Source organism: Burkholderia sp. MSMB1459WGS (assembly GCF_001534535.1).
Taxonomy (GTDB): domain Bacteria; phylum Pseudomonadota; class Gammaproteobacteria; order Burkholderiales; family Burkholderiaceae; genus Burkholderia.
This window is the reverse complement of sequence record NZ_LPMU01000008.1, coordinates 1-54979: the sequence shown is the minus strand read 5'-3', so window position 1 is coordinate 54979 and position 54979 is coordinate 1. Positions and strand designations below refer to the sequence as shown.

The 54979-nt window shown below is 66.1% G+C and carries 62 protein-coding genes (1 of these 62 cut by a window edge); 30 read left to right on the top strand and 32 right to left on the bottom strand.

Translation table 11 applies throughout. From position 1 onward, the window contains the following. Together WT97_RS03775 and WT97_RS03770 are read left to right on the top strand one after the other, a co-directional pair. Positions 1–197, top strand: partial view of a hypothetical protein gene (locus WT97_RS03775; RefSeq protein ID WP_060352870.1) — the final stretch only. The gene continues 757 nt to the left of window position 1, outside the view; the window shows 197 of its 954 coding nt (coding positions 758–954); the start codon falls outside the window, past its left edge; it ends in the stop codon at positions 195–197. A gap of 42 nt (positions 198–239) precedes the next feature. Then, a complete protein-coding gene (locus WT97_RS03770; protein WP_059503595.1) occupies positions 240–677 on the top strand; it encodes an N-acetyltransferase in 438 nt (145 codons plus the stop codon). 25 nt (positions 678–702) lie between these two features. Here the strand turns inward: WT97_RS03770 and WT97_RS03765 are convergent, their stop codons facing one another. The 3 genes from WT97_RS03765 to WT97_RS03755 all read right to left on the bottom strand — a co-directional run bounded on the left by WT97_RS03765 (position 703) and on the right by WT97_RS03755 (position 5498). Next, the gene (locus tag WT97_RS03765) at positions 703–1533 is read right to left on the bottom strand and encodes a peptidyl-prolyl cis-trans isomerase (RefSeq protein ID WP_059793275.1); all 831 of its coding nucleotides are present in this window, start codon (positions 1531–1533) and stop codon (positions 703–705) included. Between the two features lie 269 nt (positions 1534–1802). Continuing rightward, entirely contained in the window at positions 1803–3737 is a 1935-nt protein-coding gene (locus WT97_RS03760; RefSeq protein WP_060352869.1) for an SMP-30/gluconolactonase/LRE family protein, read from the bottom strand. Positions 3738–4190: 453 nt separating this feature from the next. Then, positions 4191–5498 carry a dicarboxylate/amino acid:cation symporter gene (locus tag WT97_RS03755; protein WP_059503589.1) on the bottom strand — a complete coding sequence of 436 codons (1308 nt, stop codon included), beginning with the start codon at positions 5496–5498 and terminating at the stop codon, positions 4191–4193. 577 nt (positions 5499–6075) lie between these two features. On the opposite strand from WT97_RS03755, the gene WT97_RS03750 reads away from it, so the two are divergent. From WT97_RS03750 to WT97_RS03740, 3 genes are read left to right on the top strand one after another with little or no spacing between them, the layout of a single operon-like run. Further along, positions 6076–7230, top strand: a complete 1155-nt coding sequence (locus WT97_RS03750; RefSeq protein WP_060352868.1) for a glycosyltransferase — start codon at positions 6076–6078, stop codon at positions 7228–7230. Continuing rightward, positions 7227–7787 (top strand): hypothetical protein, encoded by a 561-nt coding sequence (locus tag WT97_RS03745; protein WP_059503585.1) that lies wholly within the window; start codon positions 7227–7229, stop codon positions 7785–7787. Before WT97_RS03750 ends, WT97_RS03745 begins: the two co-directional genes overlap by 4 nt. A gap of 24 nt (positions 7788–7811) precedes the next feature. Further along, entirely contained in the window at positions 7812–8546 is a 735-nt protein-coding gene (locus WT97_RS03740) for a polysaccharide deacetylase family protein (RefSeq protein ID WP_060352867.1), read from the top strand. A 365-nt stretch (positions 8547–8911) separates the two neighbouring features. On the opposite strand, the gene WT97_RS03735 is transcribed toward WT97_RS03740, so the two are convergent. Next, on the bottom strand, positions 8912–10144 hold the full coding sequence (locus tag WT97_RS03735; protein WP_060352866.1) for an MFS transporter: 1233 nt from the start codon (positions 10142–10144) through the stop codon (positions 8912–8914). Positions 10145–11348: 1204 nt separating this feature from the next. On the opposite strand from WT97_RS03735, the gene WT97_RS03730 reads away from it, so the two are divergent. Continuing rightward, complete coding sequence (locus WT97_RS03730) at positions 11349–12734, top strand: helix-turn-helix domain-containing protein (RefSeq protein WP_257128460.1); 1386 nt, start codon at positions 11349–11351, stop codon at positions 12732–12734. A gap of 11 nt (positions 12735–12745) precedes the next feature. Here the strand turns inward: WT97_RS03730 and WT97_RS03725 are convergent, their stop codons facing one another. The 11 genes from WT97_RS03725 to WT97_RS03675 all read right to left on the bottom strand — a co-directional run bounded on the left by WT97_RS03725 (position 12746) and on the right by WT97_RS03675 (position 17849). After that, positions 12746–13384, bottom strand: coding sequence for a hypothetical protein (locus WT97_RS03725; RefSeq protein ID WP_060352864.1), 639 nt, complete (start codon positions 13382–13384; stop codon positions 12746–12748). Between the two features lie 45 nt (positions 13385–13429). After that, positions 13430–13792 carry a hypothetical protein gene (locus tag WT97_RS03720; protein WP_156440200.1) on the bottom strand — a complete coding sequence of 121 codons (363 nt, stop codon included), beginning with the start codon at positions 13790–13792 and terminating at the stop codon, positions 13430–13432. After that, on the bottom strand, positions 13789–14115 hold the full coding sequence (locus WT97_RS03715; protein ID WP_060352863.1) for a hypothetical protein: 327 nt from the start codon (positions 14113–14115) through the stop codon (positions 13789–13791). Before WT97_RS03715 ends, WT97_RS03720 begins: the two co-directional genes overlap by 4 nt. Beyond that, entirely contained in the window at positions 14112–15278 is a 1167-nt protein-coding gene (locus WT97_RS03710; protein WP_060352862.1) for a hypothetical protein, read from the bottom strand. Before WT97_RS03710 ends, WT97_RS03715 begins: the two co-directional genes overlap by 4 nt. Positions 15279–15323: 45 nt before the next feature. After that, positions 15324–15671 (bottom strand): hypothetical protein, encoded by a 348-nt coding sequence (locus tag WT97_RS03705; RefSeq protein WP_059793255.1) that lies wholly within the window; start codon positions 15669–15671, stop codon positions 15324–15326. Between the two features lie 50 nt (positions 15672–15721). Then, entirely contained in the window at positions 15722–16342 is a 621-nt protein-coding gene (locus WT97_RS03700) for a RebB family R body protein (RefSeq protein ID WP_060352861.1), read from the bottom strand. Between the two features lie 2 nt (positions 16343–16344). After that, positions 16345–16539, bottom strand: coding sequence for a RebB family R body protein (locus WT97_RS03695; RefSeq protein WP_059793251.1), 195 nt, complete (start codon positions 16537–16539; stop codon positions 16345–16347). Positions 16540–16618: 79 nt separating this feature from the next. Then, positions 16619–16891, bottom strand: coding sequence for a RebB family R body protein (locus WT97_RS03690; RefSeq protein WP_059793249.1), 273 nt, complete (start codon positions 16889–16891; stop codon positions 16619–16621). Between the two features lie 60 nt (positions 16892–16951). After that, a complete protein-coding gene (locus WT97_RS03685) occupies positions 16952–17218 on the bottom strand; it encodes a RebB family R body protein (RefSeq protein ID WP_059793248.1) in 267 nt (88 codons plus the stop codon). A gap of 39 nt (positions 17219–17257) precedes the next feature. After that, entirely contained in the window at positions 17258–17527 is a 270-nt protein-coding gene (locus tag WT97_RS03680) for a RebB family R body protein (RefSeq protein ID WP_059793245.1), read from the bottom strand. A gap of 31 nt (positions 17528–17558) precedes the next feature. Continuing rightward, the gene (locus tag WT97_RS03675) at positions 17559–17849 is read right to left on the bottom strand and encodes a RebB family R body protein (protein ID WP_059793243.1); all 291 of its coding nucleotides are present in this window, start codon (positions 17847–17849) and stop codon (positions 17559–17561) included. Between the two features lie 515 nt (positions 17850–18364). Here WT97_RS03675 and WT97_RS03665 point away from each other — a divergent pair. Both WT97_RS03665 and WT97_RS03660 read left to right on the top strand, forming a co-directional pair. Then, positions 18365–18982 (top strand): LysE family translocator, encoded by a 618-nt coding sequence (locus WT97_RS03665; RefSeq protein ID WP_060352860.1) that lies wholly within the window; start codon positions 18365–18367, stop codon positions 18980–18982. A gap of 110 nt (positions 18983–19092) precedes the next feature. Continuing rightward, the gene (locus WT97_RS03660; protein ID WP_059503567.1) at positions 19093–19341 is read left to right on the top strand and encodes a hypothetical protein; all 249 of its coding nucleotides are present in this window, start codon (positions 19093–19095) and stop codon (positions 19339–19341) included. Between the two features lie 131 nt (positions 19342–19472). Here WT97_RS03660 and WT97_RS03655 read toward each other — a convergent pair whose 3' ends face one another. The 7 genes from WT97_RS03655 to pobA form a co-directional block, all read right to left on the bottom strand. Continuing rightward, a complete protein-coding gene (locus WT97_RS03655; protein ID WP_059793236.1) occupies positions 19473–20831 on the bottom strand; it encodes an MFS transporter in 1359 nt (452 codons plus the stop codon). A 194-nt stretch (positions 20832–21025) separates the two neighbouring features. Then, the gene (gene pcaC, locus WT97_RS03650; protein ID WP_034206288.1) at positions 21026–21412 is read right to left on the bottom strand and encodes a 4-carboxymuconolactone decarboxylase; all 387 of its coding nucleotides are present in this window, start codon (positions 21410–21412) and stop codon (positions 21026–21028) included. A gap of 10 nt (positions 21413–21422) precedes the next feature. After that, positions 21423–22208 carry a 3-oxoadipate enol-lactonase gene (gene pcaD / locus WT97_RS03645; protein WP_060352859.1) on the bottom strand — a complete coding sequence of 262 codons (786 nt, stop codon included), beginning with the start codon at positions 22206–22208 and terminating at the stop codon, positions 21423–21425. Beyond that, a complete protein-coding gene (locus tag WT97_RS03640; protein WP_060032477.1) occupies positions 22208–23581 on the bottom strand; it encodes a 3-carboxy-cis,cis-muconate cycloisomerase in 1374 nt (457 codons plus the stop codon). Before WT97_RS03640 ends, pcaD begins: the two co-directional genes overlap by 1 nt. 88 nt (positions 23582–23669) lie before the next feature. After that, complete coding sequence (locus WT97_RS03635; RefSeq protein WP_059503560.1) at positions 23670–24326, bottom strand: CoA transferase subunit B; 657 nt, start codon at positions 24324–24326, stop codon at positions 23670–23672. 20 nt (positions 24327–24346) lie between these two features. After that, positions 24347–25063, bottom strand: a complete 717-nt coding sequence (locus WT97_RS03630) for a 3-oxoacid CoA-transferase subunit A (RefSeq protein ID WP_034205770.1) — start codon at positions 25061–25063, stop codon at positions 24347–24349. Between the two features lie 143 nt (positions 25064–25206). Beyond that, positions 25207–26439 (bottom strand): 4-hydroxybenzoate 3-monooxygenase, encoded by a 1233-nt coding sequence (pobA, locus tag WT97_RS03625; protein ID WP_060352858.1) that lies wholly within the window; start codon positions 26437–26439, stop codon positions 25207–25209. 163 nt (positions 26440–26602) lie between these two features. On the opposite strand from pobA, the gene WT97_RS03620 reads away from it, so the two are divergent. The 3 genes from WT97_RS03620 to WT97_RS03610 all read left to right on the top strand — a co-directional run bounded on the left by WT97_RS03620 (position 26603) and on the right by WT97_RS03610 (position 29063). Beyond that, positions 26603–27529, top strand: a complete 927-nt coding sequence (locus WT97_RS03620) for a LysR family transcriptional regulator (protein ID WP_060352857.1) — start codon at positions 26603–26605, stop codon at positions 27527–27529. A gap of 95 nt (positions 27530–27624) precedes the next feature. Then, positions 27625–28260, top strand: a complete 636-nt coding sequence (gene folE, locus WT97_RS03615) for a GTP cyclohydrolase I FolE (RefSeq protein ID WP_059793224.1) — start codon at positions 27625–27627, stop codon at positions 28258–28260. Then, on the top strand, positions 28260–29063 hold the full coding sequence (locus WT97_RS03610; protein ID WP_034205774.1) for an SDR family oxidoreductase: 804 nt from the start codon (positions 28260–28262) through the stop codon (positions 29061–29063). Before folE ends, WT97_RS03610 begins: the two co-directional genes overlap by 1 nt. 52 nt (positions 29064–29115) lie before the next feature. Here the strand turns inward: WT97_RS03610 and epsC are convergent, their stop codons facing one another. Continuing rightward, positions 29116–30036, bottom strand: a complete 921-nt coding sequence (epsC, locus tag WT97_RS03605) for a serine O-acetyltransferase EpsC (RefSeq protein ID WP_006482285.1) — start codon at positions 30034–30036, stop codon at positions 29116–29118. Between the two features lie 136 nt (positions 30037–30172). Further along, positions 30173–30406 carry a hypothetical protein gene (locus tag WT97_RS03600; protein ID WP_006480138.1) on the bottom strand — a complete coding sequence of 78 codons (234 nt, stop codon included), beginning with the start codon at positions 30404–30406 and terminating at the stop codon, positions 30173–30175. A gap of 278 nt (positions 30407–30684) precedes the next feature. On the opposite strand from WT97_RS03600, the gene WT97_RS03595 reads away from it, so the two are divergent. The 3 genes from WT97_RS03595 to fnr all read left to right on the top strand — a co-directional run bounded on the left by WT97_RS03595 (position 30685) and on the right by fnr (position 32918). Further along, complete coding sequence (locus tag WT97_RS03595; RefSeq protein WP_059503554.1) at positions 30685–31092, top strand: DUF3005 domain-containing protein; 408 nt, start codon at positions 30685–30687, stop codon at positions 31090–31092. 508 nt (positions 31093–31600) lie between these two features. Beyond that, a complete protein-coding gene (locus WT97_RS03590) occupies positions 31601–32068 on the top strand; it encodes a universal stress protein (RefSeq protein WP_059793221.1) in 468 nt (155 codons plus the stop codon). Between the two features lie 103 nt (positions 32069–32171). Continuing rightward, entirely contained in the window at positions 32172–32918 is a 747-nt protein-coding gene (gene fnr, locus WT97_RS03585) for a fumarate/nitrate reduction transcriptional regulator Fnr (protein ID WP_060352856.1), read from the top strand. 46 nt (positions 32919–32964) lie between these two features. Here the strand turns inward: fnr and WT97_RS03580 are convergent, their stop codons facing one another. After that, complete coding sequence (locus WT97_RS03580; protein WP_059793219.1) at positions 32965–33858, bottom strand: LysR family transcriptional regulator ArgP; 894 nt, start codon at positions 33856–33858, stop codon at positions 32965–32967. A gap of 111 nt (positions 33859–33969) precedes the next feature. On the opposite strand from WT97_RS03580, the gene WT97_RS03575 reads away from it, so the two are divergent. Then, a complete protein-coding gene (locus WT97_RS03575; protein WP_034205778.1) occupies positions 33970–34590 on the top strand; it encodes a LysE/ArgO family amino acid transporter in 621 nt (206 codons plus the stop codon). 106 nt (positions 34591–34696) lie between these two features. On the opposite strand, the gene WT97_RS03570 is transcribed toward WT97_RS03575, so the two are convergent. Next, positions 34697–35713 (bottom strand): DUF3304 domain-containing protein, encoded by a 1017-nt coding sequence (locus tag WT97_RS03570; protein ID WP_257128445.1) that lies wholly within the window; start codon positions 35711–35713, stop codon positions 34697–34699. A 292-nt stretch (positions 35714–36005) separates the two neighbouring features. Here WT97_RS03570 and WT97_RS03560 point away from each other — a divergent pair, with 292 nt between their 5' ends. Then, on the top strand, positions 36006–36953 hold the full coding sequence (locus WT97_RS03560) for an aldo/keto reductase (RefSeq protein WP_060352855.1): 948 nt from the start codon (positions 36006–36008) through the stop codon (positions 36951–36953). A 139-nt stretch (positions 36954–37092) separates the two neighbouring features. Here WT97_RS03560 and WT97_RS03555 read toward each other — a convergent pair whose 3' ends face one another. Then, entirely contained in the window at positions 37093–38073 is a 981-nt protein-coding gene (locus WT97_RS03555) for a helix-turn-helix domain-containing protein (protein WP_060352854.1), read from the bottom strand. 177 nt (positions 38074–38250) lie between these two features. Between WT97_RS03555 and WT97_RS03550 the strand changes: the two genes are divergently transcribed. From WT97_RS03550 to WT97_RS03530, 5 genes are all read left to right on the top strand, one after another. Next, positions 38251–38784 (top strand): 2,4'-dihydroxyacetophenone dioxygenase family protein, encoded by a 534-nt coding sequence (locus tag WT97_RS03550; protein WP_060032458.1) that lies wholly within the window; start codon positions 38251–38253, stop codon positions 38782–38784. Positions 38785–38802: 18 nt separating this feature from the next. Then, the gene (locus WT97_RS03545) at positions 38803–40107 is read left to right on the top strand and encodes an MFS transporter (RefSeq protein WP_060352853.1); all 1305 of its coding nucleotides are present in this window, start codon (positions 38803–38805) and stop codon (positions 40105–40107) included. A 1-nt stretch (position 40108) separates the two neighbouring features. Continuing rightward, entirely contained in the window at positions 40109–41230 is a 1122-nt protein-coding gene (locus WT97_RS03540) for a 2,3-butanediol dehydrogenase (RefSeq protein WP_060352852.1), read from the top strand. Continuing rightward, a complete protein-coding gene (locus tag WT97_RS03535) occupies positions 41208–41930 on the top strand; it encodes an SDR family NAD(P)-dependent oxidoreductase (protein ID WP_059503534.1) in 723 nt (240 codons plus the stop codon). The genes WT97_RS03540 and WT97_RS03535 overlap by 23 nt, the downstream gene beginning before the upstream one ends. A gap of 170 nt (positions 41931–42100) precedes the next feature. Continuing rightward, positions 42101–43192, top strand: coding sequence for a porin (locus WT97_RS03530; protein WP_060352851.1), 1092 nt, complete (start codon positions 42101–42103; stop codon positions 43190–43192). Positions 43193–43351: 159 nt separating this feature from the next. Here WT97_RS03530 and WT97_RS03525 read toward each other — a convergent pair whose 3' ends face one another. Beyond that, a complete protein-coding gene (locus WT97_RS03525; protein ID WP_060352850.1) occupies positions 43352–44482 on the bottom strand; it encodes an alpha/beta fold hydrolase in 1131 nt (376 codons plus the stop codon). A gap of 255 nt (positions 44483–44737) precedes the next feature. Here WT97_RS03525 and WT97_RS03520 point away from each other — a divergent pair, with 255 nt between their 5' ends. The 3 genes from WT97_RS03520 to WT97_RS03510 all read left to right on the top strand — a co-directional run bounded on the left by WT97_RS03520 (position 44738) and on the right by WT97_RS03510 (position 46978). Then, the gene (locus tag WT97_RS03520) at positions 44738–45319 is read left to right on the top strand and encodes a TetR/AcrR family transcriptional regulator (protein ID WP_059503528.1); all 582 of its coding nucleotides are present in this window, start codon (positions 44738–44740) and stop codon (positions 45317–45319) included. A gap of 138 nt (positions 45320–45457) precedes the next feature. Then, the gene (locus WT97_RS03515) at positions 45458–45979 is read left to right on the top strand and encodes a DUF2867 domain-containing protein (protein ID WP_060352849.1); all 522 of its coding nucleotides are present in this window, start codon (positions 45458–45460) and stop codon (positions 45977–45979) included. 174 nt (positions 45980–46153) lie between these two features. Continuing rightward, a complete protein-coding gene (locus WT97_RS03510; RefSeq protein ID WP_060352848.1) occupies positions 46154–46978 on the top strand; it encodes an ankyrin repeat domain-containing protein in 825 nt (274 codons plus the stop codon). Positions 46979–47045: 67 nt separating this feature from the next. On the opposite strand, the gene WT97_RS03505 is transcribed toward WT97_RS03510, so the two are convergent. The 3 genes from WT97_RS03505 to WT97_RS03495 all read right to left on the bottom strand — a co-directional run bounded on the left by WT97_RS03505 (position 47046) and on the right by WT97_RS03495 (position 49508). After that, positions 47046–47420, bottom strand: a complete 375-nt coding sequence (locus WT97_RS03505; protein ID WP_156440199.1) for a hypothetical protein — start codon at positions 47418–47420, stop codon at positions 47046–47048. A gap of 88 nt (positions 47421–47508) precedes the next feature. After that, a complete protein-coding gene (locus WT97_RS03500) occupies positions 47509–48534 on the bottom strand; it encodes an alpha/beta fold hydrolase (protein ID WP_060352846.1) in 1026 nt (341 codons plus the stop codon). A 62-nt stretch (positions 48535–48596) separates the two neighbouring features. Beyond that, the gene (locus WT97_RS03495) at positions 48597–49508 is read right to left on the bottom strand and encodes a DMT family transporter (protein ID WP_156440198.1); all 912 of its coding nucleotides are present in this window, start codon (positions 49506–49508) and stop codon (positions 48597–48599) included. Positions 49509–49766: 258 nt separating this feature from the next. On the opposite strand from WT97_RS03495, the gene WT97_RS03490 reads away from it, so the two are divergent. From WT97_RS03490 to WT97_RS03475, 4 genes are all read left to right on the top strand, one after another. After that, positions 49767–50723 (top strand): LysR substrate-binding domain-containing protein, encoded by a 957-nt coding sequence (locus tag WT97_RS03490; RefSeq protein ID WP_060353063.1) that lies wholly within the window; start codon positions 49767–49769, stop codon positions 50721–50723. A gap of 379 nt (positions 50724–51102) precedes the next feature. Beyond that, positions 51103–51810 carry a PadR family transcriptional regulator gene (locus tag WT97_RS03485; RefSeq protein ID WP_060032433.1) on the top strand — a complete coding sequence of 236 codons (708 nt, stop codon included), beginning with the start codon at positions 51103–51105 and terminating at the stop codon, positions 51808–51810. 38 nt (positions 51811–51848) lie between these two features. Continuing rightward, on the top strand, positions 51849–52670 hold the full coding sequence (locus WT97_RS03480; RefSeq protein ID WP_060353062.1) for a siderophore-interacting protein: 822 nt from the start codon (positions 51849–51851) through the stop codon (positions 52668–52670). A gap of 154 nt (positions 52671–52824) precedes the next feature. After that, positions 52825–53058 (top strand): hypothetical protein, encoded by a 234-nt coding sequence (locus WT97_RS03475; RefSeq protein WP_034205794.1) that lies wholly within the window; start codon positions 52825–52827, stop codon positions 53056–53058. 24 nt (positions 53059–53082) lie between these two features. Here the strand turns inward: WT97_RS03475 and WT97_RS03470 are convergent, their stop codons facing one another. Further along, on the bottom strand, positions 53083–53664 hold the full coding sequence (locus WT97_RS03470; RefSeq protein WP_060352844.1) for an undecaprenyl-diphosphatase: 582 nt from the start codon (positions 53662–53664) through the stop codon (positions 53083–53085). 431 nt (positions 53665–54095) lie between these two features. Between WT97_RS03470 and WT97_RS03465 the strand changes: the two genes are divergently transcribed. Together WT97_RS03465 and WT97_RS33960 are read left to right on the top strand one after the other, a co-directional pair. Continuing rightward, positions 54096–54836 (top strand): acetoacetate decarboxylase, encoded by a 741-nt coding sequence (locus WT97_RS03465; RefSeq protein WP_009687317.1) that lies wholly within the window; start codon positions 54096–54098, stop codon positions 54834–54836. A gap of 51 nt (positions 54837–54887) precedes the next feature. Further along, a partial coding sequence (locus WT97_RS33960) for an SDR family NAD(P)-dependent oxidoreductase (protein WP_124488979.1) occupies positions 54888–54979 on the top strand: 92 nt, incomplete at its 3' end.

The following is a 54979-nucleotide window of genomic DNA, read 5'->3' as shown; positions in this document are numbered from 1 at the left end:
ACGCGACGATCACGGATGCCGGCTTCCTGTCGCGCGTGAACAACAGCCAGATCAGTTTCAGCAAGGGGGACGTGCTCCTGTGCAATGTCCGTATGCAGCAGTGGCAAACTTCGGACGGGGCAAAAACCGAGTATGAGGTCACGGATGTCCTCGAACATCGCCCGGCCGGCCTGCAGATTCCGTTGCCGGGCCTGTGATCCACGTCGAAGCCTCGCGCGCGACGCAACCGCTCACCACTCATGAAACCGGCGATCCATCTGCGTACTGCCTCCCGGGAAGACCTCCCGTTCCTGCTGATGCTCCGTCGGCTCACGATGACCGAGCACCTGCAGCGCGTCGGCGCGCCGACCGACGATGAAGCGCACGACCGGCGCATCCGCGCGAACTTCGACGACGCGATGATCGTCTGCGAAGGCGCCGACGCCATCGGCCTGCTGAAGGTGACGCGCGCCGCCGGCGAATGGCACGTCCATCAGATCCAGATCCATCCCGCGCGCCAGCGGCAGGGAATCGGCGAAGCCGTCCTGCACGCGCTGCTGACCGACGCCACGCATGCGCGCGTGCCGGTATCGCTCAGCGTGCTGCACGGCAACCCGGCACGGCGGCTCTACGAGCGACTCGGCTTTCGCGTCGCATCGGAAACCGACACGAGCGCGAACATGATCTGGCGCGCGTGACGCCCCGTGCTTCGACGCCGTCGCATTATTGCGTGATCTTCGCGTCCTTCAGCAGATTGCCGATCATCTGCGCACTCGCCTTCTCGGCCGCGATCGCCTGCAACTGCTGCCGAAGCGTCGGCTTCACGGTTTCGAAACCTGGCACCTGCGTCGGCCGCTTCGCATCCAGCTTCACGATCGCCCGCACGCCATCGACCGGAATCGAATCCTTCGTCACCGCGCCGACCGTCAGTTTCTCGAGCGCCTGCGCGACCGGCAGCGGCAACCCAGCCGTCCTGCCTTCCGCTGCCGGCGTGTTGAAGCTCACCCACGGCAGCTCGCCGCCGGTATCCCGGCTCGGCGCCATGCTGTACTGGCGCGCCAGCCCGTCGAACGACTTGCCCGCTTTCAGCTCGCTCAGCACGGTCGCCGCCGCGACCGGATCCTTGACGACGATCACGCGCGGCTTGTATTCATTCTTGCCGAGCGCGGCGACGAGCTCGTCGTAGCGGGCCTTGACCTGCTCGTCGGTCACCGGTTCCGGCTTCACGTTGTCGCGCAGGTACAGTTGCACCTCGGCCGTCACCTTCGCCTGCTGCATCGCCGCCTTGACCTCGGGCTTGTCCGCGTAGTTCGCCTTCTCGGCCGCCTGCTGAACCAGCACGCGCGTGATCAACTGGTTCTTGATCGCCTGACGGATCTGCGGCGAATCGGGCTGCCCGGACGCGCGCAGCAGCGTATCGACGTCGGTCTGCGTGATCGGCGTGCCGTTGACGGTCGCGACGGTCGCCGCCGTCTGTGCATGAGCAGGGCCGCCCAGTGCGCCGGCCAGCGCGACGATCGTCAACAGGCGGTACGGTGTCGTTTTCATTTTCATCGGGTTGTCGCTTCGAGCATAAGAAACGCGGCAGGCAGCCGCCGCGCCCGTTCATCGGACACGCCCGCGCAGCATCCGCGGGTGCCGCCGTCATTGTGCACGGAACCGCATTGGTGCGTCGGGAGGTTGAGCCGGCCGACGCGGCGCGGCGCGCATCGCGCGCACCGTCGATTGCATGCGCATTGCGCAACAATCCCGCGAGAAAGTCGATCTGTTCGCGACTTCGCGCGTGTACGGCCGCCGCTCGACGCGGCCGCACGTTCAGCCCGTCACGGCGTCCACCGATACACGGTGATGCTGTTCCCCTTCACGTTGTTCTTCATCACCACGTACTCGCCGTTGGACCGACGGTATGCCCGGATGCTGTACATCGCATCGATCGCGCTGCTGGTGTCGACGGTCGCGGGGCTCGTGTTGACCAGCGTCGTATCGAGATTGCCGGTGGTCAGATTGAACGCGTCGACGTTCGGCCACAGCGGCCCGCTGTTGCTGAACCAGTAGCCGACGAACAGATGGTTGCCCGCCGCGTCGATCGACTTCGCGCCGCTGTGCGGCAGCGTGATCACCGGGTCCGGCTTCGTCGTATTGCCCGCGCGCCAGCCGTGATACACCTCGATGCGCGTGCCGATCGACGTCCAGTCGTTGCTGCCGAGCGCGCCCTGCGCGAGCACCATCGTGTCGCTGTCCGCGAGATAGACGATGCGCGTGAGCGGCTGGATGCTGGCCGGAATGCGGGTCGCGACGCCCGGCCCCCACGACGGCTTGCCGTTCGCGTCGAAGCCGGTCAGCGGGTAATGCGTGATCGAGCCGGTCTTGTCGAGGCCGGCCCATACGCCGCCCTGGCTGTCGAGGCTGAAGCCGCCCGTCACGCGCTGCGTCGTGTTGAACGCCGGGCCCGGAATCGAGCCGTCCGGAATCGCGACGTAACCGTTCGCCGCGTCGAAGTGATAGAAGTAGAAGATCGGTGGATTCTGGCCGGCCGCGACGAGGATCCGGTTCGCGCCGACCGACGTGAGCAACCCGAAGTGTTCGTCGCGCTGCGTATCGCTCATGTTGATGCGCGGGTCCGACGGATACGTGAACGGATCGACGGTGTTCGCGACGAACTTGCCGCCCGCGCTGCCGCTGTATACGTGCGTGCTGCCGTAGAACAGCGCGCCGTCCGTGACCGGGTCCGGCGCGGCGATGCCTTCGAAGTTCAGCGACTGCAGCGTCCAGCGCAGGTTGCCGCTGCTGCCGTACGCATGAATGTCGGTCGCGCCGTTGCGGCCGAGATCCCAGCTGCCGCCCCACGGGTTGTTGAGCACATAGAGGTTGCCGCCGCTGTCCTTGCCGATCCCGACGATGCGCGTGAAGCGTTGCGGGCCGACCTGCCCCTTGATGCCCGTCGTCGTGTCGAGATAGCCGCCGCGTACGCCGAACGTGCCGGCCAGCGCGGGCCGGCCCGAGATCGAATAACGCTTGATGTTCTGGTCGGGGCCTTCGTCGCCCACCAGCAGTTGCCCGGCCGCCGCATCGACATACAGCGCCGACGGGTGCGAGCCGGCCGGCATCCGGATCGTATTCAGCAGCGCGCCGGCCGGGCTGAAGCCGACGATCGAGCCCGCATTCTTCTGCGCGACCCACACGTTGCCTGCGCCGTCCACCGCGAGCGCACCCGGCGCCGACACGCCGATGTCCCGCTGCCACACGCCATCGGTGGTGAACACGCGCACGCGATTGCCGTAGAAGTCGCTCGCATAGAGCAGCGAGCCGGCCGTCGCGAGCCCGGTGACGACATCGATACGCGGCTGGTTGGTCGCCGCGCTGATCTGGATCACGCGGTCGCGATACTTCGTCGCGCGGTTGTAGCGCCCCACCGCGCCGCTGCCGTATGTCTTGCCGGGCTGCAGCGCAACGAACAGCGACGTCGCGTTGCCGGTGATCGCGCTGCCCTGGAATTCCGAATGCGCGCCGATCGAGCCGATGCTCTTGCCGTTCTGGTAGATCGCGACGCCGCCTTCATCCTCGTCCCACATCGACGCCGTGTAGATCACGCCTTCGGGCGCGACCCACATCGAACGTGCGACGTTGCCGACGTGGGCGGCGAGCGTGCCGTAGGTATTGGCGATCCAGTCGGTGGTATTGCCCGCGTATCCGGCCGGCGCGATCGTGGCAATCGCGGCGGCGAGCAGCGCGGCCTGAATCGGTTTTCGGGCGACCATGGCGGATGCTCTCCTGAATGGTGGCGTCATGCACATGAAGGGAGGGCCGGATGGCTTGAAAACCGGTCACACGTAAATACTTCCGCTGAATCATCCGGCCCGGTCGGTATTACATCGGGGCGCGCATTCGCTACTCGGCCACGCCGAGCATAACTTCATATAAATCGAAAAAAATTGCGGACCGCCCGAACAGGCGTGTGTCGCCGATGCAGTGAATGTTCACTTACCGGCACGATTCGAGATCGGGAAAATCCGGTTTTTGCCCGCAGGAATAACGCCGCCGAGTCGGGTGCGACGTATCGATACGGCAAAGGCGGATAGAGCGGGGGTTGATTCGGCGAATCGGGTAAATCGCCGGATGCGGTCGAGGGAATGACCGGCGGAGCGTGTCGCGCGCCGGCCGGAATCCATGTCGAATCCCGGCCGGCTCACATCAGTTACCAGGCGAGGACATCATGCGGACGTCGCCGTCTCCCGCACTTGCGCCTGCTCGAGCCCGGCGTCGCCATCCGAATCCGCGTCGTCGCGCGGCTCGCCAAGCTGCCCTTCCCACTTCGCGACCACCGCCGCCGCGATCGAATTGCCGACGGCGTTGGTGGCCGAGCGCCCCATGTCGAGGAACATGTCGACGCCCATGATCAGCAGCAATCCGGCTTCGGGCAGGTTGAACTGGTTGAGCGTCGCCGCGATCACGACCAGCGACGCGCGCGGCACGCCCGCCATCCCCTTCGACGTCACCATCAGCATCAGCAGCATCGTGATCTGCGTGCCGAGCGGCAGATGAATGCCGTACACCTGCGCGATGAACAGCACCGCGAACGTGCAGTACATCATCGAGCCGTCGAGGTTGAACGAATAGCCGATCGGCAGCACGAAGCTCGAGATCTTGCGGTTCACGCCGAAGCGGTCGAGCGCGTCCAGCAGCTTCGGATACGCGGCCTCCGAGCTGGCCGTCGCGAACGACAGCAGGAACGGCTCGCGGATCAGCCGCAGCAGCGTGAACGCACGCTTGCCGAGGAACGTCACGCCGGCCAGCGTCAGCACGGCCCACAGCAGCGCGAGCGCCAGATAGAAGCTCGCCATGAACTTCGCGAACGTGAGCAGGATGCCGAGCCCTTCGGTCGTGATCGTCGACGCCAGCGCCGCGAACACTGCGACCGGCGCGAACCCCATCACCGCACCCGTCACCTTCAGCATCACCTGCGCGAGATCGTCGATCACGGCGGTCAGGCGCTTGCCCGCTTCGCCGAGCGCGGACAGCGCGGTGCCGAAGAAGATCGAGAACACGACGATCTGCAGGATTTCGTTGTTCGCCATCGCTTCGGCGATCGACTTCGGCACCAGGTGCACCACGAAATCCTTCAGCGTGAACGCACCCGTCTTCAGGTTGAGCGCCGCATCGGACGGCGGCAGCGGCAGGCTCAGGTGGCTGCCCGGCTGCAGAAGCGTCGCGGTCAGCAGACCGAGCAGCAGCGACGTGAACGACGCGATGAAGAACCAGCCGAACGCCTTGACGCCCACGCGGCCCACCGCGCTGCCGTCGCCCATCTGCGCGATGCCGACGGTCAGCGTCGCGAATACCAGCGGCGCGATGATCATCTTGATCAGGCGCAGAAACACATCGGACAGCAACGACACGTAACCGGCGACCTCCTTCGCCATCTTCGGGTCGGGAAACGCGCTATGGCAGGCGTAACCCACGGCGATACCAAGAATCATCGCGACAACGATGTACTTGGTAATGTTGTGCTTCTTTTTCATTAGTGATCCAAATTACAAAGCATGTGTTGCCAACGGCTGGCCAATCATTCGCGTCCGGCTGCGAATCGAAACCCGTGTCGCCATGCGGGCGACCTGTCCGCTTCGGGCGGTCGCCAAGGCGAACAGGGGGGGCATTCTAACGCAAATGGTGCGCCGGCTTTCAAATCTGAAAGCGACATCGGTTGATTTGCGTCGTGATGTCGCCGCGAAAGGGCTTGTGTCGCGGTCCGGCCAGCTTTCCGCGCGGCCGGATGCCGGGAATTTCACGTTGCGGGGAAGGGCCGGTCGGGATCATCGTGCCGGTCGCGATCGCAAGAGATCGTCACGCACCAGGCGACACGATCCAGCGATCGCGACACATTCGCACAAAGATGCGCAGACCTCGACACTACGCCACGTAAACGATATGTAATATTTGGAAATGATTCGCGTTGCCGCCATGTCTTGACGTCGACACGCAATCTCGAGCCGGAGACGCGGCATCGCGTCCGCGTCATTGCTTCCGTTCCATCAGGTCGAGTCCTTCATTTCATCAGTAATCCTTTTAAATGAAGGGCGGAGAAAAAGCCGCATCGTGATGAACATTCTGTACACCAACTTCCACGGCGATTATGGCGGCGGCCAGGACACCTACGTTCGCGATCTCGCCGTCGCGATGAGCCGCCATCACCGCGTGACCGTGGCGTCGCCGCAAGGCAGCCGCCTGTCGAGACTGCTGAAGGAAAGCCCCGACGTGGGCATCTTCGACATGGAATTCAAGCCGCGCTGGAACCGGCTGTGCCGGGAGATCCTGCGGCTGCATCGATTGATCGTCGCGGAGCGCTTCGACGTGATCCACGTGAACGGGTCCGCCGATCACCGGCAGGTGATGCTGGCGCTGCTCGCGTGCAGGTATCGGCCCGCGGTCGTGCTGACCAAGCACAACACCTATCGCGCCGACAGCTTCGGCAACCAGTTGCGCGCGCGGCTGGCGACCGACCATACGATCGCGGTCAGCGACTACGTCGCGAGCATGCTCGCGCTGCGCTCGCCGTACGGCAACGTCACGGTCGTCAAGCACGGCGTACGCCGGCCGGCCGCCGAACGACTCGCGGCCGACGAGATCCGCCGCCGCAAGATCGCGCTGTTCGGCGCGGCCGGCGCGGATGCGATCGTGCTGGGCAGCAGCGCCGGCACCGCGCCCGAAAAAGGCTGGATGGACCTGATCGCCGCGCTCGGCCGCCTGCCCGAAACCGAACGCGAGCGGTTTCGCGTGCTGCTGGTCGGCGCGGAGCCGTCCGGCGAGCAGCGCGAGCAACTCGCGCGGCACGGCATGGCGTCGCGCACCGCGTTCACCGGACGGCTCGACGATGTGCGGGTGCCGTTCTCGATCATCGACGTGTCGTTCGTGCTGTCGTACCACGAGAGCCTGTCGTATGCGTGCCGCGAAGCGATGTCGCTCGGCTGTCCCGCGATCGTGACGCGCGTGGGCGGGCTACCCGAGAACGTCGAACCGGGCGTGGACGGCTGGGTCGTCCCGCCGCGCGAGCCCGCGGCGATCGAAGCGATCCTGCGCGCGATCGTGCAGGAACCCGGCTGCGTGCGTGCGATGGGGCGCAGCGCGCGGCTGAAAGGCAAGCGCGAATTCTCGTTCGACGCGTTCGTCGACGCGACGTTGTCCGTCTATCACAAATCGATTCGACACAACCCGTCCCGCTGGCTGACCGCCTTGAGATCGACGAAATGGCAATGAATATCTGGAAGAAGTACTGGGACCTGCGCACGCAGGAATGTCCGTGCGACGTGCACTTCGTCGAATGGCTGGAATCCGTGCGCCTCAAGGGCATCCGCATCTATCACTTCGGTACCGGCGGACACCACCATGTCGGCGTCGAATGCGCGCGGCCGCATCTGAACAACACCGTCTTCGGCGTGACGGCGTCGCCGAAGGAATACAAGTCGTATGTCGATCTCGTCACGAGGCAACCCGAGGTGAGCAAGACCTACCTCGCGTATTTCGGCGACATCTATACGAGCAATTCGAGCCTGCTGCCGACGTTCGACGCCGTCACGCTGTTTCATCTGTGCGAGTTCCGCGACGAAACGAACAGCCGCTACGGCGCGAAGACCGACGAAGCGGTGCTCGACCTGTTCGCACGTCATACCGCGCCCAATGGCCACTTGCTGTTCTACAAGGGCTCGTCGGCCTACCGGAAGGCCGAGCCGATCATCGCGCAGTGGGCCGCTCGCGCCGATTTCACCGAGGTCGGCGACTTCAAGACCCTGCGGATTTTCCGCAAGGCCGCGTAACCCCGCTTTCCTGCGATCCGCCCGATGCTTGCGCGCACCCCACGCTATCCGATCCTGATGTATCACCAGATCCGCCCGCTGCCGCCGCCGACCGACCGGCTGCGCAGCCTGAGCGTCGCGCCCGACGCATTCCGCCGCCAGATGACGCTGTTCAAGCGGCTCGGCTACCGCGGCCTGAGCGTGCGCGAACTGCAGCCGTACCTGCGCGGGGAGCGGCAGGGCAAGGTCTTCGGCATTTCGTTCGACGACGGCTTTCTCAACGTGCTGACGCATGCGATGCCCGTGCTGGACGCGCTCGGGTTCACCGCGACCTGCTATTTCGTCGCCGGCCGGTTCGGCGGCGCGAACGACTGGGACGCGGGTGCGCCGACCGCGCGCTCGCCGCTGATGACGTGCGCGGACATGCTCGCGTGGCGCGATCACGGCCACGAAATCGGCTCGCATACGCTCGATCACGTCGCGCTGTCGCATGTGTCTGCACCTGTCTCGGCGTTTCAGTTGACCGAATCGAAGCGGCAACTCGAAATGCTGAGCGGCCAATGCGTCGAATCGTTCTGTTATCCGTACGGCGATCTCGACGCACGCGTGCGCGATCAGGTCATCGCTGCCGGTTACGACAATGCGACGACGACCCGGCGCGGATGCGCAGGCGCGGCCGACGATCCGTTTCTGTTGCCGCGGATTCCGGTGGCGGGCGGGGTCGGGGCGGTGAGGCTGTGGTTCAAGTGTGTGAAGGGGCGGGTGGGCGCGCTCGGGTAGCATGCGCCGTTGCCGGTGTGCGGGCCCAACCATCGCCCGTCCACCGACACGCCGACACCCGTCCGTGCAGCGCCGACACATGGACGCGCCACCGCACGATCGAGCCGGCGATCGGAACACCGACGCCGCGGATGGCGCACGCGCATGCTGCGTCAGGTACGCCAGCGCATCATCGATCTTCAGATGCATGCGACGCATGAATCTACGACGTGCGACCCTCCCCCGGCCCGCCCTTGGCGGTCGTGGTGGCCGTAACGAAAAATGCGTTCATCCGACGAATCTGGTCGGCCTGTGGCCGGCTGTCGATCGGGCGTTCGAATCGCGATGGTTCGCGGGCGGGCGCGGATCCGACATCACGATCGCGCTTACACATGCGCCAGACGTTTCCGGACGCCGACGAACGCCGCGCCGGCCAGCACGATCGAGCCGCCGTAGAACAGCAACGCCGTGATATCCGTTCCCAGCCGGGAGAACACGAATCCGACAGCCAGCATGCCCAACCCGAGGCCGGTGCGTTCCGCGATGTACGACACGCCGATCACGCGATCCCGCGATGCCGACGGTGTCGATTGCAGCAGCGAGTAGTAGACGGTTTCCGTTGTGGCGTCGAACATGCCGGCCAGCCATGCAAAAGCCAGCATGCCGGATATCGCGCGCACCTCGAACACGCCGAGAAAGCATGCGAACGTCAAGATCAATAGAGCAATGAAATACGGCTCGAGCGGCCGACGACGTCGCTCGAGGCGTTCGAGCACGCGCGGCGTCGACGCGGCAGACATCAGCCGCCCGATGCCCCAAGCCGCCATCAGCCAGCCGTACAGCAACGCGGGATGCTGCTCATCGAACAATTGCGACCGGATCGGAAAGCCGACGTTGTGCGTACCGGAGCCGAACGCTTCGATGAAACGCGCACCGATCACCAGCATCGCGACCGCCGACAGCGCGCGCGCCGCCCGCGGCAATATCCCCTGGCCGGACGATGTCGAGTCGGCAGGCGGTTGCCGGCGCGGCATGCCGCCCACCAGCATCAGAAACGACCCGGCGGAAATCGCAAACGTGATCGAATCGATCAGGAATACGCTCTTGTAGCTCAGGTACTGCGTGACGACGGAGGCGATCAGGCTGCCGCCGACCACCGACACGCCGTCGGTCGCGCTCAGGATCGCGTTGAAGCGATGCCGCCCTTCCTGCCCGACCATGTCCGGCACCTCCGACATGATCGAAACGCGGTACATGCCCTGGAACAGGCCGATGAAGAACGGCGCGACGTAGATGAGCGCCGTATCCGCCGCACGTGACGAAACGGCCAGCACGCCGATCGCCAGTGCACTGCCGGCTTCCGCCGAGAAAATGACGGTGCGTCGCGAAAACCGGCCCAGCCTCGGCACTGCGGCACCTCCGGCGACCGCGCCGAGCAGCCGCGACGCCATCGTCAGTCCGAGCAGTGCGGCCGATCCCGTGACCTCGAGCGCGTACGTCGCCAGCACGATGCCGATCATCGTCGAACTGATGTCGGAGATCGTCTTGAACGACAGCCACGCGTAGAGCTGCGCCAGCGATGTCGAAGCGCGCTTTTCCGGGACCAGCTCGGATTCCATGACAAGGCGTCTCGCTGAGGTAAAGGAGATCAGCAGCGCGCCCGGAACGTGTGTCGGCCTGAAGGCGCTTGCCGAATGGCATGTGCATTTCGGCGTAAAGCATAGCGTCGTTCACGACTGCGGTGTGGGGAAATGTGTCGATGGTTGTGTCCACAACGCCATCCCTCTCAGACACCAGAAACCTTTACGCACCCGCGGCACGTATATTCCAAAACCCTGTCCCCGCAGAAGAAATCCGCGCGCCGCAGTGGTACGTTCGGATCGGGCATGCGAATGTAATGTGATTGCGGCGCACCGAAAGCACTTCGACCGCTCGCGGGGTGCGCCAACGGGTGCATTCACATTATTACTTCCGGATTACCAATTATTGCAAGATCCGATGTATGGAGACTTTTGCTGACAATGTCCGATACTGCCTGCAGTAAACGCCGGGCAAATTCCTTGAATCCCCGCCGACAGCGTAAATCTGCGAACCGGCACCCTTTGCTGAACGAACCGATGAGGCCCGCCCGGGGGAATAGCCTTCGGCGCCCTGCCGATACTGCTCCGCAACAATGCCCGCGCATCGTTCGTGCCAGGAATCCGCGCAGGACATGCTGCACGCGCCCGTTCGGATCGAAGCAGCGTTCACGTCGGGAAGGTGAATGCCTGCGCGCCGCCAGGCAATAAGAAATGGCGAAAATCGGTCGGAGACGAACACAAAACGGACGTCCAAATAATATTGCAATTACAAACTGAATTACGAATCGCCGATTTCTGGTAATTTTAGCGCCGATACATGATTTACCTATCCGGCAAGTTGGCTGCATGCGCTGGCATTGAGCGCGGCCGTATCCCGAACCGGACTGCGTCGATCGCACCCGCCCGGGATCGGTCCGTCACTCGCGAAAGCAACCGATATTTCCTCTTCCGGCGCCGCTGAATCTTCGCATGCTCTTGCTGACGTGATCTCACGCAATCTCGAAGCGGTGCCATGGCAAGGTTTGAGATAACGACGGGGGCTGGTGACGTGGACGCGTTCGTACGGAGCATCTATCGGCCGTACAACACGCTCCCCGAGCAGATCGAGTCGATCATGCGAGCGCTGCTGGCGCGGTTCGATCTGCGACGCGCGTCGATCCGGCTGCGCGGGTTCGGCGCGCTGCGGCTCGAACGCGACGGCGAAGCGACCCGCTGCATCTGGACCGCCGTCGAACCGGACAACGTGGAGTTGGACTCGCCGCCCGAAACCGGCTGGTCGTGCTTTCCGTTGATCTATGCGCGCGAGCGGCTGGGCGATTTACAGTTCCACGAGTGGGGAAACAGGGCCGACGCCCGTGCATACGAGACCTGGGGCGCGCAACTCGCCCGCCGCTGCGCGTTCCTTTACATGCGCTACGAAATGCAGCGCTGGGCGCTGCAGCGGCTGCGTCGCGCGCTGCTGCTGATCGGGAGCTCGGAACGGCTCCACGAGGTCGAGCTGTTTGTCGAAAAGGCCTCGCACAGCATGCTGCCGGTGCTGTTGACGGGCGAGTTCGGCACCGAGAAGACCCTGCTCGCGGCGGCCCTGCATTGCTGCGGGCCGCGCCGCGACGGGCCGTTCGTCGAGATCAACTGCGGCGATCCGGCCGGCGAGCCCGATCAGTGGTTTCGGCTCGCCGCCGGCGGCACGCTGTTCTTCAATGGCATCGACGAGCTTGCACCGCGGCTTCAGGGGCAGTTGCCGCAATACATGCACTCGCGGCTCGGCCAGTGGCTCGCTGCACCCGATGCCACCGAGGTGCGCGTGGTTGCGTCGGCGACCTCGGATTTGCGGCATGGCGTGGCCGCCGGGCGGTTTTCACGGTCGCTGCTGGCCGAACTCGATTTCCTGTCGGTGATGGTGCCACCGCTGCGCGTTCGCCAGGACGATATCGCGCCACTCGTCATCGCCGCGCTTGAACATCACGGGCATGCGGCAACGCAACCGGCGATCGACGCGCTGGTCAGCGTGTGCGTCGCGTACGCATGGCCGGAAAACCTGTTCGAGCTCGAACGCGTGGTTGCACGACTGGCCGTGATGACGGACGGCAAGGCGATCGAGCACGCCGACATCGAGCGCTACGTACCGTGGATCGCGCCGCCTGGCACGGACCTGCCGCGCGAAGCGGGTAACGATGTCGTGGCTCGCGCCCCGCAACGCATGACCGGCATGGAAGGCGGCACGCCGGCGCCCGCCGTCGCACCGTCCCATTGGGTCCGCTACGCATTGACTCGCGACGGCGTCGATGCCCACCATCTTCACAAGGCACTGCGCCGGGCGCTGACCTATCTCGGCGAGCACTATGCAAGCCCAATCTCGATGGAGGAGCTGGCGCGGCACGCTCACGTCAGCCCGTCACATCTGAGCTACCTGTTCCGCCAGTCGCTCGACACGGCATTCAAGCCCCTTCTGCAACGCATCCGCATCGAGAAATCGAAGGAACTGCTGACACGCGACAGCGGCACGCGCATCACCGACGTCGCGCTCAGCGTCGGCTTCGGCGACCTCAGCCATTTCGAAAAGAGCTTTCGGCGCATCGTCGGGATGAGCCCGCGGGAGTTCCGGCATGCCGACGCGGGAGCGGCGTGAGGGGCGAACGCCTAGACGTTGACATTGAAATACTTGATCTGCCTCGAGCCGATTTCCTGGCCTGGCTGGAGCGCGTACCCGCCGATCACAGCCCCGGTGCTGCCGCCAGAATTGCGAATCACGGTCTGGAAACCGAGGAAGAGCGGCAGTCCGAATCCCGCCGGCGCGGCGACGCCATCCACGATATTGCGCTGCGGTTGATACAGTACCCAGTCCAGCTCATTGGATCGGCGATTGGAGAACGCCCTCGTCGCGAGTGTCTTGTTCTTGTTTCGCACAGTAATTCCGGTGACTTCGTATGTCTGTATCAACAGCGCCTCGAGATCGATATCCAGGCCGAACCCCGGTGATGGCACCGTGCCGGGGGGATAACCATCCTGGACGGGTGACGTCAGCTTGTCGTCGATGAACGTGCTGACGAAAACGATCGAGATGCTGGAGAAGTCGACGACCCCGAGTTCGCGGGCCGCCTGGACTCTGCCGCCGAACCGGTCGCCAGCATTGCCGGTCACGCCGACATAAGCCGTGTTTCGGCTCGAGATGACGTACAGGAGCGGCTCGACCGGTGGAGGAGGATTGCAGACGACTTCGCCGCCTTGCGTCCAGACAAGACCCGACGGCGTGTCCGGTATACGGAATGTGATGAACATGACGGCTCCCGAATGGTTCGATGCCCGCGACGCATGCGCGGCGCTTTACTGTTGCGGTGTATCGGAACTCGCGGCGAGGACGGATGCCGTCGCCTGTTCCGCTCGCCGTACGGCGGCATCGACATCGCCGTCGAACGGAACGTCGGTCGCGCCGGACGCGCCCATCGCGGCAGCGTCATCCGCGTAGTCGCCTTGCATCGAAGCCAGCGCGCGATCGGTCTGCGCGACCGCGTCGACGGCGTCCATGGCGCTCTGCAACGAGCCGGCGACCGCATCGGTCTCGCGTTCACGCGACATGCCGGCCTCGATCGTCGCGAGCGCCTGTTCCACCGGCAAGTCGCCCGTCTGTTGTGCCAGCGCCTCGGCGATCGAGGCGACCACCGACGAAGATTTCGATGACCGTTTCATGCCTGTTCTCCTTGTCGCGGCGCCGTGTCGGCGTCCCGGGTTGACGGCGCGCGGCCGGACGTGTTGAGTGTGCGCAACGACTCGATCAACGCATCCTCGGCCTGCGCCATCAATTGCCGGGCCGTGTCGCGTGCCTGCTCGCGGATCGCCCCGATCGCCTCGTGAACGTTCGACGCAAGCGACGATCGGTCGATCGCCGCGCGCGGTGCGAGCGCGTCGACACCGAGCGGTATCGGGCGCTCGCCGGCGGCAGCAGCCGGGACGGTCGCGGCGGGCGTGCATGAGGGCTGATCGCCATTGCCTTCGGGGTTCGGATTCGTCATGGGTTGTCCTGGGACGGAGAGGGAGAAGGGGACGCCGAAGACGACGCAGCCGGCACGAGGTCGGCACGCTGCGGCCGCCGCGTGCCGAAGTCCACCAGTGAAATCACGCCCTGGCTGCTCAGCTGCAATTCCGCGCTCAATTGCGCGTCGTCGATCGGGAACGAGCAGGTCGAGCCGTCCTGGCTCATACGGCCGTGCTCGATGCGATGCGATGCGAGAAACGCCTGGGCAGACTGCAGGTACGCATCGACGATTCGCTTCGCCGCGTCACCCGTTTCGCCGTCGTAGCGCGCCCGCCGCACGATCTGCTGCACGCCGTGCGACAGTCGAGCAAACCCGACCATCCGGCCGCGCGCGAGCCACTCTCGCACCACGGCCGCCACTTCGGATGGGCCGATGGGTGTATGCACCTGCGGGCAATCGAGGGTGCCGAACAGCACCGGCAACAGCGCCTGCATGGCGGCCGTCGCCGCTGCTTCGCGCTGGGCCGGCGTGGCGTCGCCGCCGAGCTGGCCGGCGCGATCGAGATAAAGCCGGTAGTAGTCGCAATACTCGTGAACGGTACGCGCCTGCGCCACCGCAAATGCAGCGGCTTCCCGCGACAGTGCCGCAGCCGTCGTCGATGCCTGGGACGCCGGCCGCGCCTTGCTCGACGCCTTGGCCGGCGCCGCCGATCGCGGCGCGTACGGCTCGTGGACCAGTGCCGAGAGCGCGAGCGCTTCGTCGAACGCGACGGCTTGGAACAGCGGCGCCGACGCCACGCCGAGTTCGCCGAGCAGGCTCACCCCCGCCGCCAGTTCGTCGCCCGTGACGAGCTGGTGGCTGGCGAGGATCTGCCGAATCCGCGCGGCCGTCACGGCAGAGCTGTCGCCGCTCTCGGCCTCGCCAAGCGTGCGCAGGTCGGCCGCGGCGAGCGTCAGGAGCTTGACCGGACTGACCATCAGCCCGAGTTGCGGCAAGAGCGTGAACGGCGACGCATGCAATCCCTGCTGCACGGTCGCGACCAGTTCGGTCTCGTCGGCGAAGTCGTACCGCATGCCGGGGGCAACCACGGCCCACGCGAGCCATTCGAGCCCGCCATCGACGAACGCGAGTGCGAGCCGTCCAGCTTCGGACAGCGCATCAGGCAGCGGTATCGGCTTGCCGGCGACGGATACGGTCATGGGAAACACTCCTTGAAGTAGGTCGGCCTGTCTGCGCAACGCGCATCAACCCGCCGGAAAGCCCTTGAGCACCGACGCGGCGATCGAGCCGACCTGCGCGTAGTCCTGGGTCGCCGCCTGCATCATGTCCTGCGCATGCACCAGCGCCTCCGCGTATTTCTTGTCGCCGGTCGCGAGGAACTGCGCCATCGCGACGCCTGCGGCGGTGGTTGCGATGGTCGAGATATTGCGCAACGTGTCCGTCGCGTCCTGGATGGCGATCGCCGTCGACTGCGCGACCGACTGGTACGCCTTGCCCGCGCCGCTCGTCAGCACGACCTGAGGACTCATCGTCGCCAGTTGGCTCTGGTTGATGACGTCGATGATCTGCGAGTTCACCTTCGAGGGGTCCATGGCTGCTCCTTCAGTGGAATGAGTCGTTCAGCCGACAGCGCGGCCGGGCCTCAGGACTTCGCGGCCTGATCGTCCGCGTCGCCGCCGACGACGCCGTTGCCCGACGTGCCGTTACCTGTGTTTGCGCCGGCGCCAGTGTCGGCGCTCGTGCCGTCGTCGCTTCGTGCCGGGTGCTGCGCGTCCGGTTTCGCCAACCCGACCGCAAGCTGCTGCGCGAACCGGTCGAGCGTCTGCTCGGCTCGTCCCGCCTCCTGCGCCGCTGCCGTAGCCACCGTCCGCAGTTTGTCTACCGCAGCCCTGGCATCACCGAGCGCGGCCTCCCCGTCCCGCACCGCCGCCTTCAACTCGGCGGCGGGTGTAACCGGTTCATCGGGCCCGGGCAGCGGGTGCACGTCCGGCGGCAGCGGAGGAACGGGCTTGGGCGGCGCTGGCGGTGCAGGAAACGGCACGCCGAGAATCTTCGCGCAGGTGGCCGTCAGTGCAGCCGAGCCGATCATGCTGGCGCTCTGCTGCCGGTTCACGGCGTTGTGCATTGCCATGCCCAGCGTCTCCAACAGAACGGCATCGAGCATGCCGAAGGCCTGCGAGGGTGACTGGCCGGTAGTCAGCGTGACAATGCTGCTGACCGCATCGACAATCTGGCTGTTGACTGTGCTGTCGTCGTTCGTCATGACTATGTGCTTCCGCTCAGGATGATCAACGCGAGTACGCGCGTGGTCGCCGCATTGGCGATGAGCTGCCCGCGCTGCTGGTTCGCGACGGCGTTCTGCATTGCGAGACCGAGACTGTCGGCCATGGCGACATACGTCATCGCCATGGCCCATGCCGGTGCCTGGCTCGCAGCGAGCGGCGGCCGGTCGCTAGCCATGTCGACCGTCGGCGCCGACCATGCGGTCCCGCCTCATGCCGATGGACTCGCGCTCGCTCGCCGCGCCTGCCGTGCGCGATTACCGCAGGCCCAGCACCTCGGCCGTCGCGACGCCGGTGCTGGCCGTATCGACGGTCAGCAGCGTGGAGACGGCCTGCGTGGTCGAAGCCTGCATCGTCACGTACGACTGCTGCTGGTTGCTGGTCGCGTTGTGCGCGGCGTTCGACAGCGCCTGGCTGGTCGCGACGAACAGATTGCCCATCGCAACCGACGGTGCATCGCCCAGCACCTTCGTATTGACCTGCGAGACGGAATCGGTAATCTGGCTGTTGACAGAGGTCGGAAATGCCATGATTTGTACTCCTATGCATATGGATTAGACAGTGGCGCTATCGCCAACGACATCCCGGCGTTAGCCGAGAATCTTCCTGGTTGCGGCTGCAGTGCTTCCGGTGTCGAGCGAATAGAGCAATGACACGCCCATCGTGGTGGCGGCCTGTGCCGTGACATACATCTGCTGCTGGGCCATCGTCGCGTTGTGCGCGGCATTGGCCAGTGCCTGCGCCGTTGCCTGATAGAGATTGCCCATCGCGACGGACGGCGCCACACCGAGCACCTGCGTATTGCTCTGCGTCACCGAATCGGTGATCTGGTCGTTGACGGCGGTTGGAAAGGCCATTTGCTCAACTCCTTCGAATCAACGGTTCTCGTGACGCCCTCAACTGCGAAGGATCTGGGAGGTCGCCGTGCCCGTCGTCGCCGTGTCGATGGAATACAGCGTCGCAACGCCCATCGTGGTGGCCGCTTGGGCCGTCACGTAGCTCTGCTGCTGCGCGTTGGTGGCGTTGTGTGCCGCATTGGCGAGGGCCTGCGCGGTCGCCTGGTACAGGTTACCCAGCGCGATTGCCGGCGCGTCGCCGAGCACCTTGGTGTTCGCTTGCGTGACGGAATCGGTGATCTGGCTGTTCACGGAGGTGGGAAATGCCATGTTGGGCTCCTCGGTAGGTCATGCAGCGGGTTCAGCGGCCCAGTCCGGGCACGCCCGTGCTGAGGATGTCCTTCGTCGCGACGCCGGTGGAAGCCGTATCGAGCGAATACAGCGTGGCCACCCCCATCGTGGTTGCTGCCTGCGCGGTGACGAAGCTCTGCTGCTGCGCGTTGGTCGCGTTGTGCGCTGCATTGGCCAGGGCCTGTGCAGTGGCCTGGTACAGGTTGCCCAGTGCGATGGCCGGCGCATCGCCGAGGACCTTGGTATTGGCTTGGGTAACGGAATCGGTGATTTGATCGTTGACGCTGGTCGGGAAAGCCATGTTCGCTCCTTGGATGAATGGTGGACTGCCGTTCGGCAGGACCGGTTTTCGGAACGAGCCATGTATCCACGACTCGACCCTTGGTGTGAATCGTAGTCAGAGGAATGCTCGAGGGAACGGCGTGCCCGATGGAAAATACGGGCAAGCTTGGGCGAAATGCGGCGCAACCCATGATCGGTCGGATCCGTGGTTTCGCGGCATACGCGGGGATGCCCGGTGCGGTCCGGCTGCGGGATGCGGTAGAAATCGCGATTTGCGGTGGAATCGACGACAGGTCCGTTCGCCATATGGGCTGCACGTGCCCTCGCATGCAGGGCCTGAAAACTGGCCTTTTATTCAAAGACAACATAGTGAGACTGCGGACATTTTTTTGAGAGACAACAGCAACACCCGAACAAGGGCCCCTCCCCACCTCCCCGTACCGGCGTTCGCCAACTCAACTGTACCGGTACTGTACAGAAGACCGTCGCTAAACTGATCTCCATCCCAGCCTCGAACCGAATGGAGAATCCGCGATGGAATTCCTCACTGTCAGCGCGCTGCCCGCCGGCATGCTGTTCGCGCTCGTCACGACGATCACGCCCGGCCCCAACAACACGATGCTGCTCGCGTCCGGCGTCAACTTCGGTTTCCGCCGCACGATGCCGCACCTGTTCGGCATCAGCATCGGCGTCGCGATCCTGATGCTCTGCGTCGGCTTCGGCCTCGGCGAAGTATTCAAGCGCCTGCCGCTGCTGTACACGGTCCTCGAAGCCGCGAGCGTCGCTTACCTGTTGTACCTCGCCTGGCGGATCGGCACGTCCGGCGAAGTGAAGGCGCACGGCGCCAAGCCGCGCCCGATGACGTTCATCGAAGCCGCCGCGTTCCAGTGGGTCAACCCGAAGGCGTGGATGATGGTGCTGACCGCCGCGACGACGATCCGCCTGTCCGCCGACTACGGAATGAACGCCGCGTGGATGTCCGTCGTGTTCATCCTGATCGGCTTCCCGTGCATCTGCCTGTGGGCCGCGTTCGGCCTCGGCCTGCGGCGCTTCCTGTCGAATCCCCGCGCGCTGCGCATCTTCAACGTGACGATGGCCGTGCTGCTGATTCTGTCGCTCTACCCGCTCATCGCGCACCTGCTGCCGCGCTGAGCCCTCGCAAGCCCGCCCGTTGAGCTTCACGTGATGCAGGCGTACCCTTTCGGTACGGGCGCGTGCAACCGCTTCGGCGGTTGCGCCGCCGCTCTGCATGGAGATTGCCGATGAAGCCAATGCTGAAAGCGGGCGAGCACATCGAAGGGATGCACTGGGTCGCCGAGTATCACCCGCTCACGCACGATATCCGCGTGCTGCGCGAGAACATCGAAGTCGGCACGTACTGCGCGCCGCCCACGCTGTTCGGCGACGAGGAAGGGATGGGCGCCGCGAACCACGACGATCATCGCGGCCGGGAAGCCGCGTTGCGCGCGTACCTGCGCAACTTCGTCAAGGAGCACGACGCGGAGGAGTAACGGTGCGACGGCCGAAATGTCGACGGGCCGCGAACGCGGCCCGGTCTATCGTCGTGCGCCGGTCGGTCTGCGTGCGACCGGCCTGAATCGATCATGCTCGGGGCCGGTGCATCGCCCGGCCCGAACGCCGCTCAATGCCCGAGCGACTCGATCTTGCCTGCCGGCTGCGCAACGCCATGCGGCCGCGCCATCTGCTTGATCAGCAGCGCGACGCACGCGAGCACGCCCGCGACGGCAATCGTCGCGAACACCCCTGCGAACGAGAAGTGCCGGCGCGTCAGTTCGGCGACGAGGAACGACCCGGCGATCCCGCCGAACCGGCCGACGCCGAGCATCCACGCGACACCCGTGCCGCGCCCTTCGGTCGGATAGAACGCGGCGGCGAGCGCCGGCATCGACGACTGCGCGGTGTTCATCAGCACGCCGGCCACGAACACGACCAGCACCAGCAGCCCGACGTTGCCGGCCGCCTGCCCGATCGCATATACGCTCACCGCCGTCAGCGCGTAGCACACGGCGATCACGCGATTCGCGTTGAAGCGGTCCATCAGCACGCCGCACAGCACGGCGCCCACCCCGCCGAGCGGGAACAGCGCCGAGATCAGCGTCGCGCTCTTCGGCGCCAGGCCCGCATCCTTCAGCAAGATCGGCATCCAGTTGATCGACGCGTAGAAGATCACGAGCCCCATGAAGTACGCGAGCCACAGCATCACCGAGCCGACGATGTACGAGCGCGACAGCACGACGCCGAGGCCCTTGCCGCCGGTCTGCGGCGCGGCTTCGGTCAACGCGAACGAAGCGGCGTTCAGCGCGTCACGCGAGATGCGCGCGAGCGTCGCGCGGATCTTGTCGATGCCGTGGCCGTTCGCGACCATGAAGCGCACCGATTCCGGCATCTTCAGCAGCAACAGCACGCCGAGCAGCAGCGGCGTCACGCCGCCGAGCACCAGCACGCTGCGCCAGCCGAAATGCGGAATCATCCATGCGGCGAGGAAACCGCCGAACGCGGCGCCGAGCGGGAAGCCGCAGAACATCAGGTTGATCACGGTCGCGCGGCGCTTGTCCGGGCAGAATTCGCCCATCATCGTGACCGCGTTCGGCATCGCGGCGCCGAGCCCGACGCCGGTGACGAAACGCAGGATCGTCAGGTGTCCGATCGTGTTCGAGAACGCGGACATCAGGCACGCGGCGCCGAACAGGAACACCGAGCCGAGCAGCAGCGAACGGCGGCCAAGCCGGTCGGACAGCGGGCCGGACACGAGCGCGCCGCACGCGAGGCCGAACAGCGCGGCGCTGAGCACGGGCGCGAGGTCGGGCTTGGTGAGGTTCCATTCGCCGAGCAGCGACGGCGCGATGAAGCCGATCGCGGCCGTATCGAAGCCGTCGAGCAGCACGATCACGAAACACATGAGGAACACGAGCCATTGAAAGCCGCCGAACGGCTGCTCGTTGATGAAGGTCTGGACATCGACCGCGGGTGCGCGATTCATCGCTAGTCTCCTTTTGTCGGCCGAAACGCGCGCGTCGGCGCCTTCCGGTCCCATGCAACGTTGATATATGCAAGAAGCGCGGCCTCATGGCCGCGCCTTTCCTTCGTTCACGCACCGATTCGCTGCCGGTGCGCGCTTCATCGACGACGGCCCGCCAACCTCGGCGGGCCACCCGATCGGATCACCGCCGGCCTTTAACCGGCTGCATCTTGCTCCTTGAAGATCTTGTCCGCGAGATGGAACGCGGAATTCGCGGCCGGCACGCCGCAATAGATCGCGGTCTGCAGCAGCACTTCCTTGATCTCGTCGCGCGTCACGCCGTTGTTGCGCGCGGCGCGCAGGTGCAGCGCCAGTTCCTCGCCGCGGTTCAACGCCACCATCATCGCGATGGTCAGCAGGCTGCGCGTATGGCGCGGCAGCCCGTCGCGGGTCCAGATCTCGCCCCATGCATAACGCGTGATCAGGTTCTGGAATTCGTCGGTCACCTCGGTGCGGTTCTCGAGCGAACGGTCGACGTGCGCGTCGCCGAGCACGGCGCGACGCACCTTCATCCCTGCTTCGTAACGTTCCTGGTCATCCATCGCCGGCACCTCATGCAATCAGGAAATCGAGCAGCGCGCGGTTGAAGGCGGCGGTGCATTCGATGTTCGAAATGTGCGCGGCGTCGAATTCGACGTGCAGCGCACCGGGAATCGCGGCGGCAAGCGCGCGGCCCTGATCGGGCGGCGTCGACATGTCCTTCGCGCCGGTCACGACGAGCACGGGCAACGCGATGCCCTTCACTTCCTCGCGCAGATCGGCCGCGTTCAGCGCGTCGCAGTTGGCCGCGTAGCCGTCCTTGTCGGTATGCACGAAGGTGTCGCGGATCGCATCGAACAGGCGCGGCTCGCGTTCGACGAATGCGTCGGTGAACCAGCGCGGCAGCACGGCGTCGGCGAGCGCGACCATGCCTTCGGCGCGCGCCTTCTGCGCACGCGGCGCCCACACTTCCGGCGAGCCGATCTTCGCGGCGGTATTCGACAGCACCGCGCGCACGATGCGCGACGGGTAGCGTGCGGCGAGCGCGGCGCCGGTCAGGCCGCCCATCGAAATGCCGCAGAAATGCGCGCACTCGATGCCGACGTGGTCGAGCAGGCCGATCACGTCGCCCGCCAGTTGCTCGATCGTGTACGAGCCGGGCGGCGCGTCGGAGTGGCCGTGGCCGCGGGTGTCGTAGCGCAGGATGTTGAAGTGCTGGGCAAGCGGGCGGATCTGCGGCGCCCACATCTGCAGGTCGGCGCCGAGCGAATTCGAGAAGACGAGCCACGGCGTGTCGTCGCGTGCGGCACGGTCGATCCGGTAATGCAGTTTCACGCCGTTGACAGTGGCGAAAGGCATCAATGTTCTCCTGGTTGTTTCGCACCCGCATGCAGCGCGAGCACGGCATCGACATAGGCCTGCGCCTCGCCGACGTAATGTGCGGGATCGAGCAGCCGCGCGAGCGCGTCGCGCGACAGGTGGGCCGACACGGTCGCATCGGCGGCGAGCACGTCGAACAGCGTCGCCCCGGTGCGCACGGCTTCCTTCGACGCGTGCTCGACGACGTGGTGCGCATCGAGCCGGCCGATGCGGTCGCCGAGCGCGAGCATCACGGCTTCGCCGAGGATCAGCCCGTGCGTGAGATCGAGGTTCGCGGCGAGGCGCTCCGTATTCACGTCGAGGCCCGCGACGATCTGCGCGATCTGCGCAAGCGCGCCGCCCGTCAGGCGCGCGAGATCGGGCAGCGCATCCCATTCGGCCTGCCAGCCGCCGAGCGCGCGCTCGTGCTCCTGCACCATCCCCGCGAACACGGTCGCGACGAGGTTCGGCGCGCGCACCGCGGCCGTCAGCACGGCTGCGCAGCCGACCGGGTTGCGCTTGTGCGGCATCGTCGACGAACCGCCCTTGCCGGCGGCGGCCGGTTCGCCGAGCTCGCCGACTTCGGTCTGCATCTGCAGCGACACGTCGCGTGCGATCTTGCCGAGCGTACCGATCAGCATCCCGAAGCACGACGCGGCTTCCGCGATGCGGTCCCGCTGCGTATGCCACGGCACGGCCGGCAACGCGAGCTTCAGGTCGGCCGCGAGCGCGGCGCTCACGCCGGCCGCGTGTTCGCGCAGGCTCGCGAGCGTGCCGGCGGCGCCGCCGAACTGCAGCACGAGCGCACGTTCGCGCAACTCGGCAAAACGCGCGCGATGGCGCAGCAGCGCATCGAGCCATTGGGCGAACTTCAGCCCGAGCGTAATGGGCAGCGCCTGCTGCAGCCACGTGCGGCCGATCATCGGCGTCGCGCGATGGGCGCGCGCGAGCGCCGCGAGCGACGCACAGGCTTCGTCGAGCATCGGTTCGAGCGCGTCGAGCGTGTCGCGCAACTGCAGCACGGTCGCGGTATCGATGATGTCCTGGCTCGTCGCGCCCCAGTGGACGAACTTCGCGGCCTCGGGGTCGTCGGCCTTCACTTGCGCGGTGAGTTGCTTGACGAGCGGAATCGCGAGATTGCCGCCGAGCGCCGCACCGTGCGCGAGCGCCTCGGCGTCGAGCCGGCCGGCGTCGCACGCGCGTTCGATCGGCGTGACCGCGGCGGCGGGAATCACCTGCTGCGCGGCGAGCGCGCGGGCGAGCGCGGCCTCGACGTCGAGCATTCGCTGGATCGTCGCGCGGGGCGACCAGATCCGGTTGAGCGGCTCGGTGCCGCAGATCAGGGAGGTCAGGCGGGCGCTGTCTTCGAGCATGGCGTCGGAATGGGGAAACGGCGTGCGCCTATTGTCTACCCAAGCGTGCCGGCGTGCGCTCGAATGCGCGCACCGGCATGCTTGCCGTTCAGGCGGCGGCCTTCTGAGTCGCGTCGATCAGCGGCACACCGGTCAGCTTCTGCAGCTCGTCGAACGACAGGTCGGTGAAGATCTCGCTCACCGCGAGGCCGTCGGCCGTCACGTCGAGCACCGCGAGATCCGTATAGATGCGGCTCACGCATTGCACGCCGGTGACCGGGTACGAGCACTGCGCGACGATCTTGCTTTCGCCCTGCTTCGTCAGGTGCTCCATCATCACGAACACCTGCTTCGCGCCGATCGCGAGGTCCATCGCGCCGCCGACGGCCGGAATCGCATCGGGCGCGCCCGTATGCCAGTTCGCGAGATCGCCGCCCGCCGACACCTGGAACGCGCCTAGCACGCAGTAGTCGAGGTGGCCGCCGCGCATCATCGCGAACGAATCCGAGTGGTGGAAATAGGCGCCGCCGGTGAGCAGCGTCACGTGCTGCTTGCCGGCGTTGATCAGTTCGTCGTCTTCCTCGCCGGGCGCGGGCGCCGGGCCCATGCCGAGCAGGCCGTTCTCGCTGTGCAGGAAGATTTCCTTGGCCGGATCGAGGTGGTTCGCCACCAGCGTCGGCACGCCGATGCCGAGATTCACGTACGCGCCTTCGGGGATGTCCTGGGCGACGCGCTTGGCCATTTCATCGCGGGTCAGTCGTTTCATGTCGGTTTTCCTCAAGGCGATCAGGCGGCTTGCGATGCAGCGTGTTCGGCGGCCAGTTCGGCCGCGTGCGCGGCCTGCGGCACCTCGACGACACGCTGGACGAAAATGCCCGGCGTCACGATGTGTTCCGGGTTCAGCGCGCCGAGCGGCACGACTTCCGACACCTGGACGATCGCGACCTTCGCGGCGCTGGCCATGATCGGCCCGAAGTTGCGCGCGGTCTTGCGGTACACGAGATTGCCCCAGCGATCGCCCTTGTACGCCTTCACGAGCGCGAAATCGGCGTGGATCGGCGTCTCGAACACATACGGCTTGCCGTCGATCACGCGCGTTTCCTTGCCTTCCGCGAGCTTGGTGCCGTAGCCCGTCGGCGTGAAGAAACCGCCGATGCCGGCGCCCGCCGCACGGATGCGCTCCGCGAGGTTGCCCTGCGGCACGAGTTCCAGCTCGATCTCGCCCGCGCGGTACAGCGCGTCGAACACCTGCGAATCGCTCTGGCGCGGGAACGAACAGATGATCTTGCGCACCTTTTTCGCCTTCAGGAGCGCCGCGAGACCCGTCTCGCCGTTGCCCGCGTTGTTGTTGACGATCGTCAGGTCGCGCGCGCCCTGTTCGATCAGCGCGTCGATCAGCTCGGACGGCATGCCGGCCGTGCCGAAGCCGCCGATCATGATCGTCGCGCCATCGTGGACGTCGGCAACCGCCGACTGAAGCGATTCGAAAATCTTGTTGACCATGTCTCTTCCTGATGCGAACCCGCGGCTCGTGCGCGGCCTGTCGAGGGGACACGCGCGTGCCGCGTGCCGCGCCGGAGGCCTGCGTCGACCCCGGCTTTTGTTCGCTATTCGAACCTAGATTCGATTAGCGAACGATGGGCCGATCATAGAGGCGCGCACAGCGCGTTGTCAAGGCGGGTTGCCTCGGGGGCCGTCGCGTCGTCGAACGGCAGGCCGACGTAGTTTTCGGCGAGCGATTGCGCGGCCGCCCGCGAACGCGTCACGTATTTCAGCTCGGCAAACTTCAGGCGATTGACGAACGGCGAATCGTCCGGCGACGCATGCAGCATGTTCGTCATGAAGTACGAGAAGTGCTCGGCGCGCCATACGCGTTCGAGACAGGTCACCGAATACGCGTCGAGCGGCGTCGCGTCGCCCGTCCGGTAACGCGCGCCGAGTGCGCGAGACAGCGCGCGAACGTCGGCCACCGCGAGGTTCATGCCTTTCGCGCCGGTGGGCGGCACGATGTGCGCGGCGTCGCCGGCGAGGAACAGGCGTCCGTGCTGCATCGTCTCCGACACGAAGCTGCGCATCGGCGTCACGCTCTTCTGCGTGATCCGGCCCTCGGTCGGCGTCCAGCCGGTGTCGTTCGAGAAGCGCGTGTGCAGTTCGTCCCAAATCCGCGCGTCGGACCACTGGGCGAGGTCTTCATCGGGCCTGCACTGCAGGTACAGGCGTGTGACCGTGGGCGAGCGCATCGAGAACAGCGCGAAGCCGTTGTCGTGGTGCGCGTACACGAGCTCGTCGAGCGACGGCGCCGCGTCGGCGAGGATGCCGAGCCACGCGAACGGGTAGACGCGCTCGAACGTCTTCAGCCGCTCGGCCGGAATCGTCTGGCGCGCGATGCCGTGGAAGCCGTCGCAGCCGGCGATGTAATCGCAGTCGATGCGGTCTGCGCGGCCGTCCGCGTGCTTGAACGTGACGAACGGACGCTCGCTTTCGACGTCGTGCAGCGCGACGTCACTGACTTCGAAGTGCATTTGATGGCCGTGTTCGACGCCCGCCGCGATCAGGTCGCGCACGACTTCGTGCTGGCTGTAGACGGTGATCGCGCGCCCGCCGGTCAACTCGGACAGGTCGATGCGGTGGCGCTGGCCGTCGAACAGCAGCTCGATGCCGTGATGTTCGAGCCCTTCGCGGCGCATCCGGTCGCCGAGGCCGGCTTCGTTCAGCGTGTCGACCGTGCCCTGCTCCAGCACGCCGGCGCGGATGCGGTTCTCGCAGTATTCGCGCGAACGCGCTTCGACGAGGATGGAATCGACGCCTTGCAGGCGCAGCAGATGGGAAAGCAGAAGGCCGGACGGGCCGGCGCCGATGATGGCGACCTGGGTGCGCATGTTTGTCTCCTGACGGCCGCGATCGGCGCTTGCGCGCACGCTTCGGGCCTATGCGAAATTGAACATCGGTTCGAGTAGTGAACGCATTTCAGCGCTTTCCCGACTATGCGGCAACGCGATTGCCGAGATAAGTTGTATACGTTTCTGCGATACTGGTCCGACGATGGATGCGCTCGATCTGAACCTGATTCCTTATCTCGTCGCCCTCGACGACACGCGCAACGTGAGCCGTGCGGGCGACCTGCTGGGCGTGAGCCAGCCGCGCGTGAGCACGGCGCTCGGCCGGCTGCGCGAGTACTTCGGCGATCCGCTGTTCGTGCGCACGTCGCGCGGGATGGAGCCGACGCCACGCGCGCTCGCGCTGCTGCCGGCCGCCCGCGACGCGCTCGCGCAGATCGAGCGCGGCCTCGTCGCGCCGCACGATTTCGATCCGGCCGCGAGCACGCATACGTTCTCGATCGCGCTGTCGGACGTCGGCGAGATCGTGTTCCTGCCGAAGCTGCTGCAGGCGTTCGCGACGCTTGCGCCGCGCGCGAACCTGCGTTCGGTCTCGCTCGCGCACGACGAAGTCGGCCGCGACCTCGAAGCCGGGTCGATCGATCTCGCGGTCGGCTACTTCCCCGATCTCGACGGCAATAATTTCTTCCAGCAGCGGTTGTTCACGCATCGGTTCGTCTGCCTGATGCGGCGCGGCCATCCGTTCGAGCAGGCGCCGCCGTTCACGGTCGAGCAGTTCCTCGCGTGCGGGCATGCGGTGGTGCGCGCCGAAGGGCGCAGCCAGGAAGTGCTCGAGAAATATCTGGCGAAGCAGCGCATGCAACGCCGCGCGGTGCTCGAAACGCCGCACTTCATGAGCCTGCCGTTCATCCTGAGCCGCACCGACCTGATCGCGACGGTGCCGCACGCGATCGGCTATGCGTATGCGGCCGAGCACGCGTTCATCGTGCCCGTCGAGCCGCCGCTCGCGCTGCCGCGCTTCGACCTGAAGCAGCACTGGCATCGCAAGTATCACAACGACCCGCGCACCGCGTGGCTGCGCGGCATCGTCGCATCGCTGTTCAACGACGAGCAGGACGAATGGCCGAAGTGAGGAAGCGGGCGCGGCGGCCGCACGCACGACCGGCGAAAGCATGAAACAATGGCCGGATATCGGCCGCCGCAGGCGGCCTTCGATGGAGCCACTACATGGGTAAGGGAAAGAAATCCGCGCCGCCCGAGGCGGTCGCCTCCCGGCCGAGCCGCGAAGAAGCGGAAGACGCCGTCCGCGTGCTGTTGCGCTGGGCCGGCGACGATCCCGCGCGCGAAGGCCTGCTCGACACGCCCGCACGCGTCGTGCGCGCATACGAGGAGTTCTTCGCCGGCTATGCGCTGGACCCGCGCGACATCCTCGCGCGCACGTTCAGCGAAGTCGACGGCTACGACGAAATGATCGTGCTGAAGGACATTCGCTTCGAGAGCTATTGCGAGCACCACATGGTGCCGATCATCGGCCGCGCGCACGTCGCGTATCTGCCGAACCATCGCGTCGTCGGCATCTCGAAGCTCGCGCGCCTCGTCGACGCATTCGCGAAGCGCCTGCAGATCCAGGAAAAGATGACCGTGCAGATCGCCGACACGCTGTTCGACGTGCTGCAGCCGAAGGGCGTCGGCGTGATCCTCGAAGCCGCGCATCAGTGCATCTCGACGCGCGGCGTGCACAAGCCGGGCGTCGAGATGGTCACGTCGCGCATGCTCGGCACGTTCCGCACCGATCCGTCGACGCGTCGCGAATTCCTGTCGATCGTCGCGAATCCTTCCTCGGTCAACCTCACGAATACCTGATGGAGCAAACGAAGCAAACGGCGCACGCGCCCGTCGTGCTCGTGACCGGCGCCGCGCGCCGGGCCGGGCGCGCGTTCGCCGAGTATTTCGCCGCGCACGGCTATCGCACCGCGGTGCACTACGACCGTTCGGCCGATGCCGCACAGGCCGCCGCCCGCGCGCTTGCCGAACGCGGGCACGATTCCGCGGCGCTGCAGGCCGACCTGTCCGATGCCGCGCAGATCGCCGCGCTGATCGATCGGGTCTATGCGCGCTTCGGGCGCCTCGACGTGCTGGTCAACAACGCGTCGGTGTTCTGGCAGGACCATTTCCCGAGCTTCGATCTCGCCGCGTTCGACCAGGCATGGGCCGTCAACTGCCGCGCGCCGATCCTGCTCACGCGTGCGTTCTACGAGCGGGCCCGTGCGGCCGGCACGCAGGGTGTCGTCGTGAACGTGGTCGACCAGAAGATCAAGGAAAACTTCCATCGCGACCATTTCAGTTACACGGTCGCGAAGGCCGCGCTCGGCAACCTGACGCAGATGCTCGCGCTGTCGTCCGCGCCGGTGCTGCGCGTGAATGCGGTGTTCCCGGGGCTGATGCTGCCGAGCGACGACCAGACGCAGGCCGACTTCGAACACGCGAGCCGCGCATCGACGCCGCTCGCGCGCATCGCGGGCCCCGACGACGTCGCGAGCGCGATCCTGCTGCTGACGGGCAATGCGTACAACGGCGTGGATTTCGTCGTCGACGCGGGCCAGAACCTGATCCGCGTGGACCAGGACGTGCTGTACAAGCACCGCTCGCCGGACGGCAAGCACTGACGCACGCGCGGCGCCCGCTCGAACGAGCGCGCCGCCGCCCGCCCCCGCCGCGTTACGGCTTCTCGGCGCTGCCGCCTTCGCGGACCTTGCCCTGCGCGACGCTCGTGCCGGGCGGCACGCTGTGCGTGAGCCACACGTTGCCGCCGATCACCGAGCCGCGCCCGATCGTCACGCGGCCGAGAATCGTCGCGCCCGCATAGATCACCACGTCGTCCTCGACGATCGGGTGCCGCGCATTGCCCTTCACCAGCGCGCCATCGCCATCGGCCGGGAAACTCTTCGCGCCGAGCGTGACGGCCTGATACACGCGCACGCGCTCGCCGATGATCGCCGTTTCGCCGATCACGACACCGGTGCCGTGGTCGATGAAGAAGCTCGGGCCGATCTGCGCGCCGGGGTGAATGTCGATGCCGGTCGCCGAGTGGGCGATTTCATTGATGAACCGCGCGAGCAGCGGCACGCCGAGCTGGTGCAGCGCGTGCGCGAGCCGATGGTGCATCATCGCGAGCACGCCGGGGTAGCACAGCAGGATCTCGGTGATGTGCTGCGCGGCCGGGTCGCCTGCGTACGCGGCCTGGATGTCGCTGACGAGCAGCGCGCGGATCGCCGGCAACTGCCGGCCGAACTCGCGCGCGATCTCGAACGCGCGTTCGTCGAGCTCGGCGAACGGCGTATCGACATGCTCCGGCAGGAACGGCAGCGCGCGGCGGATCTGCTCGGACAGGATCCGCAGCGTGCTTTCGAGCGTGTGGCCGACGTAGTAGTCGACGCTTTCGTCGGTCAGGTCGGGCGCGCCGTAGTGCGTCGGAAACATCGACGCGCGCAGGCCGGTCACGATCTTGCAGATCGCATCGCGCGACGGCAGCTCGCGGATGCCGCGCGGATGGCGCGTGCGATGGAGTTCCTCGCGCGACTCGCGCAAGCCGGCGACGATTTCTTCGAGGCCCCACTGACGGGCGGGTGATGTCGACATAGGCCAATGCGGGCAGCCGCGCTCGGGTGCACGGCCGCTAATAAAGTGACGGGTTCCGCAAGATTACCGCGTTTCTTGTCCGGGAGCGGCACCCCGGGGATCGGCCGGACGGCCGACGCGCATCGGCGCGACGGCATCACATCGAGATGCTGCTCGCGTCGATCCACCGTACGGCCCAGTCGCGTGCGTGCGCGATCGCGTCGCCTTCGTCGTTGAACTGGAGCTCGATCGGAAAAAACCGGTTCGCGACGAGCTCCCCGTCGCTCGATCGGGAGATCACGACGTAGGGCTTGAACGAACCGTCACTGGCGCGTGCGGGCGCGCAATTCAACAGATAACCGCGGTGCGTGAAGGCAGTAGTCGCTTGCATGAGTCCGCCACCTCTAGTCCCTTGCTTTGTTGTTCGCTACCCGTCTTTAAGGGTGCTGCGGCGCCCCGGCGCGGGCAGAGGCGGCGAGACTTCATCCCCTGTCGCCGCTTCGCAGGAAAAGAATCATACTCTGTAGAAAACGCGTCTTCTAGCTGAAATAAATCATGACAAATCAGTGCGCGTCGCGCGACCGCGGCGATCGCCCGCGCGCCTTTTCCCGTCGTGCCCGGAACGGGATTTGCTTTGATCCGGAGCGTGTCGCCGCCAGGAGAGCCGCGATGGAATCATCCGCTCGAACAGCGCGTGCGCATCCGCGCAGCATCGAACTCGACAACGACGACACGCACGACAGCACGGTCGACACCGACGGCAAGAACCGCGAAGCATCGCGCCTCGCCGGAGCCGGGCCGATCTCGCCCGACCAGGTCACGCGCAGCAACGCGTCGCTCGTCAACGCGATGCCGGAAGCCGGCGACGGCTTCGCCGGTTTCGACAGTCGCCCCGACGGCAATCATCCGGCGTTCGCCTTGCGCGCTGGCTACAGGGTGATCGAGAAAGGCTTCGACGCGCCGCCCGCGGGCGACGCGCCGTTCGGTCCCGTTCACCGGATGCACGGCAGCGCGTACTGGCCCGGCCACGGCCGCCGGCCGGAGCGCGTCATCGAGTTGACGGCCGTGCCGGAATAGCCGGCGCGGCGTTTGAAGCGACCGTTCGTTTCGGAACCGCCATCGATCGATGACGGTGAATCGGCGCGTGCGATTCGACCGCGCGCCGATACGCGCTCGTACGGCGCCGGCGCGAACGATGCCGCGCATGGGCATCGGTATTCGGCGTCATGCATGTCGCGCATCGCATCGCCGCACATGCGTTGACCGAAGTCATGGCGCCCCGGCACGATTGCGATTGAATGGCGATGCGTGCGACGCATCGGCACGGTTGCCGTGCCGGGTCGATGCGTGCGCATGCGTTTTCGCCGGCGATGCGGCTAGACATACGACACGCGTCGCGCGGTGCAGCATGCATCGCACGCATGGCCATGCGCGACAGCAACAGGAACGGCGAGGCCGCACGGCACGGCGGGCATCTCGCTGCACGTTCGTGCGCGTTGGTTTACTCTGCCTCGCAGCATTGCGCATTGCCCGGCCCGATCGGCCATCCGGCCGACTTCGTTTCAACCCGCCACTCGGAGACACTATGTACAAGCGTATTCTGGTTGCCGTCGACGGCAGCGACACGTCCCGCCATGCGTTCGATGCCGCGCTGGCGCTCGCGAAAGCGCACGGCGCGGAGCTGCAGCCGTTCTACGTCGTCGAGAACGCCGCGATCTACTACAACGTGCCTGGCTACGATCCGTCGGTGCTGCGCGATCAGCTCGTCGCGCAAGGCAACGCGCTCGCGCAGGATTTCGCGAAGCTGATGCAGGCCGCCGGCGTGAAAGGCGAAACGCGGCTGAACGAAGCGACGTCGCTCAACGACGTATCGTCGCTGATCCTCGACGGCGCGAAAGCGTTCGGTGCCGATCTGCTCGTGCTCGGCACGCACGGCCGCCGCGGCTTTCGCCGCCTCGTGCTCGGCAGCATCGCCGAACAATGCGTGCGCCACGCGACGCTGCCCGTATTGCTGATTCCGGCGGCCGCCAACGCGGACGAGCCGGCCGCCTGAGCGGCGTTCGGCGGGCGTGGCCGGTCGCGACGTTTTGTCACCCGACAGCGGCAACTTGCGGTGGGACAATGATTTCGTCGATTCAACGCCGGAGTAAACGATCATGCTGACGCCCGTCGCCACCCGCCCCGCCGCCGCGCCCCATGCCGGTAGCTGGGCTCCCCGCCAGGCCCCGCACTGCTCGTCGTGCGCGATGCGGCACCTGTGCATGCCGCAGGGCCTGGCGCCCGAAGCGCTCAGCCGCCTCGAGTCGGTCATCTGCGCGGCACGCCCGGTCAAGCGCGGCGAAGCGCTGTTTCGCGAAGGCGACGCATTCGACAACCTGTACGCGGTGCGCTCGGGGTCGCTGAAAACCGTCGCGACGCGTCACGACGGCCGCGAACAGGTCACGGGCCTGCACCTCGCCGGCGAAGCGCTCGGCCTCGACGGCATCTGCGACGACACGCACCCGCGCACCGCGGTCGCGCTGGAGGACAGCTCGGTCTGCGTGATTCCGTACAGCGCGCTCAAGGCGCTGTGCTCGGAAGCCGGCTCGATGCAGTTGCGCATGCACAAGCTGATGAGCGAACAGATCGTGCGCGAAACGTCGCAGACGATGCTGCTCGGTTCGCTGAACGCCGAAGAGCGCGTCGCCGCTTTCCTGCTCGACGTTTCGTCGCGCTACCTGAAGCGCGGCTACTCGCCGTCGGAATTCAACCTGCGGATGACGCGTGAAGACATCGGCAGCTATCTCGGCATGACGCTCGAAACGGTCAGCCGCACGCTGTCGAAATTCCAGAAGCGCGGCCTGATCGAAATGCAGGGCCGCCACGTGCAGATCGTCGACTTCGACGGCCTGAAGCACCTCTGACACCGCACGGCGCGCGCCTCGCGCGCCGCCCGCATCGCGTCGTCGGTCAATCGAGAAACAGCGCGGCACGCGCCTTCAGCGCCGCGCTGAAATCGTCGAGCCAGCCGATCGACAGACGCCAGCTCTGCCAGTACAGATCGATGTCGATGGTTCGCCCGCGCGACATGTCGATCAATTCACCCGCCGCCAGTTGGCGATCGACCATCCGGTCCGGGCACATCCCCCATCCCAATCCCGTTTCGCATGCGCGCAAATAACCCGCGACGTGCGGTATCCAGTGCTGCGGCGGATCGAGATCCGCGCGCGTCACGCGCCGGATGAAGCGCGCCTGTAACCCGTCCTTCGGATTGAACATCACGCACGGCGCGCGGCGCAGCGCATCGCGCGTGATCCCCGCGTCGAAATAACGCGCGTAAAACGCCGGCGCGCACACCGCGCGATAGCGGATTCGCCCGAGCCGCTCCGACCGGCACCCCTGGATCGGCTCCGCCTGCGCGGTCACGGCCCCCTGCACGCTGCCGTCGCGGATGCGCGAGGCCGTGTAATCCTGATCGTCGATCACGAGGTCGAGCAGCGTCTCGCGTTCCGTGCAGAACGGCCCGACCGCGTCGATGAACCACGTCGCGACGCTGTCGTCGTTGACGGCCACGCGCAACGTCGGCCACGCGCTCGCGATCTGGCCCGGTAGCGCCGGCATCCGGCCGCTCAGTTCGGCTTCCAGCAACTGCACGCGCTCGGTATGCCGGCACAGCAGCGCACCCGACGTGGTCGCGACGCACGGCTGCCCGCGCTTGACCAGCACGCTGCCGACCCGCTCCTCCAGCAGCTTCACGCGCTGCGACACCGCCGACGGCGTGACATTCAGCTCCTGGGCCGCCCGCTCGAACGAGCCGTGGCGGATCACGGCCGCGAGCGCATCGAGCAACGCGTAGTCCAGCATTAGATTTCCTTAATCTGCATTAGGTGAATTAGCTTCTCTTATTTCCGTGCTGCTCGCAGACTAGCGCTACCCGATTCATTCGTCTACTGCTTCCACGGCTGTCCCCTCATCATGAACTGGCTCGCTTTTTCCCACGGCGCCGCACTGTGCGCGTCGCTCATCGTCACCATCGGCGCGCAGAATGCGTTCGTGCTGCGCCAGGGCATCATGCGCTCGCACGTCGGCAAGATCGTGCTGCTGTGCGCGCTGTCCGACATGATCCTGATCGGCGCAGGCGTCGGCGGCGCATCGGTGCTCGTCGAACGCTATCCGACCTTCGTCCATGCGGTGCTGTACGTCGGCCTCGCGTATCTCGCATGGTTCGGCATCAACGCGCTGCGCCGGGCGTTCAAGCCGGGCCACGACACGCTCGACGTGCGCGGCGACGCGGTCGCACCGCCGCCGCAGAGCGCGCTCGCGATCGTGCTGATGACGCTCGCGTTCACGTGGCTCAACCCGCACGTATATCTCGACACGTTCCTGCTGATCGGCACGGCCGGCGCGCGCGAGCCGGAAGGCGGGCGGCTCGCGTTCGCGATCGGCGCGATGACGGCCAGCGTCGTGTGGTTCGTCGGGCTCGGCTATGGCGCGCGATTGCTGGCGCCGTGGTTCCGCAAGGCGGTCGCGTGGCGCGTGCTGGATGGCGCGATCGGCAGCATGGTGCTGTTTCTCGCGGCCGTGCAGTTGCGGTAGGGAGGGGGCGTCGCGGTATCCTGCGGATCGAATCCTCGACCGGCGTGATATCGGTGATGCGTCGAATGAGGGCGGTTACGCTCCTGTTCCTGTCGGGCGTCCAGCGTCAATTCCACTGGGCCGGCTTCTTGCGCCCATAGAACGGATTGGGAATTTCCTTCAGGCAGGCGCGATCGGTCAGCTTGCGCTGCGTGTCGCGCTTCGAAAGGGTCACCTTCGGGTCCGGGCCGTCGACTCCGAAATCCATGTCGCCTTCCACCCGGCCGTCGGGGAAGAAGTGCAGCACAATGCCGCCGCTCTTGCCCTTGACGGGCGCGCGCGTGATCGTGATCTCGCCTTCACACCATGCCATCCCGGGTCGGGTTTCGCGATGCGTGTATTCGTCGTAATCGGGGGACGAGGCTTCCAATGCGCGCTTGTCGACCACACGCTCCCACCACACCTTGAACTTGCGAGGCGTGGTCCATCGAAAATCCCATGCGACGCTCGGCCTTTGCCCACCGCCGCCTGTCCAGTGTGTCGCGCTCCGCGGCGTGGCACTTGCCCCATCGGCGCTTGCCGCATCGTCGAGACTGTTCTTGTCCGGCGGCAGCAGATAGACGCCGTAGATGTCGTAATCCGTATAGTTGAAAGATCCGGCGGTGATGATGTCGTAGTTCGGGTCGTTCCATTTATTCACTTCGCCGGGCGCAAGACTGTCCTTTTCGGCATCGTTCACGCTCTTGCTACACGCAGCCACGGAAAAAACCATCACGAACAGCAAGGTGATCCGGCAGCGGTTCATATTGAATTTTCTTTTCTTCCAGTCGATTTCATTCGAGTCGCGTTGCGAAGGCGCCATCACGCGGCCGCTTCCCGCATCCGCCGCCAATCCTCCGCCGGCACCCGCGCCAGCGTCTCCGGAAATGCCTCCCCCTGCGCAGCCGCGTCGAACACGGCCGCCATCGCCGGATCCTCGTCGAAGCGCACGCCGTACCGCGGTTCGCAATAGATCAGCAGCGACGCCGCTTTCGGTGCCGTGCGCCCGGCAGTGTGCCAGTTGATCGCGCACGAAGCCGTCATGCTGCGTGGCCGGCAACGACGCGAGCATCGCGGGCTTGTCGGCACGCAGCCGCTCGAGCAACGTATACGGATAGCAGGCGGCGAGCAGATCGTCCTCTTGCGCGCTGCGTCATTTCCCGAATCCTTCACGAAAATCGGCAATAAATACAATAACTTGAGTGAGCCCGGACCGGCGCTCGAACGGCTCTCGCCGCCATGATCACGTCGCGTCGTCCGTCATACCGGCACGCGAGCGCGAAACCTGCAGGTTGGAGCGACGCCGGCGGAACCTCGCCACCCGCTTCGCCGTCTCAACGCGACCGGCTTCAGTCGCGCAGTCCCCTCCCGTCACCCTGCAGATATCGGAGCAGAACATGGCACATCGCACTCTAGGCACCTCCAGCATCCAGGTTTCGCCGCTCGCGTTCGGCGGCAACGTCTTCGGCTGGACCGTCGACGAAAACGCATCGTTCGCGTTGCTCGACGCGCTCGCCGACACCGGCATCAATTTCATCGACACGGCCGACGTCTATTCGGCCTGGGTTCCCGGCAATCACGGCGGCGAATCGGAAACGATCATCGGCAAGTGGCTGAAGCGCTCCGGCAAGCGCGAGCAGGTCGTGATCGCGACCAAGGTCGGCCTGCTCGACGCGCGCGCGGGACTGTCGAAAGACAACATCCTGAAGGCCGTCGACGATTCGCTGCGCCGCCTGCAAACCGACTATATCGACCTGTATTTCTCGCACCGCGATCTCGCCGACACGGCTCCGCTCGAAGAAACGCTCGGCGCATATCAGACGCTGATCGACGCGGGCAAGGTACGCATCATCGGCGCGTCGAACTACAGCGGCGCACGCCTGCGCGAGGCCGCCGCGATCAGCGCGCGCGACGGGCTGCCCGCCTACCAGGTCATCCAGCCCGAATACAACCTGCTCGACCGCGCCGACTACGAACGCGATCTCGAGCCGGTCGTGCGCGACCTGAAACTCGGCGTCGTCAACTACTACGCGCTCGCGAGCGGCTTCCTGTCGGGTAAGTACCGCAGCGAGGCCGACCTGAAGAAGAGCGTGCGCGGCGATCGCGTCGCCGGGTATCTGAACGAACGCGGCCTGCGCGTCCTCGCCGCGCTCGACGCCGTGTCTGAGAAGCACGGCACGCAGCCGGCCGCGATCGCGCTCGCGTGGCAGATCGCGCGGCCGACGATCACCGCGCCGATCGCGAGCGCGACGTCGCTCGCGCAGCTCGCGCTGCTCGGCGAAGCGATCCGCGTCACGCTCGATCAGGACGACATCCGCCGGATCGACGAAGCCAGCGCGCCCTGAAGTCCGTGGCGACGGCAGGCAGGCTGCCGTCGTCTTCGTCGAAGTCAACCGGCAGCGCTTCCCCCCCCGGCCGCGCGGACGTCTTGACTCGCACGGCCGCTTGCGTCGACCGCGCCGCCGAACCCTCGGAAAACCGGCATCAACCCGCGGCCGCACGCACCGCATCGCGCAGCGCCATCGGCGACGCGCCGTAGCGCTCGCGGATCGCGCGGCTGAAGTGCGCCTGGCTCGAAAACCCCCAGCGAAATGCGATCTCGCCGATGCGCGTCTTGCGCAGCCGCGCATCCGTCAGCTCGCGATGCGCGTGCGACAGCCGTTCCGACCAGATGTGCTGCGTGATCGACTCGCCTTCGGCCGCGAAGAGGCGGCCCAGATGCCGCAGCGACAGCCCGACCGCATCGGCGACGGCCTGCGGCGCAAGTTCCGGCTCGCCGAGATGCGTCGCGATGTACTGCTTCGCGGTCAGCAGATACGACAGCGACACGCGCGACGCGCCCGCACCGTTCACTTCGGCGTCGATGAGCTCCGCGATCAGCGTGCGCGTGTGCTCGGCGAACCGCGCGGCGTCGCGCTCGACCGGCGTCTTCATGAATCGCTCGACGCTCGCGCGCAACGTCGCGCCGAGCATCGCGCCCGCGCCCGGCTTCGGCGCGATCCGCAGCGGCAGCGCGGCGAGTTCCGCATCGAGCCGGTCATCGAATGTCGCGATCGGGATATCGATCAGCAGTTGCCGCATCGGCGTCAGGAATCCGAACAGATACGGCACGCGCGTGTCGTAGACGACGACATCGCCGGCTTCCGCCAGCAGGCATCGATCGCGCTGGATGAAATATGCGCGCCCGCTCACGATCTGGCACGCGAACAGCGACTCCTTCGGCAACTGGCGCACCAGCGCGGGGCTGCGCTCGATCACGTGATCCTGCCCGCTGATGTCGGCAATGCCGAGGCCCGGCAGCGCGATGTCGGTCTTCTCGACGTCGAGCCCGGCCGGGGACAGCGACGAGCAGCGCAGGCCGACCAGCGTCGCCGCGTTGAACGCATCCCAGTACGCCATCCTGTCGCGCGCCGGCACGTCTGCCGTCGAGCCTCGCGTGCGGGAAAAAACGGTCGAATTCGTCACGTCGCCTCCTGCTGGCGCCTGTCGTGCGCAGCGGCACGGATTGGGGGATGGTCCGTCTGGTTTTTGGTGCGATGCAATGTCCGGCGCGGTCAAGCAATTCGTCCAGCCCAGTCAAGAGCGGCGCGCACCGGCTGGCTAAAGTCGAGCCCACGACACCCATACACCAGGAGACACACCGTGGTCGACAAAGCCGTATCCGAATTCTGGCAAAACATCCCGGCGATTGCCAATCCGTTCAAGCCCGATGCGCTGCCCGAAGCCTACGTCCCGAACGCGGCCACCGACGATGAACGCTATTACGTTCCGTTCACCGAAACGGTTTCGTCGCGGCCGCTGTGGATCTCGCCGTCGCAGAACAAATGGTGCGACATCCTGATGGCGAAGGAAGCCGGGCTCGTGAACCGGCACTATCACCCGCACGAGGTGTTCGCGTACACGCTGTCGGGGAAATGGGGCTACCTCGAACACGAATGGACCGCGACGCGCGGTGATTTCGTGTACGAGACGCCGGGCGAAGGCCACACGCTCGTCGCGTTCGATCACCCCGAGCCGATGCGCGCGTTCTTCATCGTCAAGGGCCCGCTGATCTGGCTCGACGACGCCGGCAATCCCGACGGCTACTTCGACGTGCATTCGTACATCGCGATGTGCAAGGCGCATTACGAGAAGGTCGGCCTCGGCGCGCAAGCGATCGAGAAGCTGTTCCGCTGACGCGCAGCGAGGCTCGCGATGACTTCTCCTTCCCTCTTCCGGCCCGCATGGACGTACGAGAACAGGCTGCTGCTGATCCTGTTCATGACGTTCGGCTTCGTGTTCTTCGACCGCCTCGCGCTGTCGTTCCTGTTTCCGTTCATGTCGGCCGAGCTGCACCTGACGAACACGCAGCTCGGCATGGTGTCGTCCGCGCTGGCGCTCACGTGGGCGCTGTCGGGCGCCGCCACCGGCGCATGGTCCGACGCGCGCGGCACGCGCAAGCCACTGCTGATCGCGGCCGTGCTCGGCTTTTCCGTGTGCTCGGCGCTGTCGGGCCTCGTCGGCGGCTTCGCGAGCCTGATCGCGTTTCGCGCGCTGATGGGCATCGCCGAAGGCCCCGTGCTGCCGTTGTCACAATCGCTGATGGTCGAGAGTTCGACGCCGACTCGCCGCGGGCTGAACATGGGCCTGCTGCAAGGCTCGGCCGCCGGCCTGCTCGGCGCGATGATCGGCCCGCCAGTCGTGATCGGCATCGCCACCGCATACGGCTGGCGCGAGGCGTTCTACGTGTCGTGCATTCCGGGCTTCCTGATCGCGTTCTGCATCTGGCGCTGGGTGCGCGAAGTACCGCCGGGCGGCGTGCGCAACGCGCAGGCTGATATCGCCGCGGCACCGGCCGCCGGCGGCGCGGCGGTCAGCCGCTGGGCGCTGCTGAAGGAACGCAACATCCTGCTGTGCGTGCTGATCAGTTGCTTCTTCCTCACGTGGTTCGTCGTGATCATCTCGTTCGCGCCGGTGTTCCTCGTGGAAAGCCGCCGTCTGTCGCCTTCCGACATGGGCGTCGTGATGACCTGCCTCGGCGCCGCGTGGGTGTTCTGGGGCTTCGCGGTGCCGGCAATCTCCGACCGGATCGGCCGCAAGCCGACGATGATCGTGTTCGCGCTGATCGCGGCCGTGTGCCCCGTCGTGCTGATCCACGTCGGCTCGGTCTGGGCGCTCGGCGCGCTCGTGTTCGTCACGTACACGGGCCTCGGCTGCTTCACGCTGTTCATGGCGACGATCCCGGCCGAAACGGTGCCGCCGCACGCAATTGCGAGCGCGCTCGGGTTGATCATGGGCGCCGGCGAGCTGATCGGCGGCTTCGTCGCGCCCACCGTCGCCGGCTTCGCGGCGGACAGATACGGCCTGCAGTTCGCGATGTGGACGTCGTCCGCCGGCGCGATCCTCGCGTGCGTGCTGTCGTTCGGACTCGTCGAAACCGCGCCGGCCGTGCTGCGCAAGCGCGCGCTCGCAGGCGCCGCCGCCGGCCGCCTCGATGCGCAGAACCTCGGAGGACGCTGACATGCGCGCACTTCAATGGCATGGCCCGCGCGACGTCCGTCTCGTGGAAATCGACACGCCGCGCGTCGGCCCCGGCGACGTGCGCATCGCGGTCGCGTATTGCGGCATCTGCGGCAGCGACCTGCACGAATATGCGGACGGCCCGCACGCGATTCCGGTCGACGCGCCGCATCCGCTGTCGCGCCGCACCGCGCCGCTGACGCTCGGCCACGAGTTCTGCGGCACCGTCGTCGAAATCGGCGAAGGCGTGACGACGCTGCGCACGGGCGACCGCGTCGCGGTCGAGCCCGAGTATCGCTGCAGCCAGTGCGCGTATTGCCGCTCGGGTTCGTACAACCTGTGCGTGTCGATGGGCTTTGCCGGACTGATGGGCGACGGCGGGATGGCCGACTTCGCGGTCGTGCCGGGCTACATGCTGCACCGCCTGCCCGACGGCGTGAGCCTCGAACAGGCCGCGGTGATGGAGCCGGCCGCCGTGGCGCTGCACGCGCTGCGACGCGGCGAGCTGCGCCTCGGCGAGACCTGCGCGGTGTTCGGGCTCGGGCCGATCGGCCTGCTGCTGATCATGCTCGCGAAGCTGCAGGGCGCGACGACGATCGTCGCCGTCGACGTGTCGCCCGAACGGCTCGCGGCCGCCACCCGCTTCGGTGCGACGCACGCGTTCGATGCGCGCGGACTCGATGCGTCCGCGTTGCAGGACGCGATTCGCGCGGCCACGGGCGGGCTCGGCGTCGATACGAGTTTCGAATCGGCCGGCTTGCAGGCCACGTTCGAATCGGCGATGCGAGCACTGCGCAAGGGCGGTCGCGTCGTGATGGTCGGCCTGATGCCGCACGCGGGTTTCGACGCGTTTCGCGCGGTCAACGACGAGCTGACCTTCACCGCGAGCGTCGGCTATCGGCATGCGTACGAAGACCTCCTGCGCATCGTCGCGTCGGGCGCGCTCGACCTCACGTCGATCGTCACGCGCACCGTCTCGCTCGAGAATGCCGTCGCCGACGGCTTCGACGCACTGCTCGCCGACCGCACACAGATCAAGATCCTCGTTTCACCCGCGCAGCGGCCGGCCCGTCGCGCCTCCACCACCGGGAGTGTCGAGCATGAATCGTCAGTGGGCGTTTGACGGGCAGTCGGTCGTCGTGACGGGCGGCACATCGGGCATCGGCGCACGCACCGCGCTGCGCTTCGCCCAGGCCGGTGCATCGGTCGTCGCGCTGGGGCTCGACGCGGCCGGCCCGCATGCGCCCGTGCATGCCGGCATCCGCTGCGTCGAACTCGACGTGGCCGACGGCGCCGCCCTGACGCGCACGATCGCCGCGCTGCCGCTGCTCGACGTGCTCGTCAATGGCGTCGGCATCAGCCGCCACGCGGACGAGTACCGGTTGGACCAGTTCGAGCACGTGCTGAACGTGAACCTGACGTCGGTCATGCGCGCATCCGACGCCGCGCGGCCCGCGCTGGCGGCGAACGGCGGCAGCATCGTCAATATCGCGTCGATGTACACGTACTTCGGCAGCAAGGACCGGCCCGCATACAGCGCGAGCAAGGGCGGCATCGCGCAACTCACGCGCTCGCTCGCGCAAGCGTGGGCCGATCGCGGCATCCGCGTGAACGCGGTCGCACCCGGCTGGATCGACACGCCGCTCAGCAGCGCTCTGATGGCCGACACGCAGGCGTCGCGCCGCATCCTCGAGCGCACGCCGCTCGGGCGCTGGGGCACGGCCGACGAAGTCGCGGAAGTCATCCTGTTCCTGTGCTCGCCCGCCGCGTCGTTCGTCACCGGCGCGATCGTACCGGTGGACGGCGGGTATTCGACGGTCTAGCGCGCCCGCGCGCGGCGCATCGGCGGATCGAAGCAACCTGCCGATGCACGTTGCGCGACGCTCTTCGACTGTCGCCGAACCGGGTCGCTCGGTTCGGTTTTCTTCATATCAATCAGTAGTCCGACAAAAAATGTCCGACTCGATCGGACCATGTGAGGAGCACTCTGGAGATGACGAAAAAGACCTTTCTGGCACTCGCGGCCTGCACGCTTCCGTCCGCCGCGCTCGCCCAGAGCAGCGTGACGATGTTTGGGCTGATGGATGCCGGCATCAGCTACGTCGGCAATCAAGGCGGCCACGGCGCCGCGAAATTCGACGACAACATCTTCTTTCCGAACCTGCTCGGCTTCGAAGGCAAGGAGGATCTCGGCGCGGGCACGCGTGCGATCTTCCGGCTCGTCAACCAGTATTCGCTCGGCAACGGCTCGATCATCGGCGGCGGGCTGTTCGCGCGCACGGCCTATGTCGGGTTGCAGAACGACCGATACGGCACGCTGACGCTCGGCAACCAGTACGAGTTCATGGTCGATTCGCTGGCTGCCGGCGGCAACGAGATCGCGCAGGACCTCGTCGGCCTGTACGGTTTTCGCAACGGGCCGTTCGACCGGCTCGCGCTGCCGAACAACCCGACCGGCGCATTCGACTGGGACCGCGTCGCCGGCAGCAATCGCGTCGCGAATTCGGTCAAGTACACGAGCCCGTCGCTGTCGGGCCTGACCTTCGGCGCGCTGTACGGCTTCGGCAACATCGCGGGACCGATCGGCGCGAACAACACGGTCAGCGCGGGCGCCAGCTACGACAACGGCCCGTTCGGCGCGGGCGCCGCCTATACGAACCAGAAATACGGCGCGGCCGACGGCCTGCCGCCCACCAGCGTGCGCAACTGGGGCGCGGGCGTGCACTACACGGTCGGCACGGTCACCGGGAAGGCGCTCTTTACGACCGTGCACAACGCGCAGAATGGCGCAGGCGCGTGGTCGGCGGAAGCCGGCGCCACGTGGCGGCCATCGCCGGTATGGGTGATCGGCGCGAGCTACACGTACATGAAAGGCAACGACACGCTCGACAACGCGCACGCGCACCAGTTGCTCGCTGCCGTGCAGTACTGGCTGTCCAAGCGCACGATGGTGTACGTCGCGGGCGTGCATCAACGCGCAAGCCGCGGCAGCCACGCGCAGATCAACGGCGTGATGGACGCGAACGGCGCGTCGAGCGGCGCATTGCAGTCGATCGCGCGGATCGGATTCAGTACGCGGTTCTGATCCGGCGCGGGCTGCCGGCGTTCCGGCATCCGGCGCGGCCCGGGACGAATGCGCGCCGCCAGTTCGGCCGCTGCGTTCGTCCGTTGTCCTTCACGTTTCACTCGGCGATCGAAGGCCGCGGGGCCGGAAGCCGATGCCATGACGGCGGCCGCTCCCGAACTAATCGCCGGCACGCTCTGCCGCATCGACCTCCTTGGCGAAGGCGAGCAGCAGCTCGCCGAGCCGACCCGGTTGCTCCTGCTGAATCCAGTGCCCGGCGCCGTCGATCAGCTCGATGCGACTCATTCTCGTCGTCGCCTTCGTCCTCATCAATTCGAGCGCGCCCGGTGCCGAATAGGTACCCCAATCGCTCTTTCCGCCAATAAAGAGCGATGGGACATCGATCGTCTTGCCCGAAAACAGGCGCAACTCGGCGTTCAGATCAGGATCGGAAAAGACGCGATAAGCCTGCAGGGCGCCTTGAAATCCCGTACGGCCATACTCCGCCGTGTACACCGCGAGTTCCGGTTCGGTAAGCCATTTGCAGGCCCGGACCTCGGCGGCGGACGGCTGGAATGGCGCGACGGTCTGGGGCATCGTCTTGCCGAGATCCATGACGTAATAGGTGGGCATTCGTGCAAGCTCCGTGGCGGTCCGCGCCTTCAACGGATACGGCTGGTTTCCCGGCCAGTCCGCGCTCTTGACATGGAAGAACGCACGAAGAAAGGCGTGCAGGCCTTGAGGCGGGTGCCACATGTCGTCGTTCGCCTGCCGTGTGCTCAAGTATTGCTGGTAATACTCCCTCGGCGGGTCGAGCGATGCCAGCGCGGCCGCCAACTTCTGGTTCTCGGTGTTCGGATGAGCCGACGGTGCGTCGCTTTGCGCGGTGTTGAACGGAAGGGCCGGCGGACCGGGGAACGGTGCGCTCATCAGCACGACCGACGGAAAGACGTCCGGTCGCGCCAGCGCGCAATAGGCCGCGACCGGCGAGCCGAGGTCGTGCCCGACGAGCATCGTCGTGCGCCGATATCCCAACGCCGAAACCAGTCCGAGGGCATCGCGCGTCATATTCAGGAGACCGAATGGCTCCAGTAGGGCGTCATAGTCGTTCACCCAACCGGTGGTGCGCCCGAAACCCCGCTGATCGGGCGCAACGACGTGATATCCGGCGTCAGCCAGGATCGGGAGAAGGTGTCGCCAACCGTAAGCCAAATCCGGAAAGCCGTGCAGAAGCAGCGCGAGCGGCCGGCCGGGACTTTCGTAACCGGCCTCGAGAATATGGACATCGAGGCCGTTGACCCCATGGATCATGCGTGAGCGAACCCCGCCGGGAAGCGTTCCTTCGCCATATGTCGACGTGGCCAAATCAGTTCCTCCCTGAGGGGTTGCGCGGGCCGGTCGAAGTAACGCCGCAACCAGGCCGGCCGCGCCCATCGCCAACATCGCTCGTCGGGATGCCGATGGCTTGATCGAGTTACGGGACATCGGTCATCTCCGATATATGGCGATCACCATACTATGGTGATCGCCATAGCGGCGTCAAGCGGAACGTGGTAGGTTGTCGGCATGACACGCAAGACTGACGCGCGCGCTCGCGCCATTGCCACGGCCGAGCGACTATTCCGCATCCAGGGCTACACTGCGACCGGCTTGACCCAGATACTCGAAGAAAGCGGCGCGCCTAAAGGGTCGTTCTACTTTCATTTCCCGCGGGGCAAGGCGCAACTCGCAGAAGAAGCAATCGATAATTATGTTGCGAAGCGAATGGCTGTATTACGGGATATCTCGGCGAGTACGGCGGGCAATGCGCTGAATTTCGTTCATCGAATTTTCAGCGCGTTCGCGGCCGAAATGGTCGCCTCCGATTTCCAGTATGGATGTCTGATGCAGAATCTCGCGAACGAGCTGCCCGCGCTCGACGCCGAGCTGACCCAACGCGTGGCGCGTGGATTTGCCGAATCGACCGCGATTATTGCCGAGCATTTCAGGGGGTGCGGTTTCACTCCCGCGCGCGCATCCTCCGCCGCGGCCGCATTGGTGGCCGCCCTCGAAGGCGCACGAACGATCGCCCGTCTGGAACGCACGCCGGCTGTATTCGAAGCGCTGGCAGAGGTCAGCGTCCAAAGGTGGGCCGCTCCGGAGCGGTGATCCGGTCCGATGCTCGTTGCCGGACCACCACGATCGGTTTGCTTCGGCCCGAGCAGGAACACGTCGCACATTCTCTCGACTGCGTGCATTCGGGGCGCACCGAGGCAGCCGGACAACTTGAATGCATGGAGAGTGGGCATGCAGAAGCAACCGAACAAGGCCAAGCAGGTCGGCCCGCCAGCGACCTCGAGGCTGAGCCGGTCGTTCGGCACCGCCGATTTTGTCGACGCATTTTCGGTGGATTTGCCGGCGACTGCCTGCAACGACGCAGAATCTCTCGCTCGATACGTCTTCGCAGGACAACCCCAATGGATCGCCATGCTGCAGGGAATTCGCGACATTGCCGTCCGGCCGTTCGGCCTTAAAACGACGATCGATCTGAAAGCCGCGAAGGACGACCGGCTCGGTATTTTCCGCGTGTTCGAACGGCATGAAGACGAGATCATTCTGGGCGAGGACGACGCCCATCTCGATTTCCGCGTGTCGATTCTCGTGCAACCTGCCGCCGAGGATCGGCCCCGGCAACTGATACTTACTACGCTCGTCTTCTACAATCGTCTGCTGGGCCGCGCCTATCTCGGCGTGATCGCGCCTTTCCATCGCCTGGTCGTGCGAGCCTCGCTCGATCAGGCACAGAAGCTCGGATGGCCCGGCCGGTAGCGGCGAAAACGAGGCATCGCCGTCCGTTTCCACCGGATCGACACACGCTCGCTCGCCGCCGCCGGCACGCGCCCGTGTCCGATGCCCATGTGCGTGGCCGCCTTTCGCCACCGCACGAAAGCATCGGCAATACCAACCAGGAAAAATCGCCTTTCAGCCGAGCGCCAGGACGTCATGAACACCGTCGACCAGATGATCGCCGCCAGGGACGCGCATCCGCACCGAAACGCAGGCGTTTTGGCAGACGTACGGCTGAAGCGCATTGCGGGGGTAAGGTGGCGCGCGTGGCTGCTGGCGCTGTCGATCGTCGCCAGTTGCGCTCCCGTGTCAGCGAGCAGTGCGGACATGCAATTCAGCGGACCCGACATCCCGCTGGAGCAGGCGATCGAGGCCGACGATCCCGCCGCCGTCGCGCGCGCGATCGCCGGCGGGGCGTCGGTCAATGCGCGCGGCGCCCGCAACGTCACGCCGCTCGAATTCGCCGTCGCCACCCATCGCAAGAAGGCCGCCGCAGCGCTGATCGCGCACCATGCCGATCCGAACCTGCGCGATGCCGACGGGGACAGCGCGGTTTCGCTCGCGGCCAATGCCTATCGGCGCGATCCGTCGCTGCTCGCGATGGTGCTCGATGGCGGCGGCAATCCCAATGCGGTGCGCCCGGATGGCGATCCGGTGATCGTACGTTTCCTCAACGATCGCAACCTCGACGCGATCACCTATCTGCACGCGCGCGGCGCTGATATCGATGCAGAGGTCGACGGACAGCCGATGGTGGTGGATGCTGCGTGGGGCGCGGACTGGGATGTCGTATGGCGGCTGATCGAGCTCGGCGCCCGTACCGATACGCCCAAGGCAGCGGCCGGCCTGGTCGAGACATTCAGGATCCCGGGCGCCACCTTGCCCGACAGCCCGGTCTATCCTTTCAAGGTGAAGGTATGGGTGCATCTGAAGGCCCAGGGCCTCGATCCCGCGCCGCCGGCGGGAATGGTGCGTCCATGACGGTCGGTGAACGGCCATCTCGGCGCGCTCCGCGTTGGCGCAGAGCATGCCGATATCGCCAGGTTCGCTACATCAAGTCGATGGCGGCAGAATCGCCCGAGGCGGCGATCACCTCGAGCTGCCATTCGGCGGAGGGCCTGGCGATGCGGCCGGAGCGGTCGAGCCCTTCCATCAGCGCCCACCAGTTCGGATCGTCCTGTCCGAACTCGACGCACGTGCCGTCGTCGAAGCGCAGCATCAGGACAACGATGTCGCCCACGAAGATGTCGCGCAGTTCGGCCCGCACGCCGACGAGCGCAGCGAAGGGCAGCCGCTTTTCCGTGCCGTTTGGGGAAACCAGCCGCACGCCGTCGGTCTCGATGTACCTGGCTGGCTCATGGCGGCGGGCGAAGCGGGTCAGTCGTGCGTTGATTCGATCAATCCAGCCCATCTTCGGATCCATGTGTCGCTGACCATATCTGACGCCGCCGTAGCGGCCGGTGCTCACCCCGACATTTTACGGTTCGCGGTCCGAGCGATGTCTCGCTGCATCAAAGGTTTTTGCTCCGAAGCCAGGCGCGGATCGCTTCGATGTGGCGGGCCTTGCATTCCAGCGGTAACCAATGCCCGGCCGGCATCGTCGTCACGGTCAGGTCCGCGCATGCCGCACGCATGGGGTCGCCCTGGCGATTTCCGGTGATGCTGCAAATCTGATCGAATTCGCCGTTGACGAACAGCACCGGCTGCGACAGACGGCCGCCATCCGGCGCGCTGCGTGCGTAAGCGAGGTTGGCCTCATCGTTCAGATACCACGCGCAGGCGGGACGGAAGCCATGCGTATCGAACGACGCTACCAGCGCTTCAAAGTCCGCCGGCGGCCACAGAGCCGGATCGGGGGGAGTCGGCGGCGCACGATGCGCGGCACCGAAACGCCCTCCATTGCGCGTGACGCCCGCATTCGGCGACACCTTGCCGATGCAGTCAGGGTCGCCCGGTCGAAAAATCGATGCCAGCGATGCTGTCCGGTCCGCATCCAGGTCGGCCACCGCCGCGTCGAAATGCGTCGTGTAGTAGCGGTAGTAGTCCCACTGGCCATCGGGATACGCGTCGACAGGATAAATCGTCCTGTCGATCAGTGGAACGACGGTGCTCAACGCGTGCCCGTCGGGTTGATATGCCAGCGACGTCAGCACGACGCCACGGCTGCGCTCGCGCTCATGTGCGGACAACTCGGCGGCCACGACGCTACCCCAGTCGTGCCCCACCCAGATCGCGGGCTCGCCGCCGAGATGATCGTGGAGTTCGGTCATGTCCGTCACAACGGCCTCGATGGTATAGGCGTCATTGGCTTCAGGCGCAAAAGAGCCGCCGTAGCCGCGCAGGTCCGGCGCGACGCAGTGCCAGCCGTCGGCGGCAAAGGCTTCCATCTGGGCGCGCCACATCAAGCTCAAGCTCGGCCAGCCGTGCAGAAAAAATATCGGCGGCCCGTCGGCCGGCCCGCTCTCGAGATAGTGCGTCGGCCGACCCGTCATGTCGAGCGTGCGCGATACCAGCGAGTGTCGAGATGTCTCCGTCATGATCCGAGGCTCCGGTTGATTTCAGCGGTTTGCCGAAGGTGAAAGGGCTGCCGTTCGCCGAGCTACTTGCGATCGATCATCAGCGCCACCCCAACCAACGCGATGCCGCCGGCAATCAGCTTCACGCGCGTCAACGGCTCGTGCAGCAAGAGCGCCGAGAAACCCAGCGCGATCACCGGCGCCGCATAGTTGAAGGTGTTGGCGAGCGTCGTCGAGACCTGGGCGTTGAGCGTCAGGAACACGGCGTAACCGATCAGCGTGCTCGCCACGACGAGAAACGCGAGTGCAGCCCATGCCGCCGGCGATACGCGCGCAAGGTACGTCGTCGCAGCGATCCCCGACACGGCGACGATCGCGCCGAGCACCGCACCGGCCGATATCAGCTGTATCGCCAGGCCGATGACGGGATCGCGAGGCAACGCCAGTCGCGGCGCAAGCAGCGACCCGGCTGCCCACGCGGCCGTCCCGGCAAGCGCAAGTGCGGCGCCCATCGGCCGGAAGTCGCCGCCGGTAGCAGAAGTCCAGCCCATCAGCGCGAGACCGGCAAAGCCGATGGCGACCCCGGCGACCTGACGGCCGCTCAGCGGCCGATGAAACACCGCCCATGCGAACAACGCCAGAAAGAGCGGCGAAGACGAGCCGAATATCGCGGCCACCCCTGCCGGCAGAAAATGCGTGCCCCAGATCGCGAGCGCCTGACTGGCCACCAGCATGGTGACGCCGATCAACGCCGCACCACCCGTCTCGCGGACCGACGCAGGCGAACGGCGCCAGCGAGCCAGCGCGAAAGGCAGAACGACCAGCGCCGCAAGCGAGAAGCGCAATGTCGCCACCATCAGCGGATGCAACGCGTTCCCGGCGACCTTGAAAGCCAGGAAATTGGCTCCGTTGTAGAACCATTGATAGCCAACGGCGAGAGCGACCCAGCCGCGACGTGCGCTCCAACTGGCATGGGTCGTGGTTGCGGCCGTCACGGGCTGCCCTTCTGCCTGCCGAATGCGGCGATCGTCGCGTCCTTGCTGCGGAGGCACGGGCTCCTGAAATGCTCGATATAAGGGGCTGCCATGGGACTGTTTCCGTCGATGACCTCGTATGCGATTGCTTCAATGCTAGCGAGCGCTTCGTTATCCCGATAATGTGGAGTTTCTATCGCCGTTATCCATCTATTGAATAACGGCGTTACGCCTGCTTTACTGCTGCAATGGATCGAGCCGGAACTCACGGAGGCGCCAGTGGACTCCCGTCTTATCGAGTACTTCTTGCGTGTGGCCGAACTCGGCAGTATCAACAAGGCCGCCATCGACTTGCGGCTCTCCCAGCCGGCGCTGTCGCGCCACATCGCGCTGCTCGAGCATCAACTTCGCGCGAAGCTTTTTACGCGAACGCGGGGCGGCGTTCAGCCGACCGAGGCCGGCATGCTGCTGGTGGAGCGAGCAAGACCCATTCTTCGTCAGTTGACCTCCTTGGTCGAGCAGGTCGGCGACTGCGCCGCGGGCCAGTTGGCGATAGGCGTTGCGCCGTCCTGGCGCAACCTCTTCACATCGAACTTCGTGGCGCGGCTGGTCGCCGACTATCCGCGCGTGAGGCTTCGTGTTCACGAGGGCGTGAGCCACGAGCTGCGCGATGTCATGCATTCCGGCATGCTGGACCTCGCTATCGTGCCGTTCGAAGCGTCGCCGCCGCAGGGCTATGTCCATACACCACTCGTTCGTGAGCCCCTCGTTCTCGTGAGCGCCAGGGACACCGGCTTGAGGCCCGACAAGGCGGTGCCGCTGTCGCGTCTCGGCGATCGCAAACTCGCGCTGGCGGGAAAACAGAACGTCATCCGCTCGACCATCGAGCACGCGATGCTCCGTCGCAACGTCGAACTCGACATCCTGTTCGAACTCGATGCGATGCATCTCTCGATGGAACTCGCCCGGCGCGGCATCGCCGACACCGTCACGCCATGTTGCGCGGTCAGCGGCAATGCGTTCTGGGAAGAGTCGATCTCGTGGAGTCCGATCCGGGGCGCCTACATCACCTGGGCGCTCTGTGAAAATACGGCGCGCTCGCATTCGCAAGCGGTGCTCGAAGGGAAACGGATGATCGTCGGAATGGTCGGCGAAATCGTCGACAGCCGAACCTGGCACGGTGCCGAGCGCCTGAACGCGAATATCGACCCGCTGTCTGTGGAAAGGAGCGGTTGAGTCCGCAAGCACGCTGCCGGCGCGTGTGAGCAGCGTCCACGGGAAGCCGCGGATCGCTCCGTACCGCGCACATGGCCATCGCATCGAGCCCGTGTCGTCCGTTTGCAAGCGTTCGAGGCGCGCGCCTCGGCGCTACCGCTACGTCGCCAAGCCCGTCACGTTGGGCGGATCGCCCTCCTTCTCACCCGTACGCTTGCATCGCGGTATAGCGCGTGGCCGTAACTGGCTTCGAATCGACTTCGGAGCCGTTTGGATATTGAGGCCCTACGACCCGCCAATCGACACCGCCCACACCCCATCCCGCCCCAATAATTCCCCTTGACGCTCTATCTTTCGATATATATCTTTAGATATGTTTTACGACATATAGGACACGATCATGCGACACAACCACTTCCGCGGCCATGCCCGATGCGACGGTCATGGTGCGCATGCCCGCCCCGACTGGTTCGCCGGTCTCTGGTACGCGATCGGCCGCCACCGTCGCGGCCACGATGCGTTCGGTGGCGGCCCGTTCGGCGGCCGGGGCGGGCGCGGCGGCTTTGGCGATTTCGGCGACGACGGCATGCCGCGCGGCCGCCAGTTCAGCTCCGACGATCTCCAGCTGCTGCTGCTCGCGCTGGTGGCCGAGCAGCCGAGCCACGGCTACGAACTGATCAAGGCGCTCGACACGCGCTCGAACGGCTTTTACAGCCCGAGCCCCGGCATGGTGTATCCGGCGCTCACGTATCTCGAGGAAGTCGGCTTCGTCGCGTCGCAAGCGGAAGGCAACCGCAAGCGCTATGCGCTGACCGACGCAGGCCGCGCGCATCTCGACGCGCAGCGCGAGCGCGTCGACACACTGTTCGCGCGCCTCACGCACCTCGCTCGCAAGATGGAATTCATGCGCCGCGCGTTCGCCGGCGAATCGGCGGGCAGCGAAGCGCAGGACGAGTCGCAGGCCGGCTGGCTGCCGGAATTCGTCGAGGCGCGTCTCGCCCTCAAGCGCGCGCTGCTGCACAAGAGCGCCGCCGATGCCGACGAACAGCGCCGCATCGCGGCCATCATGCGCCGCGCGACGGCCGAAATCGAAGGCGGCGGCGCGTGATCCGCGCCGCCCCGCCACCACTCAAGGAGAACGGATCGATGCAGAACACGTCCGAGCGCACCGTCACCCGCGTGCGCCACACACTCAAGTTCCGCCTGCTGCAGGTGCTGCGCGTGCATACCGTGACGCCGCATCTGCTGCGCGTCACGCTCGGCGGCCCCGACCTCGCCGATTTCGAATCCGCGTCGTTCCACGATCACGTGAAGGTCTTTTTCCCGCCGCCGGGCGCGGAGCGGCCCGCGCTGCCGACGCTCGGCGCGAACGGCCCCGAGTTTCCGGAAGGCGAACCCAAGCCGGTCGCGCGCGACTTCACGCCGCGCCGCTTCGACCGCGCCGCCTGCGAACTCGATCTGGAATTCGTGTTGAACCATCCGGGCCCTGCCTCGCAATGGGCCGCACAGGCACGCGTCGGCCAATGGCTCGGCATCGGCGGCCCGCGCGGTTCGTTCGTCGTCCCGACCGATTTCGACTGGCATCTGCTCATCGGCGACGATACGGCGCTGCCGGCCGTCGCGCGGCGTCTCGAGGAATTGCCGGCCGGTGCGCGCGCGGCGGTCGTGCTGGAAGTCGCGGATCGCACCGCGCAAATCTCGTTCGATACGCGCGCCGACGTGCATGAAATCTGGCGCTTTCGCGCCGAAGCCGACGCGGCGAACGGCGACGCGCTGCTGAACGCTGTGCGCGACCTGCCGCTGCCGTCGTCTGGCGACGGCTACGTATGGGCGGCCGGCGAAGCGCTGTCGATGCGCGCGGTGCGTCAGCACCTGACGGGCGAACGCGGCGTCGACAAGTCGCGCATCCGCGCGGCGGCCTACTGGAAGCGCGGCGCGGTGGCCGTGCACGAAACGCTGGAAGACTGACCGGAGGATGGGCGCCCGGATGCCGGGCCGCTGAAACAATCGTGGCGCCGGCGCAGCGGCGGGCTTGGCATCGGCATCGCGGCTGGTATATATGTACGTGTGCGACGCCGCTGTCGGGCGACAGCCGCCGCAGCCCGCCAAGGAGCGCCCGGTCATGACAAAAGAAAGCCACGCTTCGCCTTTCCTTCGCCACCTGAAGATCGCCGGTTATTGCGGCCTCGCCGCAGTCGTTCTCGCGCTGTTCGTCGCGATGTGCGCGATCCTGACGGAAAGCGCCCGCGACCGCGATGCCGCGCGACATCCGGCCGATACGCCCGAACTGCACGATGCGGGCGGCGGCCCGTCCGCCTCGGCCGAATCGGCCCGCACCGCCGGCTCGTCCGGCTGACGGCGCCCTGCCGCTTCCTTCCGCTTACGGCGCCTGCCGGCGCCCCATCACGGCCGCCTGCACCGAATCGCCGAGCCGTTCGAGCAGCGCGGTCGCGCGTTGCCCGTACAGGTGCGCGGCCAGCGCGCCCGCCGTGCCGACCAGCACGCCGCCCGCCATGTCGAACGGCCAGTGCACGCCCGCATAGACGCGCCCCCATGCAATCGCGACGGCCATCGCGGCCATCACCAAACCGGTGACCCGCGTCGTGCCGCCGAGCAGCAGCCCGACCGCCATGCTCCACGCGAACGTCATGTGATCGCTCGGAAACGAGCTGTCCGGCGCGTGCGGAATCAGCTGCGTGCCGACGCCGGCCATGAACGGGCGCGGCGAGAACCACACATGCCCGAGCACCTGCGCGAGCACGAGCGCCACGCACACGCCCACGCCGGTTTCGATCGCCTGGCGCCGCGCGGCGCGCGCGCCGACGATCCAGGTCAGCAGCAGCATCGCAGGCAGCGCATAGACGAGCCAGTCGGCGGCGAAGATCGCGAGGCGGGCAACGCCCGGGTGCGGTGCACCCCCGGCATTGACGGCGGAAAAGAGGGCGAGATTGAGGTTCTGCATGAATCCGGTTGCGTGGCGCGTAAAAGATCGGCCGGTTGCCCGGCCGGATGCGAACGAATGCTAGGGCGCGGCCGCTTAAGCGGTGCTTAATGCGACAGTCGCCGAACAAGGCCGTGCGGCGAACGCACTTAGAGCCCGCACTGCAACACAAGTTCACACAATTGTCATATTGCCGCGCGAACGTCCCCGTAAAAGCTCACCACACCTCCCGTAAAGGCTCACCTTTTTCACATGACGGCGTCACCGACACGTGCCACCATCGCCCGGCCGGCGTGCCACTAGGTCGTTTGCATCGTTCATCTCAATATTTACGCGTCGAATTATTCGAAATCGGCAACAATTAATTCCAGATGCGGCATCGCACAACGGCAACGCACAGGCATACGATTACGACCACTCATCCACGAAGCGATCAACAACAAGGAGTCCGCATGAAACCCAGCGATGTCCGATCGAAAGCGTTTGCGATGCCGTTGACCAGCCCTGCGTTCCCGATGGGCCCGTACCGTTTCGTCGATCGTGAGTTTCTGATCATCACGTACCGCACCGATCCGGACCGTCTCCGCGAAATCGTCCCCGAGCCGCTGCAGGTCACCGAGCCGCTCGTGCATTACGAATTCATCCGCATGGCCGATTCGACCGGCTTCGGCGATTACACCGAAAGCGGCCAGGTGATCCCCGTCGAATACAACGGCCAGCCGGGCGGCTATACGCTGGCGATGTATCTCGACGATCACCCGCCGATCGCCGGCGGCCGCGAGCTGTGGGGCTTCCCGAAGAAGCTCGCGTCGCCCACGCTGCACGTGAACACCGATCACATCCTGGGCACGCTCGACTACGGCAAGGTGCGCGTCGCGACCGGCACGATGGGCTACAAGCACAAGGAGCTCGACATCGACGAGCAGACGAAACGGCTCGCCGGCCCCAATTTCCTGCTGAAGATCATCCCGCACGTCGACGGCACCGCGCGCGTCTGCGAACTGGTGCGCTATTACATGCAGGACATCAAGATGAAGGGCGCGTGGACGGGCCCCGCATCGCTCGAGCTGGCGCCGCACGCGCTCGCGCCGGTGGCCGATCTGCCCGTGCTCGAGATCGTCGAAGCGCGCCACCTCGTCGCGGATTTGACGCTGGGCCTCGGCGAAGTCGTCTACGATTACCTGGCCCAGTAACCCGTCCGCAGTCCTTCTCCCTGTCAATCCTTTCACTACGGGAATTCGAACATGAGCAACCTGAATGGCAAGACCGCAGTCGTCACGGGCGCCGCGAGCGGCATCGGCAAGGAAATCGCGCTGGAGCTGGCCAAGGCAGGCGC

Excerpts from the sequence above, each read along its gene's own strand:
- WT97_RS03770 (WP_059503595.1), top strand. The coding sequence starts at position 240 with ATGAAACCGGCGATCCATCTGCGTACTGCCTCCCGGGAAGACCTCCCG.
- WT97_RS03765 (WP_059793275.1), bottom strand. The coding sequence starts at position 1,533 with ATGAAAATGAAAACGACACCGTACCGCCTGTTGACGATCGTCGCGCTG.
- WT97_RS03760 (WP_060352869.1), bottom strand. The coding sequence starts at position 3,737 with ATGGTCGCCCGAAAACCGATTCAGGCCGCGCTGCTCGCCGCCGCGATT.
- WT97_RS03755 (WP_059503589.1), bottom strand. The coding sequence starts at position 5,498 with ATGAAAAAGAAGCACAACATTACCAAGTACATCGTTGTCGCGATGATT.
- WT97_RS03750 (WP_060352868.1), top strand. The coding sequence starts at position 6,076 with ATGAACATTCTGTACACCAACTTCCACGGCGATTATGGCGGCGGCCAG.
- WT97_RS03745 (WP_059503585.1), top strand. The coding sequence starts at position 7,227 with ATGAATATCTGGAAGAAGTACTGGGACCTGCGCACGCAGGAATGTCCG.
- WT97_RS03740 (WP_060352867.1), top strand. The coding sequence starts at position 7,812 with ATGCTTGCGCGCACCCCACGCTATCCGATCCTGATGTATCACCAGATC.
- WT97_RS03735 (WP_060352866.1), bottom strand. The coding sequence starts at position 10,144 with ATGGAATCCGAGCTGGTCCCGGAAAAGCGCGCTTCGACATCGCTGGCG.
- WT97_RS03725 (WP_060352864.1), bottom strand. The coding sequence starts at position 13,384 with ATGTTCATCACATTCCGTATACCGGACACGCCGTCGGGTCTTGTCTGG.
- WT97_RS03720 (WP_156440200.1), bottom strand. The coding sequence starts at position 13,792 with ATGAAACGGTCATCGAAATCTTCGTCGGTGGTCGCCTCGATCGCCGAG.
- WT97_RS03715 (WP_060352863.1), bottom strand. The coding sequence starts at position 14,115 with ATGACGAATCCGAACCCCGAAGGCAATGGCGATCAGCCCTCATGCACG.
- WT97_RS03710 (WP_060352862.1), bottom strand. The coding sequence starts at position 15,278 with ATGACCGTATCCGTCGCCGGCAAGCCGATACCGCTGCCTGATGCGCTG.
- WT97_RS03705 (WP_059793255.1), bottom strand. The coding sequence starts at position 15,671 with ATGGACCCCTCGAAGGTGAACTCGCAGATCATCGACGTCATCAACCAG.
- WT97_RS03700 (WP_060352861.1), bottom strand. The coding sequence starts at position 16,342 with ATGACGAACGACGACAGCACAGTCAACAGCCAGATTGTCGATGCGGTC.
- WT97_RS03695 (WP_059793251.1), bottom strand. The coding sequence starts at position 16,539 with ATGGCTAGCGACCGGCCGCCGCTCGCTGCGAGCCAGGCACCGGCATGG.
- WT97_RS03690 (WP_059793249.1), bottom strand. The coding sequence starts at position 16,891 with ATGGCATTTCCGACCTCTGTCAACAGCCAGATTACCGATTCCGTCTCG.
- WT97_RS03685 (WP_059793248.1), bottom strand. The coding sequence starts at position 17,218 with ATGGCCTTTCCAACCGCCGTCAACGACCAGATCACCGATTCGGTGACG.
- WT97_RS03680 (WP_059793245.1), bottom strand. The coding sequence starts at position 17,527 with ATGGCATTTCCCACCTCCGTGAACAGCCAGATCACCGATTCCGTCACG.
- WT97_RS03675 (WP_059793243.1), bottom strand. The coding sequence starts at position 17,849 with ATGGCTTTCCCGACCAGCGTCAACGATCAAATCACCGATTCCGTTACC.
- WT97_RS03665 (WP_060352860.1), top strand. The coding sequence starts at position 18,365 with ATGGAATTCCTCACTGTCAGCGCGCTGCCCGCCGGCATGCTGTTCGCG.
- WT97_RS03660 (WP_059503567.1), top strand. The coding sequence starts at position 19,093 with ATGAAGCCAATGCTGAAAGCGGGCGAGCACATCGAAGGGATGCACTGG.
- WT97_RS03655 (WP_059793236.1), bottom strand. The coding sequence starts at position 20,831 with ATGAATCGCGCACCCGCGGTCGATGTCCAGACCTTCATCAACGAGCAG.
- pcaC (WP_034206288.1), bottom strand. The coding sequence starts at position 21,412 with ATGGATGACCAGGAACGTTACGAAGCAGGGATGAAGGTGCGTCGCGCC.
- pcaD (WP_060352859.1), bottom strand. The coding sequence starts at position 22,208 with ATGCCTTTCGCCACTGTCAACGGCGTGAAACTGCATTACCGGATCGAC.
- WT97_RS03640 (WP_060032477.1), bottom strand. The coding sequence starts at position 23,581 with ATGCTCGAAGACAGCGCCCGCCTGACCTCCCTGATCTGCGGCACCGAG.
- WT97_RS03635 (WP_059503560.1), bottom strand. The coding sequence starts at position 24,326 with ATGAAACGACTGACCCGCGATGAAATGGCCAAGCGCGTCGCCCAGGAC.
- WT97_RS03630 (WP_034205770.1), bottom strand. The coding sequence starts at position 25,063 with ATGGTCAACAAGATTTTCGAATCGCTTCAGTCGGCGGTTGCCGACGTC.
- pobA (WP_060352858.1), bottom strand. The coding sequence starts at position 26,439 with ATGCGCACCCAGGTCGCCATCATCGGCGCCGGCCCGTCCGGCCTTCTG.
- WT97_RS03620 (WP_060352857.1), top strand. The coding sequence starts at position 26,603 with ATGGATGCGCTCGATCTGAACCTGATTCCTTATCTCGTCGCCCTCGAC.
- folE (WP_059793224.1), top strand. The coding sequence starts at position 27,625 with ATGGGTAAGGGAAAGAAATCCGCGCCGCCCGAGGCGGTCGCCTCCCGG.
- WT97_RS03610 (WP_034205774.1), top strand. The coding sequence starts at position 28,260 with ATGGAGCAAACGAAGCAAACGGCGCACGCGCCCGTCGTGCTCGTGACC.
- epsC (WP_006482285.1), bottom strand. The coding sequence starts at position 30,036 with ATGTCGACATCACCCGCCCGTCAGTGGGGCCTCGAAGAAATCGTCGCC.
- WT97_RS03600 (WP_006480138.1), bottom strand. The coding sequence starts at position 30,406 with ATGCAAGCGACTACTGCCTTCACGCACCGCGGTTATCTGTTGAATTGC.
- WT97_RS03595 (WP_059503554.1), top strand. The coding sequence starts at position 30,685 with ATGGAATCATCCGCTCGAACAGCGCGTGCGCATCCGCGCAGCATCGAA.
- WT97_RS03590 (WP_059793221.1), top strand. The coding sequence starts at position 31,601 with ATGTACAAGCGTATTCTGGTTGCCGTCGACGGCAGCGACACGTCCCGC.
- fnr (WP_060352856.1), top strand. The coding sequence starts at position 32,172 with ATGCTGACGCCCGTCGCCACCCGCCCCGCCGCCGCGCCCCATGCCGGT.
- WT97_RS03580 (WP_059793219.1), bottom strand. The coding sequence starts at position 33,858 with ATGCTGGACTACGCGTTGCTCGATGCGCTCGCGGCCGTGATCCGCCAC.
- WT97_RS03575 (WP_034205778.1), top strand. The coding sequence starts at position 33,970 with ATGAACTGGCTCGCTTTTTCCCACGGCGCCGCACTGTGCGCGTCGCTC.
- WT97_RS03560 (WP_060352855.1), top strand. The coding sequence starts at position 36,006 with ATGGCACATCGCACTCTAGGCACCTCCAGCATCCAGGTTTCGCCGCTC.
- WT97_RS03545 (WP_060352853.1), top strand. The coding sequence starts at position 38,803 with ATGACTTCTCCTTCCCTCTTCCGGCCCGCATGGACGTACGAGAACAGG.
- WT97_RS03540 (WP_060352852.1), top strand. The coding sequence starts at position 40,109 with ATGCGCGCACTTCAATGGCATGGCCCGCGCGACGTCCGTCTCGTGGAA.
- WT97_RS03535 (WP_059503534.1), top strand. The coding sequence starts at position 41,208 with ATGAATCGTCAGTGGGCGTTTGACGGGCAGTCGGTCGTCGTGACGGGC.
- WT97_RS03530 (WP_060352851.1), top strand. The coding sequence starts at position 42,101 with ATGACGAAAAAGACCTTTCTGGCACTCGCGGCCTGCACGCTTCCGTCC.
- WT97_RS03525 (WP_060352850.1), bottom strand. The coding sequence starts at position 44,482 with ATGATCCATGGGGTCAACGGCCTCGATGTCCATATTCTCGAGGCCGGT.
- WT97_RS03520 (WP_059503528.1), top strand. The coding sequence starts at position 44,738 with ATGACACGCAAGACTGACGCGCGCGCTCGCGCCATTGCCACGGCCGAG.
- WT97_RS03515 (WP_060352849.1), top strand. The coding sequence starts at position 45,458 with ATGCAGAAGCAACCGAACAAGGCCAAGCAGGTCGGCCCGCCAGCGACC.
- WT97_RS03510 (WP_060352848.1), top strand. The coding sequence starts at position 46,154 with ATGAACACCGTCGACCAGATGATCGCCGCCAGGGACGCGCATCCGCAC.
- WT97_RS03505 (WP_156440199.1), bottom strand. The coding sequence starts at position 47,420 with ATGGATCCGAAGATGGGCTGGATTGATCGAATCAACGCACGACTGACC.
- WT97_RS03500 (WP_060352846.1), bottom strand. The coding sequence starts at position 48,534 with ATGACGGAGACATCTCGACACTCGCTGGTATCGCGCACGCTCGACATG.
- WT97_RS03485 (WP_060032433.1), top strand. The coding sequence starts at position 51,103 with ATGCGACACAACCACTTCCGCGGCCATGCCCGATGCGACGGTCATGGT.
- WT97_RS03480 (WP_060353062.1), top strand. The coding sequence starts at position 51,849 with ATGCAGAACACGTCCGAGCGCACCGTCACCCGCGTGCGCCACACACTC.
- WT97_RS03475 (WP_034205794.1), top strand. The coding sequence starts at position 52,825 with ATGACAAAAGAAAGCCACGCTTCGCCTTTCCTTCGCCACCTGAAGATC.
- WT97_RS03470 (WP_060352844.1), bottom strand. The coding sequence starts at position 53,664 with ATGCAGAACCTCAATCTCGCCCTCTTTTCCGCCGTCAATGCCGGGGGT.
- WT97_RS03465 (WP_009687317.1), top strand. The coding sequence starts at position 54,096 with ATGAAACCCAGCGATGTCCGATCGAAAGCGTTTGCGATGCCGTTGACC.